This window comes from Devosia sp. CAU 1758, assembly GCF_054482695.1.
Map to the genome: position 1 here is coordinate 457337 of NZ_JBTLRJ010000002.1, position 55697 is coordinate 513033.

Genomic DNA, 55697 nt, shown 5'->3' on the forward strand with positions numbered 1-55697 from the left:
CGTGGTGCATATGGCGCGGGGCCGCGCCATGGGCAATCTGCTCGATGTGTCCGACATTGTGCTGAGCCAGGCCGGCACCGCGAGCATCCAGGCGCTGGGGCTTGGCAAGCCGGTCATCACCTTTGTCAATCAGCGCGACCGGCGCTCGCGCTTCGAGGATGAGCAGAAGCTGTTCGGACCGGCGCGGGTGGTGGTGGATGCCGAAATCGGCAATGTGGCCATGGCGCTCAATGACCTGCTCGGCAATTCCGAAGAGCGGGCGCGGCTGGGCTCCATTGGCCGGGAGCGCATTGGCGGCCCGGGCGCCCTGGCCGCCATTCTTGCGGCATTGGAGCTTTCCGCGCCGAAAGTCTGAGATTTATTCGCCGGCGCTATCGGGGTCGAGCAGGCGATGCAGATGCACGATGAAATAGCGCGTCTGGGCGCTGTCGACGGTCATCTGCGCCTTGGCCCGCCAGACTTTTTCGGCTGCTGCGTAATTGGGAAATACGCCGACAATGTCGACCTTCTCCAGATCGGCAAAGGTCACGCCATCCAGGCTTGAGAGTTCGCCACCGATCACGAGGTGCAGCAGTTGCTTTTCGGTCTTGTCAGCCATCGGTCAGTCCCGCGTTTGAGGCAGTTGAGTGTTCGCGACGCCGACCGCGCCATGGTTCGGCGCCTCCTCGAGAGGAGGGCAGCCATAGACCGTTCGCAGCGCCGCATGCACGACCGGTTTTAGGCTCATGTCGCCCAAAGCCGCAAGCGCGCCGTGACGCACATCTCGTTTGTTCAATTGTGGGAACCCGGTGCATACATCAGCGAAATCCAGCCCGCATTCATTGAGGATCACTGCCGCGCCGGCAATGTCCCAGTCCTGCGCGCCGCGCCGGGCCACTGCCGCATCAAGCCGGCCGGTTGCCACCTGCACCAGCCGATAGGCCAGCGAAGGATAGGCCGGGCCACGGGTATAATCGAGCCCGGCCGCCTGCAATTCCTGGTGCACCGCACCGGGTGCCGGGATCAGGGGCGATGCGCCGGCGCGACGGGTGCGGGTCAGGGGCTTGCCATTGATCCGGGCACCGCCGCCCTTGAAGGCTTCATAGAGTTCGTCGCGGGCCGGGGCATAGACGACGCCAGCCACCGGCACGCCATGCTCGACCACCGCCAGCGACACAGTCCAGTAGTCTTCGCCGCGGAGGAAGGCCCGAGTGCCATCGATGGGATCGACTACAAAGACGCGTTCGCAATCGAGCCGGCTGGGATTGTCCGCCGTTTCCTCGCTCAGCCAGCCGTAGCTGGGTCGCGCCTGCAACAGATTGGCGGCCAGGAACCGGTCGACAATGATGTCGGCCTCGCTGACCGGGGAGGCATTTTCCTTGGTCCAGCTCTTTATGTCGCGCCGGAAATAGCTCGAGGCGATAATGCCCGCTGCCACCGCCGTGGAGCGGAGCAGTTCCAGATCGTCTGAATAGGGTGGGGCGAAAGCCGGCATTATCCGGGCCTTTTAGGCCCCGCAACGGGTTTGGACAAGTGCGCCGGAGCGGGCTGGCAAAATGACAGGGTAAACGGGTCGCCAAGCGACGGGGTTAACCGCTCCTGACTATGTGCAACACCCTGCTAACCCTCCGGGAAAACAACATAAACTTAACCGAACCGATTAAGGGGGCGGGTAAGAGGGTGCGCTAGATTGGCCTCACAAACGGAGCGCAAAAAACAGCTCTCGAAGTTACAGGAAGGCATCAAAAATGGTTCATGGCGTTGCGATGGAAGGTTCGTCAGTGGTTCTGGCCTTCGGCCGCCCGACTATTGCCGAGCGCCGCTTCATGGCGGCCAACGACAATGGTCCCAGGGATCCGGTCAAGACCGTGACGGTTCGCAAGCAGCTCGAACAGAGCGGCGTGGCGATCAAGATCAAGGTCCCGGTTACCGAATTCATCGGCGTCGCCGTGGCAACCAGCATTTCCGAAGAGGGTATGCTGACCAGTTCGATCGAATTGGTCCATTCTGACGGGGAGCTGAACTACAAGGTCTTCGAGGAAGAGGGCAACCACAACGTCGTGGCCGAATGGCAAAACTGGGGCAAGAAGCTCCGGCTGCCGCTGTTCATCAAGGCCGGCGACGGCGCTTATATGCCCTATAGCCAGCAGGTCGATGGCGTCATGCTCGGCAGCCCGACCCCGCGCCGGAAGCTCGCCGTCGAGGCCTCGCGCCGCCCCCGGTTCCTCAACCGCCGCAAACCCGGCCGGGCCGACGCCCACTAGGCGCTGGCCACAGTTTACCTTGCCTCCAAAGCAAGCTCGAAAGGGTCGACCGGTGGTGCGGTTGGCCCTTTCGGCTTGTCCAGGCTCGCCTACCAGACCCACTCGGCCAGCAGCGCCAGGGTCAGGGCCATGCCGACGTAGTGATTATTGTAGAAGCGGTGGAACGGGTTTAGCGGCACCGCCCTGTCCAGCGTCCAGAGCTGCCAGGCCATGAGGCCTGCCGCCACCAGTGAAAGCGCCGAGAAGACCATGCCGCCACCGGCCATGAGCGAGGCGATGTTCCAGAGGACTAAGGCGCAAGCATAAAGCGCCGCCACGGCCGGGCGGACACTGGCGCCGAAAAGGCGCGCCGTCGACTTCACCCCCACCAGGGCATCGTCCTCGATATCCTGGAGGGCATAGATGGTGTCGTAGCCGATGACCCAGAGGATGGTGCCGGCATAGAGCACCAGCGGCGCCCAGCCCAGGCCGCCGGTCTGGCTGGACCAGCCCACAAGCGCGCCATAGGAGAAGGCGAGGCCCAGAAACAGTTGCGGCCACCAGGTGATGCGCTTCATGAAGGGATAGATAGCCACCAGCACCAGCGAGGCGATGGCCGCATAGACGGTGAAACGGTTGAACTGGAACAGCACGGCAGAGGCCAGCAGGGCCTGGGCGATGAGGAAGTAAAAGGCTTCCTGCGTCGTTACCTGTCCCGAGGGAATGGGCCGCGAGCGGGTGCGCGCCACAGCCGCGTCGATGTCCCGGTCGACAATGTCGTTGAAAGTGCAGCCGGCACCGCGCATCAGGATGGCGCCGATGAACATGAGAATTGCCGCCCACCAGCCAAATCCCAGCTCGGGCTGGGTCAGCGTGGCCAGGCCAATGCCCCAGGCGCAAGGCCAGAATAGCAGGTAAAAGCCGATGGGCCGGTCCCAGCGCGCCAGCCGGCCATAGGGCTTGATCGCGTCGGGCGCATAGCGATCCAGCCAGTTGTCCTTGGGGGCGTCGGCGACGGTGCCGGTGGGGTCGGTCATGGTGTGCGTATCCAGATCGCGTTTCGCGCCCTCGTGGTTCAAGGCTTTGCCCTGCAAAGCACCTCACCATGAGGGCTCCTGAGAATGCGGTGCCCGTGGAGCCCTCGTGGTGAGGCGGGAGCGCAGCGACCCTCGAACCACGTGGGCGCGGCTCCGATGCTCCTTGCATCGACGTGTTGATCAGTCCTAACTGCGCCGCAACAGCCACGCAACTGATCAGCCTTCATGCCTCGCAGCCATGCCCATCTTCCGCGCCTTTTCGTCGAACCGGACCTGGGCGTCGGCATCAGTCTGACCCTAGGCAAGGACCAATCGCTTTACCTTGCCGCAGTGCTGCGCAAGGCCGTAGGCGATGAGGTGGTGTTGTTCAACGGCAGGGATGGCGCCTGGCTCTGCCGGCTGACCGGCGATTCGAAAAAGTCCGTTGCACTCGAATCGGTCGAACAGATTGCCCCGCAAACTCCGCCATCCGATCTCTGGTATGGCTTTGCCCCGCTCAAGAGCGAGCGGCTGGACTATGTGATCCAGAAGGCGGTCGAAATGGGCGTGGGCATTATCCAGCCGGTGATGACCCAGTTCACCCAGGTGCATCGGTTGAAACCCGAGCGGCTGGCGGCCAATGCCATTGAGGCGGCCGAGCAATGCGAAGTCCTTTCCGTGCCGGTCCTGGCGCCGGATATTTCTCTCGGCCAATTGCTCGAAGGCTGGGTACAGGCCCATGGCGATCGCAAACTGGTCTTTGCCGATGAAAGCGCAGCCTCGTCCTCGCCCGTGACAGCGCTGGAACAACTCAAGGGACAAAGCATTGGCCTGTTGATCGGACCTGAAGGCGGATTTTCCGATGCGGAGCGAGAAAAATTGATGGCCCAACCCTATGTTGTCCCGATCAGCCTCGGGCCTAGAATCCTTCGCGCCGACACCGCGGCGGTGGCCGCATTGGCGGTCATTCAGGCGATCATCGGTGATTGGCGATAAAAGGCGATTGCTTTCCGCCTTGCTCTCGCTATTTTGCCGCCCCAACGGAGCCTTCGCGTCTGGATAGCGGAATGCTCCATTTTGTTCGCCGCGTTTCCGAACCGAATAAGTGGTAGCCACTTTTTCTGGAAACGCTCTTCACCCCTCAACCAAGAGGACTTCATGGCCGGCGCCGACACTTCTTCGCCCTTGATCGAATCGCGGGCCGACCTGATCGAGGCAATGGAGCGCGGCGCCAAGCCAGCGGACCAGTGGCGCATCGGCACCGAACACGAAAAGCATGTGTTCCACACCAATCCGCTGCGCCCCGTTGCCTATGAGGGCGAACAGGGCATTCGCGCGCTGATCGACGGCATCGAGAAAGAGACCGGTTGGCATCCCTTTTATGATGGGGACAATCCCATTGGGCTGCGGAACGACGAGATCGCCGGTGGTATCTCGCTCGAACCGGGCGGGCAGTTCGAGCTTTCCGGTTCGCCCATGGTTGACCTTCATGGCACGGCAGATGAACTGGCCGAGCATATGCGGGTAGCCAAGAAGGTCGCCGCGCCGCTCGATATTCATTTTCTCGGATTGGGTGTTACCCCGCTCTGGGCGGTGGACGAGATCAAGTCCATGCCCAAGTCGCGCTATGCGATCATGACCAAATATATGGGCGAAACCGGCACGCTGGGCACATCCATGATGTATCGCTCGGCCACGGTGCAGACCAATCTCGACTTTTCCAGCGAAGCCGACATGGTCAAGAAGCTGCGGGTGTCGCTGGCCTTGCAGCCCATCGCCACCGCGCTCTTTGCCAATTCGCCCTTCGCCAATGGGCGCGATACCGGCTATCTCAGCTTCCGCAGCGAAATCTGGCGCAATACCGACGACAATCGCACCGGCATGCTGCCCTTCGTTTTCGACGAGGGGTTCGGCTTCGAGCATTATGCCGATCACGCCCTCGACGTGCCGATGTATTTCGTCATCCGCGACCACAAATACATCAATGTGGCTGGCGAGAGTTTTCGCGACTTCCTTGATGGACGGCTGCCGCAACTGCCGGGCGAAAAACCGACAATCAAGGATTGGGAAGATCATCTTTCGACCCTGTTTCCGGAAGTGCGGCTCAAGCAGTTCCTCGAAATGCGCGGCGCCGATATGGGCGACGAGGCCCATGTGGTGGCGCTTTCGGCCTTCTGGACGGGCCTCCTCTACGATGACATCTCGCTCGAAGCGGCCTGGGAACTGGTCCGGAACTGGACCAACGACGAGCGCGAATATCTCCGCCGCGAAATCCCGCGCCTCGGCCTTGCCACACCATTCGATCGCTCCAGCATTTTCGATGCCGCCGCCCAGGCCGTGGGCATTGCCGAAGCGGGACTCGTCCGCCGCAACCGGCTCAATGCCCAAGGCCAGGACGAAACCATCTATCTCGCCCCGCTCGAGGAAACCATTCGCTCAGGCAAATCCCCAGCCGAACGCTGGCTGGAGAAGTTCCGCGGCGAGTGGAACGGCGATGTGACGCCGATCTTCACAGAAGCGGAGATGTAGGGGCCACAAAGGTCACCCTACCCGGCCTGGTGACGAGCGCCGCAACGGGGAGGCAAGAAGACTTGCCTCATCCGCCGCTCTCGTGCATCACGCCCGAACACAGGCACGGAGGCAGCTTATGCGCGTTATGGTCGTGGGTTCGGGTGGACGCGAGCATGCGCTGGCCTGGAAGATCGCGCAGTCGCCGCTGGTCGAGGCGCTGTTCGTGGCGCCGGGCAATGGCGGCAGCGAAAAGGTCGCCACCAATGTCGTGGTCGATATTACCGACCATGATGCCGTCATCGCCGCCGCGCAGGAACACAATATCGACTTCGTGGTCGTGGGGCCGGATGCGCAGGTGGTAGCGGGACTGGGTGATGATATTCGCGCCGCCGGCATCACCTGCTTCTGCCCGAGCAAAGCGGCGGGCCAGCTCGAAGGATCGAAAAGCTTCACCAAGGCGCTGTGCGACGAATTCAATATCCCCACCGCCGCCTATGGGCGGTTCGAGGACGAGGCTTCGGCGCTGGCCTATCTCTATACGCAAGGCGCGCCCATAGTGATCAAGGCCGATGGCCTGGCCGCGGGCAAGGGCGTCACCGTCGCCATGAGCGTCGAGGAGGCCGAGGAGGCGATCATCGATTGTTTCTCGGGCCTGTTCGGAGCTTCCGGCGCGGCCGTGGTGATCGAGGAATTCATGGAGGGCGAGGAGGTCAGCCTGTTCGTCCTGACCGACGGCAAGGACCTGCTGCCCCTCACCACCGCCCAGGACCACAAGCGCGCCTTTGATGGCGACAATGGCCCCAATACGGGCGGCATGGGCGCCTATTCGCCGGCACCGGTGATGACCCGCGACATCTACGACGAGACCATGGCCCGCGTGATCGAGCCAACGGTGCGCGGCATGGCGCAGCGGGGGACGCCCTATGCCGGCGTGCTCTATGCCGGGCTGATGCTGACCGAGGATGGTCCGAAGCTGGTCGAATACAATGCCCGCTTCGGCGACCCGGAATGCCAGGTGATGATGCTGCGCATGGAAAGCGACGTGGTCCCCCTGCTCCACGCCGTCGCCACCGGCACGCTGGCCGGGCACGACGTCAGCTGGAAGGATGAATATGCCCTCACGGTCATCATGGCGACCAAGGGCTATCCCGGCGACTATGGCAAGGGCAGTGAGATCCGCGGCGCCGACGGCCTCGACAGCGGCACGCTGACCGTGTTCCACGCCGGAACGAAGCGCCAGGGCTCGCGTTTACTGGCCAATGGTGGGCGCGTGCTCAATGTCACGGCGCTCGGGGCATCGGTCAAAGAGGCACAGGAACGTGCTTACACGGGCGTGGACGCGATTGACTGGCCAGAAGGCTTTAGCCGGCGGGACATTGGCTGGCGGGAAATCGCCCGCGAACGCTGAACCATTCTTCAATCTTACTGCATTAAGCTCTCTTCGAACCGTCTTCGATACGGCCACGTTGCAACGTGATCCGACGCCTCTCCAGAAGCGCGGCATGGCGTTGGCGGACAGGCTGCGCAAGGGTGGGGAGCGTGCCAGGATGAACACGACCAGCGGGCCGAGGATCGGCGTTGCACTTGGGGGTGGCTCGGCGAGGGGTCTGACCCATATTCCCTATATCGAGGCCATGGACGAGCTTGGCCTCAAACCCTCGGTGATTTCGGGAACCTCGATCGGGGCGCTGATCGGTTCGGGTTGGGCATCGGGCATGTCAGGCAAGGAGCTGCGCGAACATTCTTTCGAAGTGCTGGGCACTTTACGCACCATTGCGGCAAAGCTCTGGGCAACCCAGATCCGCGGCATTGGCGGACTGCTGAAGAACGGCATTTCCATGCAGCTCGACGCCAATAACATTGTCGATGCCTTCCTGCCTGACAATTTTCCGCTCGAGTTCCACGAGCTCAAGGTGCCGCTGTACGTGGTGGCCACCGATTTCCAGTCCTGGCATCAGGTGGTGTTCAATTCGGGCCTCTTGCGCCCGGCCATTGCAGGTTCGCTGGCAATTCCCAGCTTTTGCAAGCCAGTGGTTTATGACAATCACCTGCTGGTCGATGGCGGGGTGGTCAACCCGCTGCCGCTCGACCAGGCCGATATCGACACCGACTTTCTGATCGGCATTGACGTGGCGGGCGACCCCTCGGCGAACCTCACCAAGACCGACCACAAAGCCCTCGACATCTGGTTCGGCTCGGCCCAGATCATGATGCACTCGCTGACCGCCCATATGATGGCGGCCTATCCGCCCGACATCTATATCCGGCCCCATGTGGGCAGTTTCGGCGCCATGGAGTTCTGGCGGGTGCGCGAGATTATCGCCCATGCGGATACCGAAAAGGACCGCTTCAAGTGGATGCTAGAAAAGAAGATAGAGGCCTATATCCAGAACCAGGTCCCGGTCATCGATAGCAATCCGAAGTGAGAGTCATTCCGCCACGGCGATGATGACGCTGCCGCGCTTGCGGCCCGTGTCGACATAGGCGTGGGCCGCCGGCATGTCGGCGAAGGCAAAGACCTTGTCGATATGAGGCTGATAATGCCCCGTGGCCGCCAGCCGACCAAGCTCGATCACGTCTTCATGGCTTTCCGCTGCCGGACCGGCGATCATGCGCCGCCCATCCGGTCCCTTGCGCAGGCTGCCCAGCATTTCCTTCACGGCCCCGGCAATGGCGAGATAACGACCATCGGGCTTGAGCAGTATCTGCGCCCGCGTAAAATCCAGCGCGCCCACAGCATCGGCGACGATGTCGAAGCGCCCGGGCAGAGCGCCGATGTCAGTTGTTGTGTAGTCGATGACGCGATCCGCCCCCAGCGACTTGACCAGATCCATGTTGCGGCTGCTGGTCGTGGCGGTCACTACGGCCCCCTGATGCCTGCCAATCTGCACCAGTGCCATGCCGACAGCACCCGAGGCGCCCAACACCAGCATGGTCTCGCCCGCCTTGAGGCCGGCCTTGCGCAGAAAGTGCAGCGCCGTGGTACCGCCAAAACAGAGCGCGGCGGCCTGATGGAAATTCAGACCTTCGGGGAGGCGCGCAATCGGACTGGTCTCTGGCAGGGCAATATATTCTGCATGGGCGCCCATCCTGCCGCCGGGAAAGGCATAGATTGCCTCGCCGCGCCGGAAGCGGGTAACCCCCTCACCAACCGCGTCGACCACGCCGGACAGTTCGGTGCCCAGGATCGGTTGGCGCGGACGGTTCCAGCCCAAAGCCAGCCGACCCAAAGTTTTCATCCCTGTAGGAAAATCGCATCCGCGCACCCGGACATCGCCGGAATTGACGCTCGTGGCATGGACGCGCACCAGCACCTGGCCGGGCTTCGGCGTGGGTCGTGGCGTCTTTTCGCGGCGCAGCACATTGGGACCGCCATAATTGCGGGCAAACCAGGCTTTCATGATCACTACCCGGCCACCAGCTGCGCGCGCGAGCTGCCGCGGTCGTCCTGCCAGCGCCAGGCAATCATGACGATTGCTGCCAGGGTGGCGATCTCGACGACGCTGAAAAAGGCGTAGTGCAGGGTCAGGCCGGGGCTCAGCACTGTGGCGATCTGTACCAGCGTCAGAGCGGGGGCCACAATCAGATTGCTCAAGCGGGCAAACCCATGCGGGGCAAACCGGCTAACCAGCACCATCACCATGCCGATCTCCATCAGGACGGAAAAGCCGAGCAGGAACTCCTGAGACATGGGCACGCCATCCACCTCGCCGGCCAGCAGCTGGTTCAGCGTCGGACCATGGAACAGGGTGAAGACATCGCAGAAGATGAAATTGAGAAACAGGAAGACCCAGATAATGGGGAGCGCACCACGGGCGTCAGTCATTGTCATTTCCAGTCGGTTTTGAGTGTGCGTCAGCCTTCCACTGGAAGACCGCACCGATATCGACGCCGAAGACCTCAGCGATGCGGAAGGCGGCCTCCAGCGAGGGCGAGTATTTGTTCTGCTCGATGGCCGCCACGGTCTGGCGGGTCATGCCGATGGCGTCCGCCAATTGCTGCTGGGTCATTTCGCCATGGTCGAAACGCAGGCGGCGGATATTGTTGGAGATGGGGGGCGGCGGGGGCATCAGGCCAGCATCCGGTACTGGATGATGATGATGATCTCGCGCACCAGCGCCGCAACGGCGGTGACGAAGAGGATGAGGTTGGCCAGCATGATTGCCGTGGCGCCCACCGGATCAAGGGTGAAATCGGCCCGGGCAATATCGGTGATCACTTTGCTCAGAAGAACCACGCCGACCAGGGCAATTTCCAGCAGGGCCAACCCGTAGCGATTGGAAATCGCCTCGATGCGCACTTCCAGCTCGTCGGCGGGCGGATCGAAATCCTGTCCGCCCAGCTGCGCGGCGATCAGCGCCCCCGGCAGCATGATGGCCACGGCGATGCCGAGGCACCAGAGGAAGCGCCAGAACAAGACGTCGCCGTTGAGATCCCGCGCCGCGAAGTCAGACCAGACGCTCCAGAAATACCAGCCGAAGATCACCAGGGAGGTGATCACCGATATCCAAGCGACTTTTTCCCGCATCGTCATTCGATGTCTCCATGGAAAAGATTACCGCCTCTATAGCGATCATTCCAAACATCGTGTCAATGATTTTTTACATGATGTTGGGTAGAGAGAACATCGAATCGCCATTCGCCGCGTCAGGGAACGGAAATTCCTGCCTTCGCGTGAATGACCCCGCGGTAGGGGCGCAGGTTCGGTGGCTGGGTGTTTCCGCCCCCTCCGGGCCGTCCTCGCGCCTGACGCGAGGACCAGTCGCGACAAGTGCGGGCCCGTGACAGAGGCCAGTGACCCTCGGATCAGGTCCGAGGGCGGTGCGGTGTGTGGGGAGGGTTTGAGCCCTGCGTCAAACAACAGGTATTCCCGCCTTCGCGGGAATGACCCGGTGGGTGGCAGCGTAGATGGTGAGACGGAACCGCGTTCAGTCCCTGAGCTTCCTGAAAAAATCCACCAGCATGGCCTCGGCCCTCCCGGCGGAAAGGCCGCCGATCACTTCGGGCCGGTGGTGGCAGGTGGGCTGCTCGAAAAGGCGTATGCCGTTCTCCACCGCGCCGGCTTTCACATCCTCCGCGGCGAAATAGACGCGCCGCAGCCGGACATGGGCGATGGCGCCGGCACACATGGCACAGGGTTCGAGGGTCACATAGAGATCGCAGCCATCGAGCCGCCCGGTGCCGCGGATGGCCAAGGCGGCGCGGATGGCCAGCATTTCGGCATGGGCCGTGGGGTCGCCCAGCGCCTGCATGCGATTGCGTTCGGCGGCGAGCACCTTCGTCCCCTCCATGACCACCGCGCCCACCGGCGCCTCGCCCAAGGCTGCCGCAGCGGCGGCAAGGTCCAGCGCCAGCTCCATCGGCCTGTCGGTCGTGGTCTCGATCATTTGCGGATCACGGCATAATCATCGGGATCGATGGCCTCTTTGAGCGCTGTCAGCCGGGCCGATGTCCAGCCCGGCGGCTGGGTCACCGCCGTCCAGGCGTCAATATAGTCGGCCGGGGCATAGACATGTCCGTAACCGACAGGCGCGGTTTGCGCCAGCGCCGCGTCGAGCATCAATTGCAGGAAAGTCACCAGAGGATACCAGTTGAAGGCCGGGGAGACATCGGGCCCGCGCGGTTCATCGAACCAATCCGGGCGGCGCCAGTCGGCCTCGAAGGAGAAGAAGACGACGGGGTCGCTGGCATATTGCAGGAAGACGATGCGCATGGGCCCCCATGCCATGTCCTGCCAGCCGGCCGCGCCGGACTGGTTCATGAAACGGATGGCCGACGAATTGCCGAAACGTGGCAGCCAGGCGGGCGTGCCGGGCCGCCGGTTCTCGGTCACCCGGCTCCAGATCGGGCTGGAAAAGGGCGGCCCGGCCCAGAGCGCGCCATCGAAGGGATCGGCCAGCACATCATAGACCGTGGTGGAATTCTGCGAGGCCAGCGCCCCAAGGCTCAGGCCATGCAGATAGAGCTGCGGCCGCTCTCCTTCTGGCAATTTGGTCCAGTAATTATAGACCGTGTTGAACAGGGCCTGCGCCGTTTCGGTGCCGAGTTCCGGTTCGATCCAGAGCGAGAGCACGCTGGTAAGATAGGAATATTGTACGGCAACGCTGGCAACATCGCCGCCATGGAGATATTCGAGCGTATCGATAGCCGCCCTGTCGACCCAGCCGGTGCCGACGGGCATGATCAGCACCAGCACAGACCGATCAAAGGCGCCAATGCGCTGCAATTCGGCCAGCGCCAGTTCAGCCCTGTCCACAGGGGTGGGCGCCGAGCGCAGCCCGACATAGGTGCGAAGCGGTTCGATGGCCGGTTTTCCGGTAACCGCGGCTATGGCCGCCGCATCCGGCCCCGATTGCACATAGATGCGCGAGTCCCGGCCGATACTGTCCCAGTCGATCAGCGACGCCGCGCTGCCAGTCTGATGCCAAAGGGCGGGCGGCTCGGCCTCGGTCGAGACCAATGCATCGAGCCGTTCGTAGAAATTGTCGGCACCGCGCAGGGCCATGCGCAGGAAGAAATTGTTGACCAGCACGCTGACCAGCGCGATCACCAGCGCCGTTGCTACCACGAAGGCCGCGCGGCGCGGGAGGTGCGGCATCAACCCATGCCAGACCAGCCGGATCAGGGTCACCAGGAGCTTGCCCAGGATCAGCAGGCCTGCCGCCACGGGCAGAGCCATGGAGGCGATCAGCAGGGGCTGATATCCATCGACCGGCGCCATGCCCATGACGGCGCGCACTGAATTCTGCCAGGTGTTGGAATAGGCGAGCGCCACAAGCACCAGAGCCAGGCAGACCAGCCCGGCTGTGGCCCCCAGCAGGCGCGTTACCCGCCCCGGCGGCACCTTGAGGCCCAGAAAACCCCAAAGCCAGTGGCCCAGATTGCCCAAGCCGTAGCCCACGGCAAAGCAGGCCCCGGAGAGAATGCCCTGCACCATCTCGGTGCGCGGCAACAGCGAGGGCGTCAGCGACAGGGCAAAAAAGATCGAACCGACCAGAAGGCCAGGCGGGGACAGGTAAAAGGCCACCGCATCCCAGATGGCGTTGGCTCTGTGGCTCCAACTTTTGGTGGGGCGATGCGGCATGGTGGTCATGGGGCTAGGTGAACCCGGTTGGGCGGCGGGGTCAATGTTGCTGACATAAGTGATCTTGCGAAGAACCCCCACCCGGCCTCCCCCTGAAGAAGGGGGAGGAGTAAGGTTTGCCTTCATCGATCCAGCGGCAAACTCGATGCGACACCTCCCCCTTGACGGGCTTCGAACCGTGCCGCAGGCCAAATCGTGCCGGTGGCGCGATTTGAGGTGAGAAGGCCATGAGCGCTAGGCGTGAATGGCTAGCGTCCCGAGACGGCTTTCGTTCCGTTTTTCATTTTACCTTGGGACGGATTTCGTCTCGGAACTCCGCTCTTCAATCAAACCGGAGGCATATGAGGCCGACCGGCGCTTTGTCATGGGCACAATTGTGCATTCGGGTCGGAATGGGCTCGCCACTCTCCTATACTAATTGGCAGGAGAATCGCCCTTGCCCATCCGCCAGCTTCCCGAAGACCTGATCAACCGCATTGCCGCTGGCGAGGTGGTCGAGCGGCCGGCCAGCGTGGTCAAGGAACTGGTGGAAAATTCCATCGATGCGGGGGCGCGACGCATCACTGTGACCACTGCCAATGGCGGCATGGATCTCATCCGCATCGCCGATGACGGCCACGGGATGAATCGTGACGACCTGATGCTCTCGGTGGAGCGGCATGCGACCTCGAAACTCTCCGCCGATGATCTCGATGACATTCGCACCCTGGGCTTTCGTGGCGAGGCCCTGGCCTCCATCGGGTCGGTGGCGCGGCTCTCGGTAGCGTCGCGCCCGGCGGATGCCGACAATGGGCTGGTGCTGGTGGTCGACAATGGCCGCCGTTCCGGGCCGATGCCACAGGCGATGAACAGGGGCACGGTGATCGAGGTGCGGGACCTCTTCGCCCAGGTGCCGGCGCGGCGGAAATTCCTCAAAAGCGCCCGCGCCGAAACCGCCGCCATCACCGATGTGATGAAGCGTCTCGCCATGGCCAATCCGGAAATCCATTTCGTGCTGGAGGGCAGCGATCGCACCGCCTCGAACTGGCCGGCCGTTTCCGGCGAAGGCGCGCTGGACGCACGGCTCGGCCAGGTGATGGGGGCCGACTTCGTCGAAAACGCGGTGACGCTCGCCACCCATCGGCATGGCATTGTGGTGGCCGGCATGGCGGGCCTGCCCACCTATACGCGGGCCAATTCGCTCAGCCAGTTCTATTTCGTCAATGGCCGCTCGGTGCGCGACAAGGTGCTTGTGGGTGCCGTGCGCGCAGCCTTTGCCGATTATACGTTCCGCGACCGGTTTCCGGTGGTGGCGCTTTATCTCGCCATCGACCCGGCCGAGGTCGACGTCAATGTGCACCCCGCCAAGGCGGAACTGCGGTTTCGCGACCAGGGTGCCGTGCGCGGCGCGGTGATCAGGGCCATCGGCACGGCGCTCGCTGCCGCCGGCTTCAAGGCCTCGACCAGTGTGGCCGAAGATATTCTGGGCGCCTTCTCAGCGCCGGAAATGGCCGAGCCGACAGCCCCCGCGCCAGTCGCTCCCGCCTCGGCCAGTTATCAGCCGCAACGCTTCAACGGACAGGCCGAACGGGCGCCGCTCCATCTCGACCGGCATCCGGGGCAGTTCTCCGGCTTCACCGAGCCCAGCGCAAGGGTGGAGCCGGTGGATGTCTCGCCTGACCTCACCGATTTTCCGCTCGGCACGGCGCGGGCGCAGATGTTCGACAATTACATCATCGCCCAGAACGGGACGGGCCTGTTGCTGGTGGACCAGCATGCGGCCCATGAGCGGCTGGTCTATGAGCGGTTCAAGGCGCAGCTGGCCTCCGGCCCGGTGCCCAGCCAGGCGCAGTTGATCCCGATGATCGTGGAACTGCCCGAGGAGGATTGCGGGCGGCTCGAAGAGGCGGCGCCGGAACTGGAAAAGTTCGGGCTCTATCTCGACCGCTTCGGCCCCCGCGCCATTGCCGTACGCGAGACCCCGGCGCTGTTGGGCAATCCCGATATTGCCGGGCTGATCCGCGATCTTGCCGATGGCCTCGCCGAATGGGACAGCACCGCAGCGCTGACGGCGCGGATGGAGGCCATCATCGGCCGCATGGCCTGCCATGGCTCGGTGCGTTCGGGACGGCGGCTGCGGGTGGACGAAATGAACGCCCTCCTCCGCGACATGGAGGCCACGCCCCATTCGGGCCAATGCATCCACGGGCGGCCCACCTATGTCGAACTCAAGAAGGGCGATATCGAGCGCCTGTTCGGGCGGAGCCGTTAACGAATCCCTATTGACGAAAGAGAACAAAAGCGCAACCTTTGCTTGGGAACAAAGGGGGTACACATGCGCTCAACAGTATATGGACTTGCCTGTCTTCTGGTCACTTTCACTTCAGGACGGGCCGACGCATCGGAAATCACGGAGGCCGTTTACCGGTCCGGGCGGCTTGAACTAGCCTTCACATTCACGGCTCCGGCCGTTGGCTGCAAGGATATCGACCAGGTTGCTGCCCGGGCCACGGCGCGCCTCTCAAACGCGGAAGCAAGCCAGCTTGGGCATAGTCCTGACCTGTGGTTGCCGAAACTGGAGCCAACGCTCCGCGAGCAGAGCCGGATCGCGGCTCCGTGCCTCTCCTGAGCCCCGGCCCACAGCGCGGCTTGATGCAAAGCTAGGCTGCCCTGGGGCCGACATAGACCGATTGCGGACGGATCAGGCGACCGGTCTCTATCTGCTCATGGGCATGGGCGACCCAGCCACCGACCCGGCCGGCGGCGAAGACGCCGGTAAAGGCGTCGCGCGGGAAGCCCAGGGCTTCGAGCAGCAAGGCGGTGAAGAACTCGACATTGGTTTCGAGCACGCGGCCAGGCTTGGCGGCCTTCAACAGGGCCAGCGCCTCGCGCTCGACCGCCTCGGCCAGGGCCAGTCTTTCGGCATCCATGCCGCCGGCAGCGCCCAGGCGCTGCAAGGCGCCCTTGAGCGCATCGGCCCGCGGATCCCGGACGCGATAGATGCGGTGCCCAAAGCCCATCAGCCGCTCGCCGCGGGAGACCTCCCCGGCCAGCCAGGCAGCGGCATTGTCCGGGGTGCCGATGGCATCGAGCATGTCGAGCACCGGTCCCGGCGCGCCACCATGCAGCGGCCCCTTGAGGGCGCCAAGGGCCGCCAGCACCGCCGAGGTGAACCCGGCCCGTGTGGAGGCGACAACCCGGGCGGCGAATGTGGATGCGTTCAACCCATGATCGGACACGGTGACGAGATAGGTATCGAGCGCCGCAATCGCTGCTGGCGAGGGCGTCGTGTCGCTGAGCATAGCGAGCATATCGGCGGCATGGCTCCGGGTGACATTGGGGGCAATGGCGGCAAGCCCGGCCCTGCGGCGGATCAATGCCGGAACAAAGACGGCGGGCGCCGCAATGAGCAGGAGCGCGGTCGACTTATCCTCGCCGTCGGTCAGCCGTGCCATAAGGGCACGCAGGCCCTCGGTGACTGACAGGGAAAGGAGATCGGCGTCGAGCCGGGACACTTCGTGGAAGACCCGCACCCTGGCATAGGCCAGTTCTTCGCGCAGCGCCGCCTCGGCGCCACCGCGAAGTCCGGAAAGCAGCATGGCCAGTACTGCCTCGTAGCTGGTCTTGCCGGCCAGCTCGTCGAGCGAGCGACCACAGATCACCAGACGGCCATTGAGGCCATCGACTTCGCTGAGGCTTGTTTCGGCGGCAATGACATCATCCAGGCCAGACATGTTGCTTCTCCTTGCAGTTTTGCCCAAAATCAAGCTAATCAAGATTGACGTCAATCTTGATGCTATTGATCAATGCGAGGGGATATGGGCTGGCTCACTGCCGAGGAAGCGCTTGCGAGGCTGGGCACCAAGCCGCAGACGCTCTATGCCAATGTCAGCCGTGGTCGCATCGGCGCCCGGCCGGACCCCGATGATCCGCGCCGCAGCCTCTATCGGCAGGACGATGTGGAGCGGCTAGCCAGCCGGCAGCAGGGGCGGCGACCGGCGCGGGCCGTGGCAGCCGAGAGCATTGCCTGGGGCGAGCCGGTGCTGGAAACGGCGATTGCCACGGCAGCCGAAGGACGGCTGCTCTATCGCGGGCAGGATGCCGTGACGCTCGCGGAGACGGCGACGCTGGAAACCGTGGCGGGACTTTTATGGGACGCCGCCGGGGTGCCGGACTTTTCGGGGCGAGCGCAGGCACGGCAACCGGGCCTGCCCGCTGCCTATCGCGCCATGGCCGAGCTGGCCGCTACCGAGATGCCCTCTGCCGGGCGAAGCCGAATGGTGTTGAGTGCAGACGCAGCGCTCGTGGTTTCCCACCTCGCCGGGGCGCTGGCGGCGCCAGGCGATCAGCCATTGCACGAGCGACTGGCCCAGCAATGGCAGCGACCGCAGGCGGCGGATGCCATTCGCCAGGCCCTGGTGCTGCTGGCCGAGCATGAACTCAATGCCTCGACCTTTGCAGCACGGGTCACGGCCTCGACCGGTGCGCCGCTGGCCGCTGCGGTTCTGGCGGGCCTGGCGGCGCTGTCCGGCCCGCTCCATGGCAATGCCAGCCAGAGCATGGCGGGACTGGTGGAGCAGGCGCAAAAGCAAGGTGCCGCCATCGCCATTGGCGCCCATCTCCGGCAGGGAAATGCCTTGCCCTGTTTCGGGCATCGCCTCTACCCCGATGGCGATGTACGCGGCGCAGCGCTAATGGCGGCGTTCACCGTGCCGACGCTCTTCGCGGAACTGGCCGCGACCGGCGAACGGCTCATCGGCGAAAGACCCAATGTGGATTTTGCACTGGCTGCCCTGACGGCAGCGTTCGACCTGCCGGCCGATGCGCCGATCCAGATATTTGCCCTGGCGCGCAGCGTGGGCTGGATTGCCCATGCGCTGGAACAGGTCGAATCAGGCGCGCTGATCCGGCCAAGGGCGCGATATGTTGGACTTTGAGCCGGCCGCAGGCAAATTCGCTCCAGTGGAGCGAATATAGGCGAGAAGGCCATGAGGGCTGCGCCCGAAGGAGGGGCCTGATCAGAGGCAGGCGCCGCCCTGGCTAATAGTCGCAGACGTCAATTGATCGCTCTCGTCATAACCAATGCGCACGAATAGCTCGCTGCCGCAGGCCATGTCCCGGACACCCGCGCTTAGGCGATATCGCTGGGTGGAGACGGCACCCGGTGGCATCGCTCCATAGGAGGTACTCCACGTCTGCAGGCCGGCGCTTAAAAGCTGCAATTCTACCTGCTGCTTAGGCTCGCCACCCTGAAACAGTCCCGGGATGAGGCTTACCTCGTTATTCCGCTGCCGCATGTCCCGATACTGATAGAGGTGCCGGGTCGTTTCGTTGAGAAGCAATTGCGGCTTGTAGCTACACTCGACGAGGTAGCCCACTGGCAGGAAGACAAAGATTGCAATTGCCAACCAGGTCTTGACTGCCGCCACCACACCGCTCCTACCCGAACACGCTCGCGCCCTTGTCCGCTACGCCCACCAGGCTGCGGAAGCCGGCGAAGAGTTCGCGGCCCATGCCGAAATGGGACGGACGGAGGTCTTCGGTGGCGGGAGTGCGGGAGAGGAATTCCTTCTCGTCGCCCAGGAAGGTCAGCGTGCCTTCGTTGGCGTCGAGCCGGATCATGTCGCCATCGCGGATCTTGCTGATCGGGCCGCCATCCATGGCTTCGGGGGTCATGTGGATGGCTGCCGGCACCTTGCCCGAGGCGCCGGACATGCGGCCGTCAGTGAGCAGCGCCACCTTGAAGCCGCGATCCTGCAGATTGGCCAGCGATGGGGTGAGCTTATGCAGTTCGGGCATGCCCAGGGCCTTGGGGCCGGAGAAGCGGACGACGGCAATGACGTCGCCGGCGATCTCACCGGACTTGAAGGCGGCCTGAAGGCCATCCTGGCTATGGAAGACCCGCGCCGGCGCCTCGATGACGCGGTGTTCGGGCTTGACCGCCGAGACCTTGATGACCGAGCGACCGAGATTGCCCTTGAGGAGTTTCAGGCCGCCGGTGGGCTGGAACGGGGTCCTGGTGCTGGTCAGAACCTTGGGCAGCGCGCTTTCGGCAGGCGACTGTTCGAAGCTGAGGGTGTCCTCGATGAGCTTGGCTTCCACCGTGTAATTGGAGAGGCCATCTCCCCAGACGGTCTTGACGTCTTCGTGCAGGTGCCCGCTTTCGAGCAGTTCCTTGATGAGAAAGCCCATGCCCCCAGCGGCGTGGAAATGGTTCACGTCGGCGACGCCATTGGGATAGACCCGCGCCAGGAGGGGCGTGGCATCGGAGAGGTCGCTCATGTCATCCCAGGTGATCTGGATGCCGGCGGCGGCGGCCATGGCGATCAGGTGCATGGTGTGGTTGGTCGAGCCGCCCGTGGCGTGGAGACCGACAAGGCCGTTGACGAAGGCCTTCTCGTCCATGATGTGGCCGATGGGGGTGTAGTTATTTCCGAGGGCCGAAAGCGACAGGGCGCGCTTGGTGGCCTCGCGGGTCAGGGCGTCGCGCAGCGGCGTGCCGGGATTGACGAAGCTGGCGCCGGGCAGGTGCAGGCCCATGATTTCCATGAGCATCTGGTTGGAATTGGCGGTGCCATAGAAGGTACAGGTGCCGGCCGAATGGTAGGACTTGCTCTCGGCTTCGAGCAGTTCGGCGCGGCCGACCTTGCCCTCCATATAGAGCTGGCGGACCTTGCTCTTCTCGTCATTGGGCAGGCCCGAGGGCATTGGCCCGGCGGGGATGAACACGGCCGGCAGGTGGCCGAATGCCAGCGCGCCGATGACCAGGCCCGGCACGATCTTGTCGCAGATGCCAAGGTAGACGGCGGCGTCGAACATGTTGTGGCTGAGCGAAATCGCCGTGGCCATGGCGATGACATCGCGCGAGAACAGCGAGAGGTCCATGCCCGGCTGGCCCTGGGTGACACCGTCGCACATGGCCGGCACGCCGCCTGCCACCTGCGCCGTGGCGCCGATTTCGCGGGCCGCCTGCTTGATGATTTCGGGATAGAATTGATAGGGCTGATGGGCGCTCAGCATATCGTTGTAGGAATTGATGATGCCCAGGTTCAGCGTCTTGTTGCCGGCCAGCGCCGCCTTTTCGGAAGGGCTGCAGGCGGCAAAGCCATGGGCGAGATTGCCGCAAGACAGCGCGGCGCGGTAGACGCCCTGCTCCTTGGCGGCATCAAGGCGGTTGAGATAGTCGCGGCGGCTGTCGCGGCTGCGCGCGGCAATGCGGTCGGTCACGTCCTGGATAGCCTGGCGGACAGTCATGCAATCTCTCCAAAGCTGGGCAAGGGCGCGCCAGAAGGGGGCCGCTGGCGCGGAAATCCTTGCATCAAAATACCGATATCCGTCAGCGGCCAGGGCGGTCGATTGGGGACCGCCCCAGGAGCCTCATGGACACCAGTAAACTGTTACCGCCGCGTCCGCGCGCAGCACGGCGCGGATCGGCATGTCTTCGACCGGGCCATCGCCCAGGGCCTTCTCCAACACCTCGGCCTTTTCGTCGCCCTCGATGTGCAGGTAGAGGCCATCCGTCTCGAGCAGGCGCGGCAGGGTGAAGGTAATGCGCGGCTCGCCGGCGCCGGGGGCGCGAATGGCGAGCGTCGGGCCGGGAGCGGTCAGCGCCTCGGAGAGCGTGTCGCCACCGGGAAAGAAGCTGGCGGTGTGGCCGTCGCTGCCCATTCCCAGGATCACGGCGGCAAAGGGTTGCGGCAGGTCCGCCATCAAGGAGTTGGTCTTGGCAATCGCCGCGTCCGTGGGCTCGTCGCCACCGGAATAGAGCGGGAAGAAGCGGGCCGTGGCTGCGGGCCCCTGTAGCAGCTTCTCGTTGACCAGCAGTGCATTGGAGCGGTCGCTGGTTTCATCAACCCAGCGCTCGTCTACCAGGGTGACGATCACCTTGTCCCACTCGATGTCCTTGGTCTTGCCCAAGGCGTTGAAGAATTTACCAGGCGTCGAGCCGCCCGATACGGCAATGGCAGCCGTACCGCGCTCGGCAATGGCGGCTCGAATACGGTCGGCGACGGCCTCGGCCAGTTCCTTGGCAAGGGTGGGCTTGTCGGCAAAACTGCGGCGATCGATGGTCATGAGGTGGGTCCCTCATACCAGGTGCGGCCATCGCGCTCGATCAGCGCCACGGCGCCGCTCGGGCCCCAGGTGCCGGCGGTATAGGTCTGTGGCGGCTCGGAGGAGCGATCCCAGGCCTCGCGAATCGGATCGACCCAGCGCCAGGCGGCTTCCAGTTCGTCGCGACGCATGAACAGGGTCTGGTTGCCGCGCACGACGTCGAGCAGCAGGCGTTCATAGGCCTCGGGTGTGCGCTCGGTGAACGTCTCGGCAAAGCTCAGGTTCAGCGGCACCTGACGAAGGCGCATGCCGCCCGGACCGGGGTCCTTGATCATCATCATCATCTTGACGCCCTCGTCGGGCTGCAGGCGGATGATCAGCTTGTTGGCCTTAGGCGCACCCTCAGCATGATCAAAGATCGAATGCGGGATGGGCTTGAACTGGATGCAAATTTCGGAGACGCGCTCCGCCATGCGTTTGCCGGTGCGCAGGTAAAAGGGCACGCCGGCCCAGCGCCAATTGTCGATCTCGGCCTTCATGGCCACGAAGGTCTCGGTATGGCTGCCCTTCTTGTCCTCGGGCAGTTCGTCCTGATAGCTGGCGACCGATGCTGTCTCGGATTTCACGCCACGATACTGGCCACGCACCGTCAGTTTCGACACATCACCATTGGCGATGGGCCGCAAGGCGCGCAGCACCTTGAGTTTTTCGTCACGCAGGGCATTGGCGTCGTCGCTGGCGGGCGGCTCCATGGCCACAAGGCAGAGCAGTTGCAGCATGTGGTTCTGGATCATGTCGCGCAGGGCGCCAGACTCGTCGTAATAGCCGCGCGTGCCGGCGCCGACGCTTTCCGCCACGGTCAGTTGCACGTGATCGATATGGGCAGAGTTCCAGATCGGCTCGAACAGGGTATTGGCAAAGCGCAGGGCGAGCAGGTTCTGCACAGTCTCTTTGCCGAGATAGTGGTCGATGCGATAGACCTGATCTTCCTTGAAAATCTTGGCGACGCCATCGTTGATCTCGATGGATGACGCCAGGTCGTGCCCCAGTGGCTTCTCGATGACGACGCGGGCGTCGCGACGATAGACCTTGGTCTTACTCAATTGCTCGGCGATAGGCTCGAACAGATCCGGAGCTACGGCCAGGTAGAAGGCGCGGACCACCTTGGGATCGTCACGCAGGGCCTTCTTGAGGTCGCCCCAGCCGGCCTCATCTGACACGTCGTTGACCACGTAGGAGAAGATGGTCAGGAACCGCTTGATGACCGCAGCGTCCTGATAGTCCTCCTCGACGAACTGGGCGACGGCGTCACCGGCCAGCTTCTGGAATTCAGCGTCGCTGAACTTGGATCGGGACACACCAATGATGCGGCTCTGTTCGTCGAACTGCCCATCCTTGAAGCGGTGGTAGAGCGCCGGAATCAGCTTGCGCTTGGTCAGATCGCCGGTGGCGCCAAACACCACATAGTCGAAGGGTTGAACGGGAATGATACGGCTGGACAAAGTGGAGGTCCTTAGTTTGACGCGAAATTCTGCCGGGCGAGGATCACCGCGCCATGCAGGGGTTCGTATTTGGGCAGGGCGACAAAGTCACCATATTGCTGCTGGAGGACCGGGAAGAGGCGATGTCCCAGCCCCCCGACAATGGCCATGACCGAAGCGCCATGGGATCTGAACCAGCGCACATAGGTATCGACATAGCCTAACTGGATGGCGAGGAGCTTGCGCGCCACCGGGTCATCCTGTTCGAGATAATCGAAAAACAGCGGCATGAGCTTGCCGAATTCACCCGGGGCCCGGCCGACCAGCGCGTCATCGCACCCTTCGGAGCCGTCGCGGCTCGTAAGGGTGAGGTCCATGGCGGTGGCGAAGGACCAGGTCATGATGGCCTGGTTGTTGCCGCCGAGCGCGGCCGCCACCGCCCGGGTCAGGGGCGAGGCCTCTACCATGCCGTCCTCGGCCTCGACCGTATAGCGGACCAGTTCGCGCCCGAGAATTGCGCCGCTCATCTGGTCGCCGATATGAAAACCCCAGCCGCCGGCCTGATGACGGGTGCCGTTTACGATGGACATCGCGGCAGAGCCGGTGCCGATGATGACCACGCCCCCCTCTTCGCCCCCCAGGGCGCCGGCATGGGCGATATCGATATCGTCATAGACCTTGACGCCGGCAAATGGCCAGGGCCGAGCCGCGAAGGCATCGCGCGCCGAATCCATGCGCCCGCCGGCCATGCCAAAACAGGCATAGGTATTGGCGGCCTGGGCGAAGTCAATGCCGGCGGCCCTGAACACGTCGCGCGCACCATCGCTGATGGCCTTGTAGGCGGGTTCGCCACCATCGATCTGCAGGTTCGAGCGGCCGTTCTTGACCTCAGCCAGCGTTTCGAGATGTTCGTTGGCCAGCCGCACGCGGCAATTGGTGCCACCACCGTCAACGCCAAGGTAATATCGCGGCACGAAAGGCATCTCCGTGGGTGGGATGGGAAGCGAGGGCCCCGGACCGACTGGTCCAACCTCTCCGTCCCAAACTAGGGGGTCGTTTCGGCGCGGACCATAATGCGAAAGACGCTAAGACGAAAGTAGTAGGGCTAATAAAATGCGCCTGCCAAGCCCTGCTTGTGCATGGCATTCGTGCGCGCGCGGCGACACTGCGGAACGGCTTGCCCAGCAAGCCCGTTTGGGGCGAAGGTAACAAGCACTAATCCGGGTCGCGGCGGCGCCCGAAGAGGAAACGCAAGATGACTCGACATTGCCTGGTACTGGGCGGCGCGCGCTCGGGCAAGACGGCGTTTGCCGAGCGGCTGGCCCTGCATGCCGGTTCGCGACCAGCCTACTTGGCAACGGCCGATATTCTGGATGAGGAAATGCGCGACCGGGTGAGCAGCCACCAGGCCAGCCGTGGAGAGCGCTTCACCACGATCGAGGAACCGACCGAACTCTCGCACGCAATCCTCAAGGCCGGGATCAGTCATGACGTCATCCTGGTCGACTGCCTGACCCTGTGGATCACCAACTTACTTATCGCTAATGAAGATGTCGCCACCGCCGTCGGCGAACTTTGCGCGACATTGATGGAGTTCCAGCAGGCAAAGGTGATTTTGGTGAGCAATGAGGTCGGGCTCGGGATCGTCCCGGACAATGCCATGGCCCGCACCTTCCGCGACCTTGCCGGATCTGCGCATCAGCGGCTAGCCGAAATCTGCGACGACGTTTATTTCGTCGCTGCGGGCCTGCCCCTGGTGATGAAGGGTGACCAGCCAGCCAGGTTCAACTGACCAAGACCATCAGCGCCAGCAGAGCGCTGACACCGAGCAGCACATCGAGCGTACGCCGATAGAGAAGCAGGGCCAGCATGATGTCGCTCGGGCCAAGGCCGGGCTTGCCGCCCCCGAACGCTGGCAAGTCGACCAGTTCGCCACCATAGCTGCGGGGGCCACCAAGCTGGAAGTTCAACGCGCCTGCAAAGGCTGCTTCCGGCCAACCGGCATTGGGCGAATCATGCTTTTGCGCATCGCGCTGCGCCGTCGCCCAGGCCTTGCCGGGGCTGGCGCCCGGCACGAAGAAGCAGGCGGCGGTGATTAGAACGGCGCTGAGGCGGGCGGGTATCCAGTTGAGCACATCATCAAGCTTTGCCGCTGCCCAGCCGTAGTCTCGATAGCGGGTGTCACGATGACCGATCATCGAATCGGCAGTGTTGACGGCCTTGTAGAGAGCGATGCCCGGAAGCCCGAACAGCACGAGGAAGACCCAGGGCGCGACGACACCATCGGAGGTGCTTTCGGCAAGGGTTTCGATGGCGGCGCGGGCAACGCCCGGCTCGTCCAGGGTCTGTGGATCGCGTCCGACGACGTGGCTGACCGCTTCGCGGCCGGCGTCGAGCGACGTCCGTAGGGCTTCGGACACGGCAGCGACGGCGCGGCCAAGCTCTTTTTGTGCCAGGAAGGCCGTGGCGAGCAGCATCTCCAGCAGCCAACCCAGCGGCAGCCAGGACAGAATGGTGCGAATGCCGACCGTGACGATCAGAACGGACAGCACCAAGAGCCCGAGGGCCACAATGCCGGCGAGCCGTCGCGGGGCGGGCGTGCGGCTGGGGGTGTTGAGGCGGTTTTCGCAGAAGGTGATCAGCTTGCCGAACCAGATCACTGGATGGCCGATCCGCGCTACCAGCGATTGCGGATAGCCGAGCTGTCGTTCGATGGCGAGGGCCAGCGGGGAAATGAGCGGGTCCATGTGTCAGGTCTTTGTCGGGGCGGCAAGCGCCAGCAATTGGTCGATATCGATATGGGTTTCGAGGTGCGCCGCAAGACCATCAAGCGCGCTCTCCACCCCTGCCTCAAAGGCAAGGTCCGGGCTGGCGGCATGGGCCAGAAAGGAACGGCGGAAGGCGTCGGCGGCAAAGAGGCCATGGAGATAGGTGCCTATGATCCGGCCATCGGCACTGATGGCGCCCTCGGGTTCAATGCCGACATGAGCGAAGGGACGGTCCCGATCCGATCCAGTCGTGACGCCCATATGCATGTGATAGCCGGACAACGGCTCGCCTGAGGCCGCGTGGATCGCGGTTTCCAGACGCAATTGCTTGGTGGGGGCCAGCACGGTTTCGACATCGAGGAGGCCAAGGCCGGTGGTGGTGCCGGGGGCGCCCTCAATGCCGTCTGGATCGGCAATGATGCGGCCGAGCATCTGGTAGCCGCCGCAAATGCCCATGACCGTGCCACCGGCCCGGTGGTGGGCCTTGATGTCCACGTTCCAGCCATTGGCAACAAGGGCAGAAACGTCAGCGCGGGTGGCCTTGGACCCGGGCAGGAGGATGAGGTCGGCGTCGCGGGGAAGGGCATCGCCCGGCGGCACCAGCGTCAGGGTGACGCCGGGTTCGGCGCGCAGCGGATCGAGGTCGTCGAAATTGGCAATGCGCGGCAGGCGCGGCACGGCGATGTGGAATGCGCCGGACCCGCCGGAATAGCTTTCGAGCGCCAGGGCATCCTCGGCGGGGAGTTTCGCCGCATCGGAAAAATGGGGCACGGGGCCAAAGCATGGCAGGCCGGTGCGCTCGGACAGGAACGCCTTGCCGCTTTCGAACAGCGCCGGATCGCCAAAGAACTTGTTGATGAGGCTGGCGCGCACCAGCGCTGCATCCTCAGGGTCGATGACCGCCATGGTGCCGACAATGGAGGCGATGACACCGCCCCGGTGAATGTCACCAATGAGCACGATCGGTACATTGGCGGCGCGGGCGAAGCCGAAATTGGCGATGTCGCCGGAGCGCAAATTGACCTCGGAAGCGCTACCGGCGCCTTCGACGAGAACGTAGTCTGCGGTGGCGGAGAGATCGCGAAAGGCCTCGAGCACTTCGGGCAAGAGCCGGGCACGGTCGGCCCAATATTGGCGCGCACTCATGCTTTGACGGCGCTGGCCACGCACGACGACCTGCGAGCCGGTTTCACCTTCGGGCTTGAGAAGCACCGGGTTCATGGCGGTGATGGGGGCGCGGCGGGCGGCTCGGGCCTGCAAAGCCTGGGCACGGCCGATCTCGCCGCCATCCTCGGCGACGGCAGCATTATTGCTCATGTTCTGCGGCTTGAAAGGGGCAACGGAGAGACCGCGATTGGCGAGGGCGCGGCAGAGCCCCGCCACGATCAGCGATTTTCCGACATCGGAGCCGGTGCCCATGAACATCAGGGATCTGGTCATGGCCGGAACGAAGTGCCCATGACGTTGTCTAATTTTCGCAAACGCCGGCACCTAACTCGCTGGAATGGACGGCTTCTAGTGCAAGAATTTGAAGTTCTCCTGACCAGAATTTCCAGCGCAATCCGCCTTCTGAACCTGCAAGCTCTACTACATAATACCCTTTTCCTCGTGGCAAACCCGACCCAGAAACGTGATGAATGGTGATCCGATCTCCTGGCTTGAAACCGTCAAATGTCTTGGGGATGGCATCAAGGACGCCGGGATGTAATTGCGGCCTATCCATTGCCTTGCCTATCGCAGCGAATAGCGGGTGCAAAAATTCTGGATAGTCGGAAAGCTTCTTCATGAGCGAACCTAGAACTTAATCTGACGCACCGTCTATTCTTGCGCAGCGATGACATGAGCGTAAGACCCCATGACGCGGCCGAGGACGCCGCCCATGGGCAATTGGCGGATGCCCTCGGCGTCGAGCGCTTCGAAGAGCGGCGGCAGGCCGGTCTGTTTGGCCGAGGAATAGTGGAATTCGTGGCCATTGAGGCCGGCGGGCCAGGGCAAGGCGCTTTCGTGCAGCAGGCGACGATAGCCGAGCACGCGCTTGGGCCGGTCAATGCGGGTGACGACAGGCAGAAGGCCGGCCATGGCGTGGCTGATGCCCGCCTTGTCGACCAGCGCCTCGCCAAGGGCCATAAAGCCCCCGCATTCGCCATAGATCAGCGCGCCGCGATCACGGGCAGCGACCAGGCCAGCGTGAAAGCCGGTGGCGGCGGAGAGTGTCCCGCCGTGCAGTTCGGGATAGCCACCGGGCAGGAACACCGCGTCGGCATAGGGCGCCGGTGCCTCGTTGGCGAGCGGGGAGAAGAAACTGAGTTCAGCCCCCTGCCCGCGCCAGCCATCGAGCAGATGCGGGTAGAGAAACGCGAAAGCCGCATCGCGCGCTATGGCCATGCGTTGGCCCAGAGGCGGCAGCGATTTGGGCAGGCTGTCCGCCGCAGGGACCGGTGTGACAAGGTTCACCAGGGCATCGAGATCGACGAAATCACCAATGGCCTCCGCAGCGGTATCGAGGAATGGCGCAAAGCCGCGCATCTCGCCGGGTAGGACCAGACCCAGATGCCGCTCTGGCACCACGAGCTCGCTGCGGCGCGGGATGGCGCCGAGCAGTGGCAGGCCGGTTGCCGTAAGGGCCGCAACCAGCATGCGCTCGTGTCTGGCGCTGGCGACGCGATTGAGAATGAGCCCGGCGATGTGAACGCCCGGCCGCCAGTTGGCAAAGCCGGCCACCAGCGGCGCGACGGACTGGCTATGGCGGTCGGCATCGACGACGAAGAGTACCGGCAGGCCGAGTGTTTCGGCCAGATCGCCAGTGGAGCCGTGACCATCGGCAGCGGCATCGAAAAGGCCCATGACGCCTTCAACCAGCAGCAGGTCTGCGCCGGTGGCGTGCTGGGCGGCAAGGGCGCGAATCTGGGTGGCGGGCATGGCCCAGGGATCGAGATTGATGGCTTCGCGTCCCGCCGCATGGCCGAGAAAAACCGGATCGATATAGTCCGGTCCGGTCTTGGCCGGCGCCACGACCATGCCCCGGCGGCGCAGGGCGGCAAGTAGGCCGAGCGTCACCAGCGTCTTGCCGGAACCAGAGCGCGGCGCGGCGATAACGAGGCCCCTAGCCGAAGACATGCCTCCGCACCTCCGCCACATACCAGTCGAGCTGGCCGCGATAGCGGGCAACAGGGCCGAGCACCACAATGGCCGGGGTGGGCACCTCGGTGAGGTCGGCAGCGGCGCCGAGCGTGGTCTCGAGCACAGCCTGATGTGGATTGGCGACATGGGAGACGATGGTCAGCGCCTCTTCGGACTGGCGCCCGGCGGCGAGAAGCTGGGCGGTTATGGCCGGGAGGTGCTTGACCGCCATGAACATGACAATGACCGGGGCGGCCCGCGCCACCGAAGCCCAGTCGACGGCGCCCGGAACAGCGCCGGTTTCATCGTGGCCGGTGAGGAAGATGACGGCGTGGTTGGTATCGCGATGGGTGATTGGCAGGCCGGCATAGGCGAGGCCACCCAGGCCCGAAGAAATGCCTGGAACGATGCGGAAGGGAATGCCGGCGTATGCCAGTTCGCCGGCCTCTTCGCCGCCCCGCCCGAACATGAAGGGATCACCGCCCTTGAGACGCAGCACGCGCTTGCCCGACCGCGCCAGTTCGATAAGGCGAATGGTGATGTCGGCCTGTTTCGGAGACGGTTTGCCGCCGCGCTTGCCGGCATGGATGCGCTCGACATGGGCAGGCGCCAGCCTGAGAATGTCGGGGGACACCAGCGCATCGTGGACGATGATTTCGGCCTGACCCAGGGCGTGGAAGGCCAGCAGGGTCAGCAGGCCCGGTCCGCCGGGACCGGCGCCGACGAGCCAGACTGAGCCCGGCTCAAAGGGCGGGAAATCGGCATGGGCCAATTGCTGCAGATGGATTTCAGACATGGGCGCCAGCCGCCTCTTGAGTGCGCAGGGCGACGCGGGCACATTGACCCGAACAGATGGATTCCGACGAATGAAAATCCTGATCCTGGGGGGGACGGCCGAGGCGCGGCAATTGGCCAATCGCCTGGTGGTGCTGGGCCATGAGGTCATCACCTCGCTGGCGGGGCGTACGCAGGATCCGATCCTGCCCGAGGGCGGGCTGCGCATGGGCCCGTTCGGTGGCATACCGGGACTCTGCGCCTATCTGCGTGCCGCCGGCATCGAGCGGCTGGTAGATGCGACGCACCCGTATGCGGGACTGATTTCGATCAATGCGGTAGCAGCGTCCAGGGCCACGGGCACGAGGCTGGTGCGCTACATGCGACCGCCATGGGAGCCGCTGCCGGACCAGCAATGGATCATGGTGGAGACCCCGCAGGAGGCAGCCGACGCCCTGCCCGCAAATGTCAATGTGCTGCTGACCACCGGGCATGCGGGTCTGGAAACCTATCTGGAGCGCGACGATTGCCGCGTACATGTGCGGGTGATCGAGGCGCCGGGTTTCGAGCTTCCCCGGCATGCCGAGCTGATCATCAGTCGCCCACCCTATGGGCTGGACGACGAGCTGTCGCTGCTGCGGCGTCACGGCATCACCCATCTGGTCAGCAAGAATTCGGGTGGCGGACAAACGGCAGCCAAGCTCGAAGCGGCGCGACAATTGGGCGTGCAGGTGATCATGATCGCGCGGCCGCTCTATGGACCGGCGCTGGAAGTGGCCAGCGTCGAGGCGGCTCTCGATGCGCTGGACCTGCCGACCACCGGGGCATAGCGCGACAGGGCGCAGGTGACATTGGCGCCGCGCTGCTTTTCGAGCAACAGCGGCCCGAAGGCGAGGGCTGCCGCCTCGGCGACGGATGACAAGCCGATGGCTACAGCCACCCGGCGGGACGGATTGGGCGCCGCTTGGGACAGGGCGGAAGTCGGAAGCGACAGCAATGGCAGGCCCAAAGTTGCCGCAGCTTGCAGCAATGCCGGATGACCGGCCTTTCGATCCATCGAAGCCAAGGCGACAATGTGCCGGCGGTCCAGGCCTTTGAGGGCAAGGCAGGTGTCGAGCAGCGTCAGCACATCCTGTATGCTGGCCTGTTCACGCAGGCCCAGGCCGGCGACTATCCCGGATCCGACAGATACTGCCTGTGCCGGGCCGTGCCCGACAGAATCGTCAATCATTTCTCGCCTCGGTGACACGAGGCAGGTCCGCTCAAAAACCTTAGCAGCCCCGGATTAGGTCCCGCATTTGGTCGACCGCACCGAGCTCTGTTTCAGTTCCGTCTTGGGAACGCTGCGCTGACCCGGTTCTAGGCGCGGCAAAGCATGTGGTCAATCAATGGCTTGCATAGATATTCGGGCAGATCGGAATGCTTCTGAAAATCGTTTGCAAATACAATGACTTGCCGCACCCCCACTTGGTCCGCTATGGCCTGAACCTCATGCAGAGGAGGCGCGTCATGGCCGCCAAACGCACCCTTGCCATCGCCACGACCAGCATTTTGATCGGGGTGATCGTGCTGGGGCTCAAATTCCTGGCCTGGTGGCTGACTGGCTCGATTGCGCTCTACTCGGACGCGCTGGAATCGATCGTCAACGTGGTAACGGCGATTGCGGCGCTGATCGCTGTGCGGCTGACCCAGCGACCCGCAGACGCCACCCTACCCTATGGCTACCACAAGGCCGAATATTTCTCGGCCGTTCTGGTGGGCGTGATGATCATCGTTGCCGCCATCCTCATCCTGCGCGAGGCCATATTCGGCTTTCTTGCCCCCGAACTGCCCGAGGCGCCGGTGCAGGGCCTGGCCGTGAGCGGTGTGGCAACACTCATCAACGTGATCTGGGCCTTCGTGCTGATCCGCGAGGGCCGCAAGGCGCGCTCGCCGGCTATTGCCGCCGATGGCCGGCACCTAATGACAGACGTTGTTTCCACCGCAGGGGTGCTGGTGGGGCTTGGACTGGTCTATGCGACCGGCTGGGCACAGCTCGACGCGGTTCTGGCGGCGCTGGTGGCAATGAATATTCTGTGGTCTGGCTGGGGCGTGATCCGCGAAAGCGTCGGGGGGCTAATGGATGTCGCAGTCCCGGCCGATACGCAGAAGACCATTCGCGATGTCATCGCCACCAATGCGGAAGGGGCGCTGGAGGCGCATGACATCCGCACCCGCCAGGCCGGGCGCATGACTTTTATTGACTTTCACCTCGTTGTGCCGGGGGCCATGAGCGTGGACGCCGCGCATACAATCTGCGACGCCATCGAGGCAAAGCTGCGCGAGGCGGTGAAGGATGTGCAGATTACCATCCATGTGGAGCCGGAAGAAAAAGCCAAGCATGCCGGTATTGTTGTTCTCTAGGCCGCTTGCGCGGCACGCGATCCGCGGGCATTTTTGCACCATGCTTAGGCTCATTGCCATTGTGCTGTTGCTTGTCGCCTCCCCTGCCCTGGCGCAGTACTGGACGCATTATGACAATGTGCGCTTTGGCTATGGCATCGACGTGCCGCCGGGCTTCGGTGGCCAGGGCGAGAGCAGCAATGGCGATGGCCAGGTGTTCTACCTGCCCAATGGAAGGCAGGAACTGACCGTCTGGGGCGGATGGCTCGGGTTTTCCGCCGACACGCTCGAGGGCGAAGCCGCAACCCGTTCAGGTTCAGATATCGAGGCGGGTTGGGCAATCAGCTATTCGGCGGCTACCCCGCGATGGGCCACGTGGTCCGGCACGCAGGGTGACAGCATTTTGTACCAGCGCATGATCCTGCTGTGCGATGGCGAGAGCTATGCGGCGTTCCGGCTGACCTATCCGGCCCGAGACCTGGCCCCGATGCACTCTGTTCTCGAGGGCCTGGTGCGCTCGTTCGTCCCCATGGGCTGCTAAAACTCGATCCCTTTCTGCGCCTTCACGCCCGCGCGGAAGTGATGCTTGATCTCGGTCATCTCGGTGACCAGGTCGGCGATCTCGATCAACTCGTCCTTGGCATTGCGGCCGGTGACAATAACATGCTTGCTGGCTGGCTTGTCGCGGAGGAATTCGACGATTTCGGCGATCGGCAGATAGTCGTAGCGCAGGCAGATGTTGAGTTCATCCAGCAGCACCATGTCGTAATCGGGGTCGAGAATGAGCGCCTTGGCCTGCTCCCAGGCCTTGGCGGCGGCGGCCAGATCGCGCTGGCGGTCGGCAACGTCCCAGGTGAAGCCCTCGCCCATGGCATTGATGGTCACGGAGTCGGGAAACTTGTCGAGCACGGTGCGCTCGCCGGTGTTCCAGACGCCCTTGACGAATTGAACAACGCCGACGCGCATGCCATTGCCCAGCGCCCGGAACACCATGCCGAAGGCCGCCGTGGACTTGCCCTTGCCCTTACCGGTATGGACGACAAGCAGACCCTTCTCCTCGGTCTTGGTGGAGAGGATCTTGTCACGCGCGGCTTTCTTCTTCTTCATCTTTTCAGCGTGATAAGCATCGCGCTCGGCCTCGGTCATGAGGTCGGTCTTCTTGGCCGGCTTGTCGGTCATTTTAGGTCCTCCAGATAGGCAAAAACGGAATTGGAGCGGGGTGACCAGAGGCCACGCTGGCGGGCTTCACTGAACTTGGCGAGCAGTTCATCATAGCCGAAGCGATTGGATTGCTTGAGGAAATCGCGCACCGCATCGTCTTCGACGAAGGCCTCGAAGGCGAGGTCGAAATGGTGCGTCTTCACGGCGCCGGTGGTGGCGGCGAAGGCGAACATGAAATCGACCGTGGCGATGATCTCGAAGGCGCCGCGATATCCGTGGCGCTGCATGCCGGCGATCCACTTCGGATTGACGACCCGGGAGCGCATGACATGGCTGATTTCCTCGTCTAGCGAGCGGATTTTGGGTGTTTCCGGGCGGGAGTGATCGTTGTGGTAAGCGGCAGGTTTCATCCCGGAGAGGGTTTCGGCAGCGACAGAAAGACCGCCTTCAAACTGGTAGTAATTGTCACTGTCGAGCAGGTCGTGCTCGCGATTGTCCTGATTGTGGATCACTGCGTCGATCTGGCCGAGGCGGGTCGCGAATCGGTCCTGCATGGGCAGGCCAGCGGATTTGGCGCCATAGGCATACTGGCCCCAGGCGAGAACCTGATTGGCCAGATCGACCTTTTCGGTCCAGTTGCCAGTATCGATGAGCTGGCCCAGGCCGGCGCCGTAAGTGCCTGGCTTTGAACCGAAAATCCGGGCGCCGGCTTCGAGGGACGCATCGGCCTCGGACATACCCTCGGCCATCAGGCCGAGCGCTTCGGCGCGCATGCGGGCGGCGATGGGGTTGTCGTCCTCGGGCTCATCCAGCGCTCCGATGGCGCGGGCGGCGCGGTCGAACAGGGCAATCTGGGCCGGGAAGGCGTCGCGGAAAAAGCCTGAAATCCGCAGGGTTACGTCGACGCGGGGGCGGCCGAGTTTTGCGAGCGGGATGATCTCATAGCCGGAGACGCGGAGCGAGCCGGGGTCCCAGGTGGGGCGGGCGCCGATGAGGGCCAGGGCCTGCGCGATGTCGTCGCCGCCGGTGCGCATATTCGCGGTGCCCCAGACCGAGAGGGCGGCCGATTTCAGGTGCTGTCCAAGGTCCTGAAGGTGGCGGAGAACCAGGCTTTCGGCGGATTTTTTGCCGAGTTCCCAAGCACTTGGGGTAGGCACGGCGCGGGTGTCGACGGAGTAGAAATTGCGCCCGGTAGGCAGGACGTCGAGGCGGCCGCGCGAGGGGGCCCCGGAGGGGCCGGGGGCGATGAATTTTCCGTCCAGGGCATCAAGAAAAGCCTGCATTTCTGCGGGTCCCGAGGCGGCAAGGCGGGGCTTGATGAAGGTTTCCACAGTGTCGAGGACAGCGCGGGTGGCGGTCCAGTCGACCTGGCAGGCACGGGTGCCGGAGACAAGATCGGCAGCGATTATTTCGAGATGCTCGACCACGTCGCCGATGCGCCTCTGACCAGTTCCAGGAGTGTCTTCATGAACGAAGTGTGAATATTCTATCGCCGGGCCGGTCCAGGCCTCCCCCAATTTCGCCGTCAGCGGATCGAAACCGAGCTTCAGATCGTCGGCCAGAGCACGGATCAGCGAGTTATCCCCCTGGGAATCGCCGCGCGGTATTCGGGCGAGCGCGACGGTCAGATCCCGCAGCATGTCGCCCCTGGGCGACGACCCGAAGACGTGCAGGCCGTCACGGATCTGAGCTTCCTTCAAATCGCAGAGGAAGTTGTCGATCTTGATCAGCGCCGCGGCCTCGTCTTCGGGCAGGCCGATGTCCTGATCGAGGCGGTTGTCCCGGGTGAAATCAAGGATGCGCCGCTTGAGGTCCTTGAGGCGGCGGCGATCCATGCCGGAGGCGGCATAGTATTCGTCCAGCAGGGCTTCGAGGTCTTTCAGCGGCCCATAGGTTTCGGCGCGGGTGAGCGGGGGCACCAGATGGTCGATGATGACCGCGCCGGTGCGGCGCTTGGCCTGGGTACCCTCACCCGGATCGTTGACGATGAAGGGATAGAGATGCGGCAGTTGGCCCCAAAGCGCATCGGGATAGCAATCGGCATCGAGCGCCGCAGATTTGCCGGGAAGCCATTCAAGGGTGCCGTGCTTGCCATTGTGGACCATGGCGTGGGCGGCAAAGTCGTGGCGCAGCCAGAGATAGGCGGCGATATAGGCGTGCGGGGGCACCAGAGCGGGGTCGTGATAGCTGGCGGTTTCGTCGAGGTTATAGCCTCGCGCCGGCTGGAGGAGCAGGACGACATTGCCGAAGCGGTGCGCGGGGAGATGGAAGGCGTCGTCGCGGACAAAGGGATCTGTGGCCGGATCGCCCCAGCGGGCGCCGACGGCGGAGCGGATGGGTTCGGGGAGTTCTGCAAAGAGCTCGCCATAGCGGGCAAGCGAGAGCACGGCGGCGGATTGGCCGCGCTGGGAATTGGCATTGGTGGGTCCGGATTGGAGCAAGTCTATCAGCTCCGCGGAGGTTTTGGGAAAGAGGGATGTGCCCGAACCCCCGCCCTCGGCCCCTCCGATCAAGGGCGAGGGAGGCTCAGGAGTCGTCACAGCCAGATCGTACCCCGCCGTCTCCATTTCCATCAGCATGCGCACAGTCGATTCCGGAGCGTCGTAGCCGACGCCGTTGGCGAGGCGCCCGTCGCGGATGGGGTAATTGGCGAGGATGATGGCGACGCGGCGGTCGGCGCGGGGGGTGGCGCGGAGGCGGGCCCAGTTGAAGGCGAGGTCGACGGCGCGGGCGATGCCGCCATGGTCAGGGGCATAGGCGGAGAGCGGGCATTGGGTGCGGTCGTGCCAGACGGCGTCGGCCTTGTGCCCGACGAGCAGGCCCCCGATGCGGCCATCGACCTCGGGCATGACGAGGTACATCGCCATGTCCTTGGAGGAGAGGCCTTGGGGGTCAGCGGCCCATTGGCCCTGAGAGCGGCCAGATTGGATGAGCTGGATTACCGGGGCGTCCGTACCGGCAAAGGGGTTTTGTGCGGGCGCGAGGTCGCCGACGCCGAGGGCGAAGGCGGTGAGATTGAAAATGGCCGAGGGCGGAAAGGCGGACAGGGTCTGCTGCACGAAGGCGATGCAGGCGGCCTCCTTGAGGGAGGAGACAACCACGGGCACAGGGGCGAGGCCGCGGGCTTCGAGTTCGGCGATGAGCGCTTCGAGCGTGGCCGTGCCGGCGCCTTCGAGGGCGGCGCGGTAGAAGAGGATGGGGATGTGTGCGGGGCGCCCTGGTCCACCGGAAGAGTCGTTGAACGAGCCCCCCTCCCCATCCGTCCCCGCAAGGGGGAGGGTGCCGCATCGCGACTTGTGGAGGTTTCGCAAGCCCGCTTGGTCGGTAATGCCGGTGCTGGGGTGCCAGAGGCCGTAGCGGGGGAAGGGTTGGGGCTGCAAAGAAGAAAGGCACCCCTCATCCGCCCTTCGGGCACCTTCTCCCTCAAGGGGAGAAGGCGAAGTCGCCGCGAGTTTCGCGAAGGCGCTCAGGATCGCATCGGCATTGTCGGGGCCGCCGGCGATGAAGAGCTGGTGGAGAGCCGACCAGTCGTCGGGGTCGAGGGTGGAACGATCGCGCAGGATGGGATCGGGGTTGGCGTCGCCGGGGAGGAGCGCCAGCGGGATATTGCGGTTGGCGCAGAGGGCGGTCAGTTCATCGACGCCGTATTGGAAATAGGCGGCGCCGCCGATGAGACGGAGAACGACGAGACGCGCATGGGCCACGGTCTTTTCCAGCCACATATCGACGGAGAGATTGTTGGAGAGCCGGAGCGTGTTGGCGAGCCTCAGGCTGTTCTCCCCTGCCCGGTCGGCGGCGCCGGCGAGCATGGCCAGTTCGCTATCGGCCGAGGAGGCGAAGACATAGTCGCCTGGCGACTGGGCGAGGTCGATGGCCTCGCCTTCGAGCTGGATTGTACCGGCCTGGGCGGAGAGGAGATGCATCAGGAGAAAATCTCGAGGGTGAAGGGGCTGAGCGACCCCCTTCCCAGCTTCGCCAGGGCCTGCCGGCCAAGCGACCCCCTCCCCTCGAGGGGGAGGGTGGGCAGGAGCCAAGATCGCAGCGCCCAAGACATGGCCAGTTATGCCGCCGCCTGCTCGAGGCTGGCGGTAATGGCCGCCCGGTCCAGCGGCTGTTCGCCGATGACGACCAAGGCAGTTTCGCGCTGTTCGCCTTCCTTCCAAGGGCGATCGAAATAGGCGGTGACGCGGGGCCCGACGGCCTGGATGGCGAGGCGGGCGGCGGCGCCGGGAATACTGGCAAAGCCTTTCAGGCGCAGGACGTCATGCGACTTGATGGTGCTTTCGATGATCGAGAGCAGGTGATCCTTGTCCTGGATGGCAGGGAGCACCAGCGAGAAGCTGTCGAAATCGTCATGCTCATGGGTTTCTCCGCCATGTTCCAGTTCGTGATGGCTGGGACGGTTGGCGATGTCGTCTTCGCTGCCCATGCCCATGCCGAGCAGGGCAGCGATATCGACATGGCCGTTGCGGGCGCGGATGACGCCGACGCCGGGCCTGAGTTCGGCGCGAATATTGGCCTCGACCTTGTCGAGCAGGGCCGCATCGACCAGATCGGTCTTGTTGATGATCACCAGATCGGCCACCGATAGCTGGTCCTCGAAGAGTTCGCCTAGCGGCGTCTCGTGATCGAGCATTTCATCCTGTCGGCGCAGGGCATCGACGGCGGCTTCGTCGGAGGCAAAGCGGCCTTCGGAGAGTGCCGCGGCATCGGCAACGGTGACGATGCCGTCGATGGTGACCTGAGCCTTGATCTCTGGCCAGTTGAAGGCGCGGATCAGCGGCTGCGGCAAGGCCAGGCCCGAGGTTTCGATGACGATGTGATCGAATTTTTCGGGGCGGGCGAGCAGCGCCTGCATGGTGGGGATGAATTCGTCGGCCACGGTGCAGCAGATGCAACCATTGGACAGCTCAACCATGTCCTCCTCGCGGCAGGTTTCATCGCCGCAGCCGGCGAGAATGTCCTTGTCGACGCCCAGATCACCAAATTCGTTGATGATCAGCGCGATGCGCTTGCCCTTGGGGGCATGGGCCAGCATGTGGCGGACAAGCGTGGTCTTGCCGGCGCCGAGGAAGCCGGTGATGACGGTGGTGGGGATCTTGGCGGTCATTAAATCTGTGTCCTCAAGTCAAAAGGCGCGCCACCGTTTCCGGTGGCGCGCGCTCATGTGAGCGGAAGTCGGATCAGGCGTAGAGACGCGAGGTCACAAGACCGGTCTTGCCCAGGCCACGCACCAATTTAGCACCGGCCAGAACAGCGAGATCGACCAGCGGCTCGAGCAGCACGACCAGCATATAGGCGCCGCCGAACGTCACCACCGATGTGAGATTTTCGGCACCGAAACCCTGGCCATAAAGAGCCCAGAAGGCCACCCAGAGCACCACGCCGCCCTGATAGGTCGCCGAGAGCGCCAGAGCCTGGCCATAGCCCAGATCGACATAGGGTGTGTTGGCCGGAATGATCCTGTCCGCCAAGAACTTGATAGCGACGAGCGGGGCGACCAGCGAGGTCACGTTGGCGAAATATTGCGGCAGGTCAAAGGGCGCAAAGAACAGGCCCTGGAGCAAAAGGCCCAGCGCCAGACCGATGGCCGCCGGCGCAGCGCCCAGGATCAGCAGCAGGGTCGAGCCGAGGATGAGATGCACCTCGCTGACGCCGACGGGATAATGCGGGAAGACTTCAAAGAAGACGAAGACAGCCGCGGTGGCGATGGCAGCACGGGCCAGCAGGGACACGGCGCCGCGCTCGTGCACGGTGTCGATGGCGAATTTTGCGGTCATGGCACCGGCGGCCGCGGCCGTGCCATAGGCCAGGAGCATTTTTTCGGGGGAGACGAGTTCGGGTTCGATATGCATTTGGATTGTCCGGATTTCGAGGGTTGGAATCGTTGAAGCGCGACGCGGCTTGCGCAGCGGGACGCGCGGGACCACAGGTCCCCAAATCGGACTTAGCCTGATGGCTTGATCATAGTGCCTCCATCTGTCCCACCGACAGTCGAGTGTTCAGTCAGAGGTTGGCAGGTCTCCTGGCTCACGGGTCACTGTGCTGCTCTGCCTTCCCAACCCCGTCGGGGTCAGTGGCACGATCGAGCGCACTCGCCGCTTACAGTTGCGGGGGCAGCCATGGATTCGGTCCCTAATGGGTACGCCTCACCATGTTCCCTTTTGATCCCCTTGCCGGTGTGGGCGTGGGGAACCAACCTATCAGCCAGTGTTAGGCCGCCCTGTGCTCGCGGTCAATGGAGATGGCTATTCGCGGTAATCGGGATGGGGATAGCCGATGGAGACCCAGTCGATGCGGGCGCCGACATCTTCGAGCAGCGGATTGGACGATGACACCTCGACATCGCCCATGATGGGATCGGTGTCGATGCCACTGGGGTAGAGGCGGGGCGAAAAGCTCACCGAGATATGGCAGCCGCCTGGAATGTCCGCCAGATTGCCAGACTGGAAGCCTGCGGCGCCGCCATAGTCCCAGCCGAAGCCATTGAGGGTAAAGGGCTCGCCATTGAGCTCTTCAACCTGCGGCACGGTGAAACCGGCGCGCAGGCCCCCGGGGGCAGTCATCTTGGCCGAGAGCTCGATATAGCTGGGGTCCTTGCGGCCTTCTTCGTCCCACCAAACGAACATGATTTCGCGCTTGAGATCATCGGGATAGACCAGGGTGGCCAGCATTTCGGTGCCCTCAGGGCCCGGCACGATACCCGTCCTGACATTTTCGGCGCCGTAAATCTCGATCAGCCTTGCCTCGGAACTGTCAATGCCGAAGGCGCCTTCGCAGGCCACTTCCTCCGCGAGGACGGGGGCTGCAAGAAGGACGGAGGGGAGCAGGAACAGGGCAGCGCGCATGGGTTATCTCCTCGGGCCGCGCCAATCTGGCGCATGCTTGATTGCCCGGCAAGCTGCGACTCGAGGTATGAACCCAGACTGAAGGAGAAGCATCATGAAACCCATCAGTTTCAGCCGCGAAGAAACCAAGGCCATTGTCGGGGACATCCAGGACTATTTCCGGGAGGAGCTGGACCAGTCGATCGGGGTCATCCCGGCGGAAATGCTGATGCAGTTCTTCGCCGAGAAGATGGGCGCCTATTTCTACAATCGCGGGCTCTATGACGCGCAGGCATTGGTGCGAAAGAAGATCGATGATGTCAGCGACGAGATCTTTTCGCTCGAGCAGGTGACCAGGAGCTCGCGCTGATTCGCTGGCAGCGGGCAAGCGGGGGGAGGCGTCGGCTTTGGCCGAAAAGCTCACCCGCTCATCAGGGCGGGTGAGTTAGAGTTTGCTGACCTAGTGCCGGTCGACTGAGCGGACGGCGGCGATGCTGTAGGGGATGCACCCACCCGGTCCCTCCCCGTTAAGGGAAGGAGCCGCATCGGGCTTGTGGTCAGTCGCGTTTGAATTGCGACGCCTAGAACGGTCCCAAAGTTCCGACGACATGTGGTCAGACGAGACTATCCGAGACAGTCCACGAGGCCTTTAGCGAGGCTGCGCAGCAGCTCGGGATAGAGGTTCGGGCCTTCGGTGAGGCTGGCGCCTTCAGGGTCGAGCTTGCCGGCCCTCGCATCGGTACCTTCGACGATGGTGCGGACGATGGCGGGCTCGAAATTGGGCTCGGCAAAGACGCAGGTGGCGCCCAGCTCACTGACCTTGGCGCGCAATTCATCGATGCGGGCAGCGCCGGGCATGGCTTCGGGCGAGACGGTGACAGTGCCGGCAACGGTGAGGCCGAAGCGGGCCTCGAAATATTGGTATGCATCGTGGAAGACGATGAAGGGATTGCTGGCTATGGGTTCCAGCGTGGCGGCGAGTTCGGCCTGGAGCGCGTCCAGACGAAGCAGCTCTGCCTCGGCATTGGCGGCATAGGTAGCGGCATTGTCCGGATCGGCTTCCGACAGGGCGGTGGCGATCCGGCCGACCATCAGCCCGGCATTGACCGGGTCAAGCCAGAAATGCATGTCGCCTTCACCATGGGCGTGGTCATGGTCTTCGTGACCTTCATGGTCTTCATGGTCATCGTGACCCTCATGTGCATGATCGTGCTCGGTGTGGTCGTGGTCATGGTCTTCGTCGCCATGCGCATGGGCCTCGAAGGCGCCGCCTTCGCGGACTGGCAGGAGTTCAATACCGGGTGTCTCGGACAGTTCGACCACAGCGGCATTTGTGGAGAGTGTTTCCAGCGCGTCGGCCAGGAACAGTTCCATGCCATGGCCGGTCCAGAAGACCACGTCGGCGCTTTCCAGGGCCGCCGCGTCGGAGGGACGCAGCGAATAGGTGTGGGGCGAGGCGGCGCCCTTGACGATAAGACCGGGGACGCCGACATCGCCCATGACGGCGGAGACCAGCGAATGGATTGGCTTGGTTGAGGCGACGACTGCAGGCGCGGCCAGGGTGGTGCCGGTCAGCAGCAATGTGCCGAAAGCGGCGAGCGGGATTGCGGTTCGGATCATCGTCTGGCCTTGTGGTGTGTTATGTTATTACGCTTGCCGCGGTGTTATGCTATAACGTATTGAAGGACGTCAAGGGGTGATTGCGAATGTCGGCATGGCGCCGATCAGTTCGTGATCCCTATGGGCAAGAGTGCCTGGGCACCCCCACCCAGCCTACCCCTCAAAGGGAGGAGCCGGGCCGGTGACCGTTGATACCCCGAGTTCGGGCCGGAACAAGATGAACGCAATTATGCCGAGAGAAACCCTGATCACCCTCGCCCGCGCCGGCGTGCGCAGTGGCGGACGCGTGCTGGTGGAGGATGTGGACCTGACCATTTCGCGCGGCGAGATCGTGACGCTGATCGGGCCGAACGGATCGGGCAAGTCGACCACTGCCAAGATGGTGACGGGCGTATTGAGGCCAAGCATGGGCAGCGTGGTCCGCAAGCCGGGGCTGACCGTGGGCTATGTGCCGCAGAAGCTGGCCGTGGACTGGACATTGCCGCTGACGGTGGAACGGCTGATGACCCTGACGGGCCGGCACGGGCCGGCGGAAATCACAGCGGCGCTCGAGGCCGTTGGCGCCACGCGCCTGCGAAAGGCGGCGGTGCAGGAATTGTCGGGGGGCGAGTTCCAGCGCGTGCTATTTGCCCGTGCGATGATCCGCAAGCCGGACCTGCTGGTGCTGGACGAGCCCGTGCAGGGCGTGGATTTTTCAGGGGAAGTAGCGCTTTACCAATTGATCCGGCAAATCCGCGACACGACGCAGGCGGGTATCCTGATGATTTCACATGATCTGCATGTGGTGATGGCGGAGACCGATACGGTGATCTGCCTCAATGGCCATGTGTGCTGCCGGGGCACGCCAAACGCAGTCAAGACCAGCCCGGAATATCTTCGCCTGTTCGGCGACCGAGCCGGATCGGCGCTGGCGCTCTACGAGCACCGCCACGACCATGAACATCATGAGGATGGCTGCGTGGTGGGGGAGGCGCATGATCAGGACCATGCGGGGCATCGCCATGGGCATGGGGAGCACCATCATGAGCGCTGATTTTCCGGGAGACGCCCGAACCCCCGCCCCATTCCCACCCCTCAAAGGGGAGAGGCTCAGGCATCGTGCCTGGGGCGCAATCTTGCCACGAGTGCAGAGCACTCCCCTCCTGCTCAAGGTGGGGGTTCTTCGCAACCGGGGGGGCCACCATGTTCGCTGACTTCTTCTCCCGCGCCCTCATTGCCGGTATTGGCCTTGCCGCCGTGACCGGGCCGCTGGGCTGTTTCGTAGTCTGGCAGCGCATGGCCTATTTCGGGGATACGATGGCGCATTCGGCGCTGCTGGGCGTGGCGCTATCGATCCTGCTTTCGGTCAACATGACACTGGGCGTGTTTGCCGTGGCGGCGCTGGTGGCGGGAGCGCTGTTGCTGCTGCAAAAGCAGAATACGCTGTCGACCGATGCGCTATTGGGTATTCTCAGTCATTCGAGCCTCGCCGTGGGGCTGGTCATTGTGGGGTTTCTCACCCAGGTGCGCATCGACCTGATGGGGTTCCTGTTCGGTGACATCTTGGCCGTTTCAGTCGAGGACATCGCGGTGATCTATGGCGGCGGGACCGCCATTCTCGCCATATTGGTACTCAATTGGAGGCCGCTACTGGCGGCAACGGTCAGCGTGGAACTGGCCGAGGCCGAGGGGCTCCGGCCGGAAGTCAGCCGCATCATATTGATGCTGCTGATGGCATCGGTCATTGCCATCGCCATGAAGCTGGTGGGGGTGCTGCTGATCACCTCGCTCCTGATCATTCCCGCCGCGACAGCGCGACGGCTGAGTGCGACCCCGGAAATGATGGCCGTGGTGGCCGCCATGCTGGGCGGGGTGGCGGTGGTGGGCGGCTTGTTCGGCTCGCGCACCTGGGATACCGCTTCGGGTCCGTCCATCGTGGTGATGGCGCTGGCGATCTTCCTCTTGTCGCTGGTCGTGCCCACGGCAAAACTGTTTGGCAGGAGAGAACACAATGGCGCATGAGCACGCGATGCCGGCGGACCTGACCCGAAACCAGGAACTGGTGCTGGGCACGCTCAACCACGCGCCTGCACCGCTCTCGGCCTATGACATTCTCGACCTGTTGCGCAGCGAAGGCATAAGGGCGCCGTTGCAAATCTATCGGGCACTGGACAAGCTAGTGGAGCGCGGCCTCGCCCACCGCCTGGAATCCCTCAATGCCTTTGTGGCCTGCGCCGACGAGCATTGCCACCGCAAGGGGCTGATCGCCTTTGCCATCTGCGAAGGCTGCGGCAAGGTGGATGAATTCGCCGACGCGGTGATCGAGGAACGGCTTGGCAATTGGGCCCGCGACACCGGCTTCAAGGTCGAGCGCACCACGATGGAAATTCGTGGCAAATGCGCGGAATGCCTCAAGGCGGCTTGAGGGGGATCGTTGTCCGCCCCGTCCTACGAGGCCGCTTCGCGGCAGCTCAGGATGAGAGCCGCTGAACTCCTACGGATCGGCGGGATACATGGGCAGGCCCGACATCACTGGCAGCCAGGGTTCGCGGCGTTTGCACCAGCCTTCCACCTGCGGGGTAATGCCATTGGGGGCATCGTCGAGAGAGCCGAGATAAATCTCGGCACCGGTCTCATCGAGATTGAACAGCCTTGACCCGCAAGTGGCGCAAAAGGCGCGGCCGTCATGGGTGGCGATCTCTCCCTGGTAGCTGAACTGGTTCGGCTTCCAATCGGCATAGGCTAGAAAGGACGTGCCGGTGACCTTGCGGCAATCGGAGCAGTGGCAGAGGCCGGATTTGAACGGTTCGCCCCGTACCTGGTAGCGCACGGCGCCGCAGAGGCAGCCGCCGTTTCTGATCTCGTCCGTCATGTCTCTCTCCCGCTGCTTGCTTGCGGTCAACACATGGACGCAACCAAGGTTCGGCAGGGAAAGCAGAAGTGAACAGCGGGCTGAAGGCTCAGACGGTTGCGGTCAGGAAATGCACGGCGGCAGCGCCGTATTCGCGGGTGTCATCGAGGATGAACCCATCGGGGACGGTGACTTCCGCATCTGCGGACTCTTCCCAGACAATGGTGGCGCCGGGCGCCAGCCAGCCATTGGCGGCCAGCTCGGCAAGGGCCTTTTCGCCCAAGCGCTGATTATAGGGCGGATCGAGAAAGACCAGATCGAACTGCCCGAACGTGCCCGGCTTGCCCAATGCGGTGGCGTCGCGGCGCAACAGCTTGGAGATACCGGCGGCGCCGAAGGCCTCGATATGGTCCCGGATGATGCCGCGCGCCTCGGCGCCGATGTCGACAAAGGTGACATGTTCGGCACCGCGCGAAAGGGCTTCCAGCCCCAGCGCGCCGGTGCCGGCAAAGAGGTCGAGCACCCGTTTGCCGATCAGCACCGGCCCGAGCCGGGCGCAGAGGATGTTGAACATCGATTCCCGGGCCCGGTCCGATGTAGGGCGAATGCTGTCGTCCGACGGGGAGATCAGGGTCTTGCCGCGAAATTTTCCGGCGACGATGCGCATCGATCAGCCCTTGGGCTTGCGTGGACCGGAAGGTGGACGGCCGCCCGAAGGACGACCTCCTGTGGGACGTGCGCCGGTGGGGCGAGCGCCGCCAGGCTTCCCGGCATAGGGCTTTCCAGCGGGACGCGGGCCACCCGAGGGAGGTCGGCCGCCGGCGGGCCTTCCGGCATAGGGTTTGGCGGAACCACCAGGCTTGCCGGCGGGACGCGGACCCGAAGCAGGGCGGGAACCACCGGGCTTGCCAGCGAAGGGCTTGCGATCACCATAGGGTTTTCCAGCCGGGCGGGCATCGAGGCGCTGCGGACGGTCTCCAAAGGGGCGATCCGAGCGGGACGGGCGTTCAGCGCCGGAGCGTTCCGGGCGGGGGCCACGCGATGGCGTGTCGCCAGAGGGCCGCTGCGGCCGATCACCAAAATCGCGCTTGGGACGCTCCTCGAAGCCACGATCCGGACGCTGGCCGCGGGCTGGACGTTCCCCGAAAGACCGCGCCGGCTTGTCCCCGAAGGCGCGCTTTGGACGATCCTCGAAGCCGCGTTCAGGGCGGGCACCACGCGCAGGACGGTCACCCGAACGAGTTGGCCTGTCGCCAAAGGAACGGGCCGGCCTTTCGTTGAAATCGCGCTTGGGCCGCTCGGAAAAACCGCCGCGGACCGGCTTGTCCCCGAAGGAGCGCGCGGGCCTGTCGCCAAAGGATTTGCGGCCTTCCGGGCGGTCGCCCTCGCGTTCCGGACGACTGGCCGGCTTGCCAAAGGCGCGCGGCGCCTGATCGTCGGCCCCCTTGCGACCGCGCGGTGGCGGTTTGGCCACGAAGGTTTCGGGCGCACGGCCATCTTCGTCGAAATGAACGCGGCGCGGACGGCCGGTTCGTTCTTCGGCCTGGTCCATGGGGCGGGCGGCGCGCGGCCGACCGGTATCACGGTCACGAGGGGAGCGCACCGGCCGCTCATCGCGCACGGGCACGGTGTCGGGCATGTCGCTCTCGAAATCGGCGCCGGCGGATTCGGCCAGCTTCTTGCCGAGCTGGTCACGCAGCATGCGGGACTTGACCATTTCCACGCCGCCCTCGGGCAGATCGCCGAGCTGGAAGGGGCCATAGGACACGCGGATCAGGCGGTTCACCTCAAGGCCGAGAGAGCCAAGGACGTTCTTGACCTCGCGATTCTTGCCTTCGCGCAGGCCGAGTACGATCCACACATTGCTGCCCTGCTCGCGCTCAAGCGTGGCCGTGATGGGGCCATACTGGACGCCCTCGACAGTGATGCCATGCTTGAGGCTATCGAGCTGGACCTGGGTCACCTGGCCAAAAGCACGGACGCGGTAGCGGCGCAGCCAGCCGGTGGAGGGCAGCTCCAGGATGCGCTTCAAACCACCATCATTGGTAAGCAGGAGCAGGCCTTCAGTGTTGATGTCGAGACGCCCGACGGTGAGCACCCGCGGCAGACCCTTGCGGTCAAGATCTTCAAAGATGGTGGGGCGGCCCTCTGGATCCTTTTCAGTGACCACGAGCCCGGCGGGCTTGTTGTAGAGCCAGACACGGGTGCCCTGGCGAGCGGCCAGCGGCAGACCATCGACAGCGATCTTGTCGCGGCTGGTGACGTTGAAGGCCGGGGTGATCACGGTCTTGCCGTTGACGGCGACGCGGCCATCGGCAATCCAGCCCTCGGCGTCGCGGCGCGAGCAGAGGCCGGCGCGGGCGATGACCTTGGCCAGACGGTCGGCGGATTCAGGCTGTTTGGGTGTGTCGCTCATTGGAGCACTTTCTGACATGCGGGACCCATGAGGCCACCGAGGGGATCGCGGTGGCGGGCGGCGCGGAAAACAGGACAACGGCCGGAGCAGTCTGGCCGCTGATGGTCAAGGTGGGACGTGTCCCTGGGTCTAGAGCTTGGATTCGTCGCCCAGGAGTTTGGCTTCCTTGGTTCCTAGTACCGCTGAAGATGGACCCTGGCGCTGAAGCGCCTTGCGCACATCTTCGGGGCACCGCTCGTCGCGCAGGGAGACAAGTTCGCCCGAGGCGGCACGGCAAACCAGCTGCGAATCGCCAACGCGCGTGAAGTACTCGGCCGGCGGCAGATAAAGCGGACGATCGTTATTGGCGGTGACGGCCATGTTGGCAGCCCGCATGCGCGCGGTGAGCTGGCGGGCCTCGGCCTCTGTCAGCGGACGGCCACCAAGGGTGCGCATATCGACCACGCGGGCATTGCGCAGCAGCACCATGTCCGCTTCGCTCAGATTGGTGGTGTCGATCTGCACCGTGTCACTATTGGCCGGAAGCTGGGCCGAAGCGACCTGGGTGGTCGGGGTCGGCAGGCTGGCTTCGGACTTGGGCAGAACCAGGGGCGCGCGCGCCATGGTCAGGTCTTCCTTGGGAGCATCTCCCGGGATCAGGCCAACGCCGCGCGCCGTGGTGTTCATGACCTCGCGCTCGAAGGTGCCGAAGTCGGTCAGGGCGTTGGTACCTTCGACCGTGGTGCAAGCGGCAAGCGCCAGCGTGGCCATCAGCCCCAGCGCGGCAAGACCTGCCCTGGCGGCAGCCCGGATGGCAGCGGAGTGCCCGGTCAATGCAGTGTGCATGCAAAATCCCTTACGATAACGGCGCGCTTATAGCGCATTCCCACCGCTAAGACCAGATTCTGGCAGCACGGTGATCAGACGTGTTCAGGCGGGCTTGTTTTTAGACCGGCGCGAGAAGCCAAGCAGGTCGATAAACAGGAGGATGACGCCGAACGTGATCGCCACATCGGCCAGGTTGAAGATGTAGAACGACCAGCTGCCCCAATGGAAGTGGAAGAAATCGGCGACGGCGCCGTAGACCAGCCGATCCAGCGCATTGGACAGGGCTCCGCCCACGCAGAGCGCCAGCCCGAGGCGCACCAGAATGTCGCGTGCCCGCCACCACCAGACAGAGAGCGCCACGATGGCGACCAGCATGACCAGACCCAGCGCCCAGACTGGCAGGCCATCGAACAGGCCATAGGAAATCCCGGTATTCCAGACCAGGACATAGTCAAAGAAGGGCGTCACGGTCAGCATTTCGCCGCCGCGCCAGCCAGTCGACGAGATGGGCTCGAAGAAAAAGGGGACGCTGACGCAGGCAGCCTGGCCAATGGCATAGCACTCGGCGGCAATATGGTAGGCCTTCTGGGCCCGGTCGACGCCAAAGGCGATGATTGCCGCCATGAGGGAGGCGAGAATGGTGGGGTCGCGGAGGGATTGAGCGTTCAAGGCCGGCTCCGTATCCCCTTCTCCCACTGTGGGAGAAGGTGGCGCAAAGCGCCGGATGAGGGGTTGGGATGGTGGGGGCAAACCCCTCACCCGCCCTTCGGGCACCCTCTCCCACAAAGGGAGAGGGGAAAGGTCAGAGGCCAAGAGCCGCGCGTTCGCGCAGGGCCTGGGCATCGCGGGGCGAGACATCGGGATAGTCCGGGTCGGAGCCCACTTCGGGCAGCACTTTCCAGGAGCGGGCGCAGCGCGTGCCTTCGGCCAGGGCCGGAGCCACGGAAATGCCGGGCACGTCGTCGAGGCGGAACGCCTCGGACGGGCCTTCATCCTGCTTGATCTCGACTGCCGAGGTAATGGCGATTTCGGCGAGGTCCTGGCCTTCGAGCGCCACGATATAGCGGGCATCGGCGACAAAGACCTTGGGCGCGGCTTCGAGCGAGGAGCCGATGCGTTTTTCGCGGCGTTCGATTTCCAGCGCCCCAGTGACGGCGCGGCGGACGGCGCGGATCAGCTGCCACTTGTTGGCGAGGTCCGTGTCAATCCAGCTCTCCGGGATGTCGGGGAACAGCCGTAGATGGACCGAGGAGCCCTCTTCGGGGTGACGCTCCAACCAGCATTCTTCCATGGTGAAGACTAGGATAGGCGCGAGCCAGGCCGTCAGCGCATTGAACAGGTGATCGAGCACGGTCAGGGCCGAGCGGCGCTTGATCGAGGAGATGGGATCGCAATAGAGCGCGTCCTTGCGGATATCGAAATAGAAGGCCGACAGCTCGATATTCATGAAGTTGGAGAGGAGCGTGACGACCTTGCGGTAGTCATAGTCCTTGTAGGCGGCTCGAACGCCCTGATCGAGCTGGGCCAGGCGATGCAGCATCAGCCGCTCGAGTTCGGGCATGTCCTTGGGATCGACGACATCCTCTGGCTTGAAATGAGCGAGATTGCCCAGGAGCCAGCGCATGGTGTTGCGCAGCTTGCGATAGCTGTCGACAGTGGTCTGGATGATCTCCTTGCCCAGGCGCAGGTCCTCGGAATAGTCCGAAGACGCGACCCAGAGGCGCAGGATATCGGCACCGAACTGCTTGATGATCTCCTGCGGGGCGACGACATTGCCCAGCGATTTCGACATCTTCCGGCCCTCGCCATCCATGGTGAAGCCATGGGTGAGGACGCTTTCATAGGGCGCGTAGCCGTTGGTGGCACAACTTTCTAGCAGGGAAGAGTGGAACCAACCGCGATGCTGGTCCGAGCCTTCGAGATACATCGAGGCCGGGAATTTGAGATGCGGCCATTTCTGCTTGTTGCGCAGAACGAAGCTGTGGGTCGAGCCTGAGTCAAACCAGACGTCGAGCACGTCGGTGACCATCTCATAGTCGGCGGCCTGGTAGTCGGAGCCGAGATAGCGCTCGGCGGCGCCGGGCTTGTACCAGGCATCGGCGCCCTCTTCCTCAAAACTCTGGGCGATGCGGTGATTGACCGTCTCGTCCTTGAGGATTTCGCCCGTCGCCTTGTGAACGAAAACGGTGATCGGCACGCCCCAGGCGCGCTGGCGCGACAGCACCCAGTCGGGGCGGTCGGCAATCATGGCGCGCAGACGGTTCTGCCCGGCGGCGGGGTAGAACTTGGTCTTATCGATAGAGGCCAGGGCGCGGGTGCGCAGGGTATCGTTCGCGGCGCCGTCGATGTCTTTGTCCATATAGACAAACCATTGCGGCGTGTTGCGGAAGATGACCGGCTTCTTGGAGCGCCAGGAGTGCGGGTACTGATGCTTCACACGGCCACGGGCGATGATGTTGCCCTTTTCGGCCAGCGCGGCGATGACACGATTATTGGCGTCGCCCTTCTTGCCATTGTCGTCGATAACGCGGGCGCCATCGAAGCCGGGGGCGTCCTTGGTGTAGAAGCCGCCATCGTCGACGGCATAGGGGATGGTCGGGTCGATGCCGCGCTCGTTGAGGAGGCGGGTGGATTCCATCCAGATGCCGAAGTCGTCAAGACCGTGGCCCGGCGCGGTATGAACGAAGCCCGTACCGGCGTCATCGGTGACGTGTTCGCCATCGAGCAGGGGCACGTCGAAATTGTAGCCGTCGGCGAGGCCGCGCAGCGGGTGGTGCGCTGAGATGCCCGAGAGAACCGAAGCTGGCACGTGCTGCAGGCGCACAAAGGTCTGCACTTTGGCCTTGGCGAAGACTTCGCCCGCCAAATTGTCGGCCAAGATCAGCTTGTCGCCCACCTTGGCCCAGTTTTCTGCTGGCGCCTCGGTGACTTCATAGAGGCCATATTCGATGCGGTTCGAGAAGCTGATGGCTCGGTTGGCCGGGATGGTCCAGGGGGTCGTGGTCCAGATGACAACAGATGCGCCGGTCAAGTGCTCGCGATGGGTGATAACCTCATCGGTGTCGTTCCTGTCGACCGACTGGATACGCGAAACCGGGAACTTCACCCAGATCGTGTCGCTCTCGTAATCGGCATATTCGATTTCGGCTTCGGCCAGCGCGGTACGTTCGACCACCGACCACATCACCGGCTTGGAGCCGCGATAGAGCTGACCGGTCATGGAGACCTTCATCAGCTCGCGGGCGATCTGGGCTTCGGCGTCGAAGCTCATGGTGAGATAGGGATTGTCCCATTCACCCAGGATGCCGAGGCGCTTGAATTCCTCGCGCTGCACATCCACCCATTGCTCGGCAAAGGTGCGGCATTCCTGGCGGAATTCGACCACCGGAACCTCGTTCTTGTCCTTGCCCTTGGCGCGGTACTGCTCTTCGATCTTCCATTCGATGGGCAGGCCATGACAGTCCCAACCGGGGATATAGGCCGAGTTGTAGCCCAGCATCTGCATGGAGCGGGCGACGAGGTCCTTGAGCGTCTTGTTGAGCGCGTGACCGATATGGATATTGCCATTGGCATAGGGCGGGCCATCATGGAGCGTGAACAGCGGGCGATCCTTGGCCTGCTCGCGCTGCAAGGCGTAAATATCCATGTCTTCCCAACGCTTGAGCCAGTCGGGCTCGCGCTGCGGCAGGCCCGCGCGCATGGGAAATTCGGTTTCCGGCAGGAAGAGCGTGGCCGAATAATCTTTTTCGGTCGCGCTGGAAGCGGTGTCGGTCATGGATCGGCAATCGGTTGGAAGATTTGCGGCGGGTTGTAGCAAGGAGAGGCGGATGGGGCAAAGGGTGATTTGGACGCGGTGCGCTCTCGATGGCCTCAGTTCCCTCCTTGAGGGAGGGGTTGGGGGCATCATTGAACCGCGCAACCCCCATCCACTTTCCCGCCCCAAGGGGAGGGAGGCGACGAACAAATGACGTCGCTGTCAGCCGAAAAACCCCAGCCTCTTATCCAACTCGCTGATCGGGCTTGCCTCGGCGAGCATGGTGCGGGCCTTGTTGCGGTCCCGGTCCATGGCGGCGATGAGTTCGTCGAGGCCAGAAAAGACTTCCTGTCCGCGAATGTGACCAACCAGCGCCACGCCCAGCGTCTGGCCGTAAATGTCCTCGTCGAAATCGAACAGATGCGTTTCGAAGGGCGGCAGCTGGTTGTCGAACATGGGCTTGCCATAGGCAGCAACGCCATCAAAAAGGCGATCGCCGAGGCGGGCACGCACGGCATAGACGCCCTGGGCCAGCTGGAAGCCGGTGGGAGTATGGGTATTGGCGGTGGGGAAGCCGAGTTCCCTGCCCCGCTGGTCGCCCTTGACCACGCAGCCGTCGAAGAACCAGTGATAGCCCAAGAGCCGATTTGCGGCGCTGACGGCGCCTTCGGAGAGGGCCGCGCGGATGCGCGAAGACGAAATGACCTCGTCCCCTTCATCCATGAGATCGAGAATATCCACCGCAAAGCCAAGGCGTTCACCAGCGGCCTTCAGGAAGGCCGGGGTGCCACGCCGCTGGCGGCCGAAATGGAAGTCAGAACCGACGATGACGCCGCGCACGCCCAATTGGGTCACCAGCATGGTTTCGACGAAGATTTCGGCCTCGTTCTGCGAGAAATCGCGGTCGAAGGGCAGGATGATGATGCCATCCAGGCCCATGGCCTCGGCCAGCCGGGCCTTGGCGTCGCCCTGAGTGAGGCGGAACATGAAGGGCGCGGGCGCAAAGACATCGCGCGGATGCGGCTCGAATGTCAGCATCAACGCCGGCACGGCCGCCGCCTCGGCGCGGGCGCGCAACGCCTCCACGATCGACTGGTGGCCGCGATGCAGGCCATCGAAATTGCCGATGGCGACATAGGCGCCGCGCAGGTGATCTGGAAGATCGGCAAGGCTGGAAAGTCGGAAAAAGGTCAATTGAGACTACCAGGACAGGCGCGGCAGATAGCCGGCCACGCGGGCGCGGCTGGGCGCAATCAGATCGGCAATGGCCTGCGGGTCCGGCTTGCCGAACGCATCGAGCTCGGCCGCATGGATGGAGCCGGTGATGAACAGCAGATCGATGCCGAACTGGGCGGCACCGGCCGCGTCGGTGCGCACGCTGTCGCCGATAGCCAGCACGCGGGACTTGTCGAGGCTGCCGCCGGCCGCCTGTTCGGCCAGGGCAAAGGCCTGTTCATAGATGGGCGGATAGGGCTTGCCTGCCATGTGAACCATGCCGCCCATGGCCGAGTAGAGATCGCCGAGGGCCCCGCCGCAATAGATGATCTTGTCGCCATGCTCGACCACGCGGTCGGGATTGGCGCAGATCATGGGCAGTTTTCGCGATAGCCAGAGCCGGGCGCGCTCACGGTACATTTCGGGCGTATCGTCGTCGGTATCGAGATCGGTCACGACCACGACTTCGGCCTCTTCGGCGCCGGTGCGTCGGAGATCGAGGCCATCATAGAGCGCGTCGTCCTCGGTGGCCGGGCCGACATGGTGGATAGCCCTGCCCCGGTATTTCTCGATCATGGCGCGGGTGGCGTCGCCCGAGGAGACGATGGCGTCATAGGCATCGCGCGGCACGCCCAGGCGGTCGAGCATGGCCACGATGGGCGCCGAGGGACGCGGGGCGTTGGTGATCAGCACCGCCCTGCCCCCAGCCTTGCGGAAATCGCGCAGGGCCTCGACCGCTTCGGGAAAGGCCGCGACGCCATTGTGAACGACACCCCAAACGTCGCTCAGCACCGCATCATAGCGGCTAGACAGATCGGAGAGGCCGGAAATGGTTGGCAGGGGCGAGGTCATGGCTTGCCTTGGTCTGAAAAGGGGCATTGGGAGCTATGTGGCAATTTGCGCGGAAGGATCAAGCAAAAAGCTCCGTGACACTGCCGTAACGGAGACAGACTCGCTTCCTTAACGACTTGATTCCTATGGTTCGGCACTGCCACGGCGCGGAAGGAGGAACCGCGACCCGGGCAATTGTATAACGACGCGATGCCAGAAGCAGGTGCAGCCTCCATGTTCAGCCAAATGAAACTCTCGCTCCGATTGCCGATCATGGTGGTCGGGATTGCCATGGCCACAGGCGCGAGCCTCGGGCTGGCCGCCTATCTGAGCAGTGATTCCATCGTCACCGAGCAGGCCGAAGATCGTCTTGACGCCGCGGCAGAAAACGCCACTGCCGCGCTCGACGCCTATCTCAGCGAGGTGCGACAGGACCTGACGCTGTTTGCCAATCGCAGCGATGTAGCCGCGGCGCTCTATTCGTTCTCGGGCGCGGTCCACTCGCTCAAGGGCCAGGGCGACCCCTCGACGCTGCTGCAGGACGCCTATGTGGCCAAGAACCCGCATCCCGCCGGTGAGCGCCTGCTGCTGGACACGTCGGAAAAGCTCTCGGTCTATGATCAGATCCATCGTCAGCAACATGACGAATTCCGCAGCCTGCTACAGACACGTGGCTATTACGACGTGTTCCTGTTCGACCTTCAGGGTAACAACGTCTATTCGGTGCAGAAAGAAGCTGATTTCGGTACCGGGTTTGATGAGGGAGCGGGGCCGTGGGCCGATAGCGATCTGGGCAGTGTGGTTCGCGCCGCCATGGTGGGCAATCCGGGCGATGTCTTTCTCACCGACTTCGCGCCTTATGGGCCAAGCGGTGATGCTCCGGCCAGTTTCATCGCCGCGCCGGTCTATGACCAGGGCCTGCAGGCCGGCGTATTGACCTACAAGATGCCACTGGGGCGCATCAGTGAGGTGCTCAGCCGTACCAAGGGACTGGGTGCCAGTGGCGACGTGTTCCTGGTGGGCCAGGACGGACTGATCCGCAATGATTCGCCCAAGACCGAAGGCGACGACGCGCTGTCGGCTTCACTGACAGGCCCGGCCATTACCGACGCGCTTGCCGGGACCGCCGGCATGGGCATGGTCGATCACGCCGGCGACCAGATGATCGCAAAGGCCATGCCGATTTCCTTTGGCGGATCGGACTGGGCCGTGGTTGCGCTGGAAAGCGCCGATGAAATCCTGGCGCCATCCACCGGCCTGCGTAACACCATGCTCCTGATCGGCGCGGTACTATTGGCACTGTCGGCGGTGGGCAGTGTTCTGATTGCGCGCACCATTACCCGCCCAATCGGGCGCCTGACCGCAACCATGACCAGCATTGCCGGGGACCAGCTTGATGCCGACGTGCCGGGACAGGGCCGTGCCGATGAGCTGGGCGCCATGGCCGATGCGGTGGAAGTATTCCGCCAGAACGGGTTGCGCATCGCCGAGTTGCGTGCCGCAGAAGACAGCATGAACACCGAGCGCGCTGAACAGGTGCGCATGGTCGAGGCGCTGCAGCAGGATATTGATCGCGTGGTCGGCGCGGCCATCGATGGCGACTTTTCATTGCGTGCGGAAACCGCCCTGCCCGACCCTGAGCTCAAGCGGCTGGCCGAAAACGTCAACGAGTTGCTGGCCACGGTCGAGCGCGGCATTGGCGAAACCGGCGAAGTGCTATCGGCTCTCGCCAAATCCGATCTGTCCCGACGCGTCAGCGGCCAGTACAAGGGCGCATTCGACCGGCTCAAGACCGACACCAATGGCGTCGCCGAGCAGCTCGGCCAGGTTATCGTGCGGCTGCGGCACACTTCCGGCTCGCTCAGGACCGCGACTGGCGAAATCCTGGCCGGTGCCAATGATCTCTCCGAGCGAACCACGCGCCAGGCAGCCACTATCGAGGAGACCTCTGCAGCAATGGAACAGCTGCGCAATATGGTCAGCGAAAACGCTGCCCATGCGGAAGATGCAAGCGGCAAGGCGCGGACCGTTTCGGCCGACGCCGAGGCAAGCGGCGCGGTGATGAACAAAGCCAATGAGGCGATGGAGCGCATCACCCAGTCTTCGGCAAAGATTTCCAACATTATCGGGTTGATCGATGACATCGCGTTCCAGACCAATCTGCTGGCCCTGAACGCCTCGGTCGAGGCGGCGCGTGCCGGCGAGGCCGGCAAGGGCTTTGCAGTGGTGGCGGTGGAGGTACGGCGCCTGGCGCAGTCGGCGGCGCAGGCGTCCAGCGACGTCAAGGCGCTGGTGGAGCAGAGTGCGGGGGAGGTCAATGGCGGATCCAAACTTGTAGCGGAAGCGGCCGAGCGCCTGCTTGCCGTCCAATCAGGGATCAGCGCCAACGCCGCCCTGCTGGCCGACATGGCCAAGGCAAGCCGGGAACAGGCGGCCTCCATCGAAGAGGTGAATGTGGCGGTGCGTACGCTGGACCAGATGACCCAGCACAATGCGGCTCTCGTGGAAGAGACCAATGCCGCGATCGAACAGACCGAGGCGCAAGCGGCCGAACTCGATCGAGTGATCGGCACGTTCACGCTGGAGGCGTCGAGCGCGGCAGACAGGAGTTTGGCGGAAATCGAGGTGGAAACCGGCGCCCGCGGATTGCTGGGTAATCTCAAGCGAGCAGTTGGCGGGCTGGGACGGCGCTAGGCCGCCCGGCCGCGCTGGGTCCCGTCATTCGAAGTGCCTAGAGTTCGGCGCGACGCAACTGGGGCGTGACGGTGCGGCTGGAATCGAGCGACAGGTCGGAGCGAACCGGGCCAGGACCCGCAATATGCTCGCCCTGAACCAGCACGATGTCGC

General features: G+C 63.7%; 53 protein-coding genes and 1 riboswitch (2 of these 54 running past the window's edge). Of the genes, 17 read left to right on the plus strand and 36 right to left on the minus strand.

Annotated features, from left to right (window positions below):
• Positions 1–355: the final stretch of a hypothetical protein gene (locus ACXYMS_RS08255; protein ID WP_458905334.1), read on the plus strand. It extends 797 nt beyond the left edge of the window; the window shows 355 of its 1152 coding nt (coding positions 798–1152); the start codon falls outside the window, past its left edge; the stop codon is at positions 353–355.
• A gap of 3 nt (positions 356–358) precedes the next feature.
• Here the strand turns inward: ACXYMS_RS08255 and ACXYMS_RS08260 are convergent, their stop codons facing one another.
• Both ACXYMS_RS08260 and ACXYMS_RS08265 read right to left on the minus strand, forming a co-directional pair.
• Positions 359–598 carry a DUF4170 domain-containing protein gene (locus tag ACXYMS_RS08260; protein WP_458905335.1) on the minus strand — a complete coding sequence of 80 codons (240 nt, stop codon included), beginning with the start codon at positions 596–598 and terminating at the stop codon, positions 359–361.
• Positions 599–601: 3 nt separating this feature from the next.
• On the minus strand, positions 602–1474 hold the full coding sequence (locus ACXYMS_RS08265) for a 3'(2'),5'-bisphosphate nucleotidase CysQ (protein WP_458905337.1): 873 nt from the start codon (positions 1472–1474) through the stop codon (positions 602–604).
• A 253-nt stretch (positions 1475–1727) separates the two neighbouring features.
• On the opposite strand from ACXYMS_RS08265, the gene ACXYMS_RS08270 reads away from it, so the two are divergent.
• Complete coding sequence (locus ACXYMS_RS08270; protein ID WP_458905338.1) at positions 1728–2243, plus strand: DUF6101 family protein; 516 nt, start codon at positions 1728–1730, stop codon at positions 2241–2243.
• Positions 2244–2332: 89 nt separating this feature from the next.
• Here the strand turns inward: ACXYMS_RS08270 and ubiA are convergent, their stop codons facing one another.
• Positions 2333–3259: a 4-hydroxybenzoate octaprenyltransferase gene (gene ubiA, locus ACXYMS_RS08275; RefSeq protein WP_458905339.1), complete on the minus strand. Its 927-nt coding sequence runs from the start codon at positions 3257–3259 to the stop codon at positions 2333–2335.
• A gap of 225 nt (positions 3260–3484) precedes the next feature.
• On the opposite strand from ubiA, the gene ACXYMS_RS08280 reads away from it, so the two are divergent.
• From ACXYMS_RS08280 to ACXYMS_RS08295, 4 genes are all read left to right on the plus strand, one after another.
• Positions 3485–4234, plus strand: a complete 750-nt coding sequence (locus ACXYMS_RS08280; protein WP_458905340.1) for a 16S rRNA (uracil(1498)-N(3))-methyltransferase — start codon at positions 3485–3487, stop codon at positions 4232–4234.
• A gap of 162 nt (positions 4235–4396) precedes the next feature.
• Positions 4397–5767: a glutamate--cysteine ligase gene (locus ACXYMS_RS08285; protein WP_458905341.1), complete on the plus strand. Its 1371-nt coding sequence runs from the start codon at positions 4397–4399 to the stop codon at positions 5765–5767.
• A gap of 118 nt (positions 5768–5885) precedes the next feature.
• Complete coding sequence (gene purD, locus ACXYMS_RS08290) at positions 5886–7157, plus strand: phosphoribosylamine--glycine ligase (protein ID WP_458905342.1); 1272 nt, start codon at positions 5886–5888, stop codon at positions 7155–7157.
• A 139-nt stretch (positions 7158–7296) separates the two neighbouring features.
• Positions 7297–8175 carry a patatin-like phospholipase family protein gene (locus ACXYMS_RS08295; RefSeq protein ID WP_458905343.1) on the plus strand — a complete coding sequence of 293 codons (879 nt, stop codon included), beginning with the start codon at positions 7297–7299 and terminating at the stop codon, positions 8173–8175.
• A gap of 3 nt (positions 8176–8178) precedes the next feature.
• Here the strand turns inward: ACXYMS_RS08295 and ACXYMS_RS08300 are convergent, their stop codons facing one another.
• From ACXYMS_RS08300 to ACXYMS_RS08325, 6 genes are all read right to left on the minus strand, one after another.
• Positions 8179–9150 carry an NAD(P)-dependent alcohol dehydrogenase gene (locus ACXYMS_RS08300; protein ID WP_458905344.1) on the minus strand — a complete coding sequence of 324 codons (972 nt, stop codon included), beginning with the start codon at positions 9148–9150 and terminating at the stop codon, positions 8179–8181.
• Between the two features lie 5 nt (positions 9151–9155).
• Positions 9156–9575 (minus strand): DUF6326 family protein, encoded by a 420-nt coding sequence (locus tag ACXYMS_RS08305; RefSeq protein WP_458905345.1) that lies wholly within the window; start codon positions 9573–9575, stop codon positions 9156–9158.
• A complete protein-coding gene (locus tag ACXYMS_RS08310) occupies positions 9568–9819 on the minus strand; it encodes a helix-turn-helix transcriptional regulator (RefSeq protein WP_458905346.1) in 252 nt (83 codons plus the stop codon). The genes ACXYMS_RS08305 and ACXYMS_RS08310 overlap by 8 nt, the downstream gene beginning before the upstream one ends.
• Complete coding sequence (locus ACXYMS_RS08315) at positions 9819–10283, minus strand: hypothetical protein (RefSeq protein ID WP_458905347.1); 465 nt, start codon at positions 10281–10283, stop codon at positions 9819–9821. Before ACXYMS_RS08315 ends, ACXYMS_RS08310 begins: the two co-directional genes overlap by 1 nt.
• 394 nt (positions 10284–10677) lie before the next feature.
• Positions 10678–11136, minus strand: a complete 459-nt coding sequence (locus ACXYMS_RS08320; RefSeq protein WP_458905348.1) for a nucleoside deaminase — start codon at positions 11134–11136, stop codon at positions 10678–10680.
• Positions 11133–12842 (minus strand): alpha/beta hydrolase, encoded by a 1710-nt coding sequence (locus ACXYMS_RS08325; RefSeq protein WP_458905349.1) that lies wholly within the window; start codon positions 12840–12842, stop codon positions 11133–11135. Before ACXYMS_RS08325 ends, ACXYMS_RS08320 begins: the two co-directional genes overlap by 4 nt.
• Before the next feature lie 427 nt (positions 12843–13269).
• Here ACXYMS_RS08325 and mutL point away from each other — a divergent pair, with 427 nt between their 5' ends.
• Positions 13270–15084: a DNA mismatch repair endonuclease MutL gene (mutL, locus tag ACXYMS_RS08330; protein WP_458905350.1), complete on the plus strand. Its 1815-nt coding sequence runs from the start codon at positions 13270–13272 to the stop codon at positions 15082–15084.
• Positions 15085–15472: 388 nt separating this feature from the next.
• Here the strand turns inward: mutL and ACXYMS_RS08335 are convergent, their stop codons facing one another.
• Complete coding sequence (locus tag ACXYMS_RS08335; RefSeq protein ID WP_458905351.1) at positions 15473–16546, minus strand: citrate synthase/methylcitrate synthase; 1074 nt, start codon at positions 16544–16546, stop codon at positions 15473–15475.
• Between the two features lie 84 nt (positions 16547–16630).
• Between ACXYMS_RS08335 and ACXYMS_RS08340 the strand changes: the two genes are divergently transcribed.
• Positions 16631–17749, plus strand: coding sequence for a citrate/2-methylcitrate synthase (locus tag ACXYMS_RS08340; protein WP_458905352.1), 1119 nt, complete (start codon positions 16631–16633; stop codon positions 17747–17749).
• A gap of 81 nt (positions 17750–17830) precedes the next feature.
• On the opposite strand, the gene ACXYMS_RS08345 is transcribed toward ACXYMS_RS08340, so the two are convergent.
• The 5 genes from ACXYMS_RS08345 to ACXYMS_RS08365 all read right to left on the minus strand — a co-directional run bounded on the left by ACXYMS_RS08345 (position 17831) and on the right by ACXYMS_RS08365 (position 23319).
• A complete protein-coding gene (locus ACXYMS_RS08345) occupies positions 17831–18241 on the minus strand; it encodes a hypothetical protein (protein ID WP_458905354.1) in 411 nt (136 codons plus the stop codon).
• 10 nt (positions 18242–18251) lie between these two features.
• Entirely contained in the window at positions 18252–20066 is a 1815-nt protein-coding gene (edd, locus tag ACXYMS_RS08350) for a phosphogluconate dehydratase (protein WP_458905355.1), read from the minus strand.
• 123 nt (positions 20067–20189) lie between these two features.
• Positions 20190–20885, minus strand: coding sequence for a 6-phosphogluconolactonase (pgl, locus tag ACXYMS_RS08355; protein ID WP_458905357.1), 696 nt, complete (start codon positions 20883–20885; stop codon positions 20190–20192).
• Complete coding sequence (gene zwf / locus ACXYMS_RS08360; protein ID WP_458905359.1) at positions 20882–22366, minus strand: glucose-6-phosphate dehydrogenase; 1485 nt, start codon at positions 22364–22366, stop codon at positions 20882–20884. Before zwf ends, pgl begins: the two co-directional genes overlap by 4 nt.
• Positions 22367–22377: 11 nt before the next feature.
• Entirely contained in the window at positions 22378–23319 is a 942-nt protein-coding gene (locus ACXYMS_RS08365; protein ID WP_458905361.1) for a glucosamine kinase nucleotide-binding domain-containing protein, read from the minus strand.
• A gap of 281 nt (positions 23320–23600) precedes the next feature.
• Between ACXYMS_RS08365 and cobU the strand changes: the two genes are divergently transcribed.
• Positions 23601–24137, plus strand: a complete 537-nt coding sequence (gene cobU / locus ACXYMS_RS08370) for a bifunctional adenosylcobinamide kinase/adenosylcobinamide-phosphate guanylyltransferase (RefSeq protein ID WP_458905363.1) — start codon at positions 23601–23603, stop codon at positions 24135–24137.
• Here the strand turns inward: cobU and cbiB are convergent.
• Genes cbiB through cobA form a run of 5 tightly spaced genes read right to left on the minus strand, consistent with a single transcriptional unit; the run spans position 24130 to position 29029 of the window.
• Entirely contained in the window at positions 24130–25092 is a 963-nt protein-coding gene (gene cbiB, locus ACXYMS_RS08375; RefSeq protein ID WP_458905364.1) for an adenosylcobinamide-phosphate synthase CbiB, read from the minus strand. The genes cobU and cbiB overlap by 8 nt on opposite strands.
• Before the next feature lie 3 nt (positions 25093–25095).
• Positions 25096–26538: a cobyric acid synthase gene (locus ACXYMS_RS08380; RefSeq protein ID WP_458905941.1), complete on the minus strand. Its 1443-nt coding sequence runs from the start codon at positions 26536–26538 to the stop codon at positions 25096–25098.
• A gap of 43 nt (positions 26539–26581) precedes the next feature.
• Positions 26582–26899 (minus strand): hypothetical protein, encoded by a 318-nt coding sequence (locus tag ACXYMS_RS08385; RefSeq protein WP_458905366.1) that lies wholly within the window; start codon positions 26897–26899, stop codon positions 26582–26584.
• A gap of 32 nt (positions 26900–26931) precedes the next feature.
• Complete coding sequence (locus tag ACXYMS_RS08390) at positions 26932–28230, minus strand: cobyrinate a,c-diamide synthase (RefSeq protein WP_458905368.1); 1299 nt, start codon at positions 28228–28230, stop codon at positions 26932–26934.
• The gene (gene cobA, locus ACXYMS_RS08395) at positions 28217–29029 is read right to left on the minus strand and encodes a uroporphyrinogen-III C-methyltransferase (RefSeq protein ID WP_458905369.1); all 813 of its coding nucleotides are present in this window, start codon (positions 29027–29029) and stop codon (positions 28217–28219) included. The genes ACXYMS_RS08390 and cobA overlap by 14 nt, the downstream gene beginning before the upstream one ends.
• A 70-nt stretch (positions 29030–29099) precedes the next feature.
• On the opposite strand from cobA, the gene ACXYMS_RS08400 reads away from it, so the two are divergent.
• Positions 29100–29837, plus strand: coding sequence for a cobalt-precorrin-6A reductase (locus ACXYMS_RS08400; RefSeq protein WP_458905371.1), 738 nt, complete (start codon positions 29100–29102; stop codon positions 29835–29837).
• Here the strand turns inward: ACXYMS_RS08400 and ACXYMS_RS08405 are convergent.
• Positions 29762–30238: a cobalamin biosynthesis protein gene (locus ACXYMS_RS08405; RefSeq protein WP_458905372.1), complete on the minus strand. Its 477-nt coding sequence runs from the start codon at positions 30236–30238 to the stop codon at positions 29762–29764. The genes ACXYMS_RS08400 and ACXYMS_RS08405 overlap by 76 nt on opposite strands.
• A 278-nt stretch (positions 30239–30516) precedes the next feature.
• Here ACXYMS_RS08405 and ACXYMS_RS08410 point away from each other — a divergent pair, with 278 nt between their 5' ends.
• Together ACXYMS_RS08410 and ACXYMS_RS08415 are read left to right on the plus strand one after the other, a co-directional pair.
• The gene (locus tag ACXYMS_RS08410; RefSeq protein WP_458905374.1) at positions 30517–31410 is read left to right on the plus strand and encodes a cation diffusion facilitator family transporter; all 894 of its coding nucleotides are present in this window, start codon (positions 30517–30519) and stop codon (positions 31408–31410) included.
• Between the two features lie 40 nt (positions 31411–31450).
• A complete protein-coding gene (locus ACXYMS_RS08415) occupies positions 31451–31930 on the plus strand; it encodes a hypothetical protein (RefSeq protein ID WP_458905376.1) in 480 nt (159 codons plus the stop codon).
• Here the strand turns inward: ACXYMS_RS08415 and cobO are convergent.
• From cobO to ACXYMS_RS08440, 5 genes are all read right to left on the minus strand, one after another.
• Positions 31927–32568: a cob(I)yrinic acid a,c-diamide adenosyltransferase gene (gene cobO, locus ACXYMS_RS08420; protein ID WP_458905378.1), complete on the minus strand. Its 642-nt coding sequence runs from the start codon at positions 32566–32568 to the stop codon at positions 31927–31929. The two genes, ACXYMS_RS08415 and cobO, sit on opposite strands and share 4 nt — an antisense overlap.
• Positions 32565–36473 (minus strand): cobaltochelatase subunit CobN, encoded by a 3909-nt coding sequence (gene cobN / locus ACXYMS_RS08425; protein WP_458905379.1) that lies wholly within the window; start codon positions 36471–36473, stop codon positions 32565–32567. The genes cobO and cobN overlap by 4 nt, the downstream gene beginning before the upstream one ends.
• Positions 36474–36610: 137 nt before the next feature.
• Positions 36611–37660 (minus strand): cobalamin biosynthesis protein CobW, encoded by a 1050-nt coding sequence (cobW, locus tag ACXYMS_RS08430; RefSeq protein WP_458905381.1) that lies wholly within the window; start codon positions 37658–37660, stop codon positions 36611–36613.
• Positions 37661–37733: 73 nt separating this feature from the next.
• Positions 37734–38405 (minus strand): energy-coupling factor ABC transporter permease, encoded by a 672-nt coding sequence (locus ACXYMS_RS08435; protein WP_458905383.1) that lies wholly within the window; start codon positions 38403–38405, stop codon positions 37734–37736.
• Positions 38406–38548: 143 nt separating this feature from the next.
• Positions 38549–38765, minus strand: a riboswitch (cobalamin riboswitch).
• 33 nt (positions 38766–38798) lie between these two features.
• Positions 38799–39398: a hypothetical protein gene (locus tag ACXYMS_RS08440; protein ID WP_458905385.1), complete on the minus strand. Its 600-nt coding sequence runs from the start codon at positions 39396–39398 to the stop codon at positions 38799–38801.
• 94 nt (positions 39399–39492) lie between these two features.
• On the opposite strand from ACXYMS_RS08440, the gene ACXYMS_RS08445 reads away from it, so the two are divergent.
• Positions 39493–39747 (plus strand): DUF2164 domain-containing protein, encoded by a 255-nt coding sequence (locus ACXYMS_RS08445; protein WP_458905386.1) that lies wholly within the window; start codon positions 39493–39495, stop codon positions 39745–39747.
• A gap of 254 nt (positions 39748–40001) precedes the next feature.
• On the opposite strand, the gene ACXYMS_RS08450 is transcribed toward ACXYMS_RS08445, so the two are convergent.
• A complete protein-coding gene (locus tag ACXYMS_RS08450; protein WP_458905388.1) occupies positions 40002–40997 on the minus strand; it encodes a zinc ABC transporter substrate-binding protein in 996 nt (331 codons plus the stop codon).
• Between the two features lie 229 nt (positions 40998–41226).
• On the opposite strand from ACXYMS_RS08450, the gene ACXYMS_RS08455 reads away from it, so the two are divergent.
• The 3 genes from ACXYMS_RS08455 to ACXYMS_RS08465 all read left to right on the plus strand — a co-directional run bounded on the left by ACXYMS_RS08455 (position 41227) and on the right by ACXYMS_RS08465 (position 43401).
• Positions 41227–42030: an ATP-binding cassette domain-containing protein gene (locus tag ACXYMS_RS08455; RefSeq protein ID WP_458905390.1), complete on the plus strand. Its 804-nt coding sequence runs from the start codon at positions 41227–41229 to the stop codon at positions 42028–42030.
• A 149-nt stretch (positions 42031–42179) separates the two neighbouring features.
• Positions 42180–42998 carry a metal ABC transporter permease gene (locus ACXYMS_RS08460; protein ID WP_458905391.1) on the plus strand — a complete coding sequence of 273 codons (819 nt, stop codon included), beginning with the start codon at positions 42180–42182 and terminating at the stop codon, positions 42996–42998.
• On the plus strand, positions 42988–43401 hold the full coding sequence (locus tag ACXYMS_RS08465; RefSeq protein WP_458905393.1) for a Fur family transcriptional regulator: 414 nt from the start codon (positions 42988–42990) through the stop codon (positions 43399–43401). The genes ACXYMS_RS08460 and ACXYMS_RS08465 overlap by 11 nt, the downstream gene beginning before the upstream one ends.
• A gap of 69 nt (positions 43402–43470) precedes the next feature.
• Here ACXYMS_RS08465 and ACXYMS_RS08470 read toward each other — a convergent pair whose 3' ends face one another.
• The 8 genes from ACXYMS_RS08470 to ACXYMS_RS08505 all read right to left on the minus strand — a co-directional run bounded on the left by ACXYMS_RS08470 (position 43471) and on the right by ACXYMS_RS08505 (position 52871).
• Positions 43471–43848 carry a GFA family protein gene (locus ACXYMS_RS08470; protein WP_458905395.1) on the minus strand — a complete coding sequence of 126 codons (378 nt, stop codon included), beginning with the start codon at positions 43846–43848 and terminating at the stop codon, positions 43471–43473.
• Positions 43849–43936: 88 nt separating this feature from the next.
• Entirely contained in the window at positions 43937–44494 is a 558-nt protein-coding gene (rsmD, locus tag ACXYMS_RS08475; RefSeq protein WP_458905396.1) for a 16S rRNA (guanine(966)-N(2))-methyltransferase RsmD, read from the minus strand.
• 3 nt (positions 44495–44497) lie between these two features.
• Positions 44498–46243: a pseudouridine synthase gene (locus tag ACXYMS_RS08480; RefSeq protein WP_458905398.1), complete on the minus strand. Its 1746-nt coding sequence runs from the start codon at positions 46241–46243 to the stop codon at positions 44498–44500.
• Positions 46244–46372: 129 nt separating this feature from the next.
• Positions 46373–47068: a hypothetical protein gene (locus ACXYMS_RS08485; protein ID WP_458905400.1), complete on the minus strand. Its 696-nt coding sequence runs from the start codon at positions 47066–47068 to the stop codon at positions 46373–46375.
• Positions 47069–47152: 84 nt separating this feature from the next.
• Positions 47153–47719, minus strand: a complete 567-nt coding sequence (gene lspA / locus ACXYMS_RS08490; RefSeq protein ID WP_458905402.1) for a signal peptidase II — start codon at positions 47717–47719, stop codon at positions 47153–47155.
• A gap of 133 nt (positions 47720–47852) precedes the next feature.
• Positions 47853–50825, minus strand: coding sequence for an isoleucine--tRNA ligase (gene ileS / locus ACXYMS_RS08495; RefSeq protein WP_458905403.1), 2973 nt, complete (start codon positions 50823–50825; stop codon positions 47853–47855).
• 201 nt (positions 50826–51026) lie between these two features.
• The gene (locus ACXYMS_RS08500; protein WP_458905405.1) at positions 51027–51998 is read right to left on the minus strand and encodes a bifunctional riboflavin kinase/FAD synthetase; all 972 of its coding nucleotides are present in this window, start codon (positions 51996–51998) and stop codon (positions 51027–51029) included.
• 6 nt (positions 51999–52004) lie between these two features.
• The gene (locus tag ACXYMS_RS08505; protein WP_458905407.1) at positions 52005–52871 is read right to left on the minus strand and encodes a TIGR01459 family HAD-type hydrolase; all 867 of its coding nucleotides are present in this window, start codon (positions 52869–52871) and stop codon (positions 52005–52007) included.
• Between the two features lie 225 nt (positions 52872–53096).
• Here ACXYMS_RS08505 and ACXYMS_RS08510 point away from each other — a divergent pair, with 225 nt between their 5' ends.
• Positions 53097–55544: a methyl-accepting chemotaxis protein gene (locus ACXYMS_RS08510; protein WP_458905409.1), complete on the plus strand. Its 2448-nt coding sequence runs from the start codon at positions 53097–53099 to the stop codon at positions 55542–55544.
• A gap of 37 nt (positions 55545–55581) precedes the next feature.
• On the opposite strand, the gene ACXYMS_RS08515 is transcribed toward ACXYMS_RS08510, so the two are convergent.
• Positions 55582–55697 carry the 3' end of an EAL domain-containing protein gene (locus ACXYMS_RS08515; RefSeq protein ID WP_458905411.1) on the minus strand. 1099 nt of this gene lie beyond the right edge of the window, so the window shows 116 of its 1215 coding nt (coding positions 1100–1215); its start codon lies off the right edge, out of view — the gene reads right to left on this strand; it ends in the stop codon at positions 55582–55584.

What these genes read in the sequence shown, in the direction of transcription:
- ACXYMS_RS08315 (WP_458905347.1), bottom strand. Translation starts at nt 10,283, where the DNA reads ATGACGATGCGGGAAAAAGTCGCTTGGATATCGGTGATCACCTCCCTG.
- ACXYMS_RS08405 (WP_458905372.1), bottom strand. Translation starts at nt 30,238, where the DNA reads ATGATTGACGATTCTGTCGGGCACGGCCCGGCACAGGCAGTATCTGTC.
- ACXYMS_RS08280 (WP_458905340.1), top strand. Translation starts at nt 3,485, where the DNA reads ATGCCTCGCAGCCATGCCCATCTTCCGCGCCTTTTCGTCGAACCGGAC.
- ACXYMS_RS08410 (WP_458905374.1), top strand. Translation starts at nt 30,517, where the DNA reads ATGGCCGCCAAACGCACCCTTGCCATCGCCACGACCAGCATTTTGATC.
- ACXYMS_RS08260 (WP_458905335.1), bottom strand. Translation starts at nt 598, where the DNA reads ATGGCTGACAAGACCGAAAAGCAACTGCTGCACCTCGTGATCGGTGGC.
- ACXYMS_RS08335 (WP_458905351.1), bottom strand. Translation starts at nt 16,546, where the DNA reads ATGTCTGGCCTGGATGATGTCATTGCCGCCGAAACAAGCCTCAGCGAA.
- ACXYMS_RS08400 (WP_458905371.1), top strand. Translation starts at nt 29,100, where the DNA reads ATGAAAATCCTGATCCTGGGGGGGACGGCCGAGGCGCGGCAATTGGCC.
- ubiA (WP_458905339.1), bottom strand. Translation starts at nt 3,259, where the DNA reads ATGACCGACCCCACCGGCACCGTCGCCGACGCCCCCAAGGACAACTGG.
- ACXYMS_RS08295 (WP_458905343.1), top strand. Translation starts at nt 7,297, where the DNA reads ATGAACACGACCAGCGGGCCGAGGATCGGCGTTGCACTTGGGGGTGGC.
- ACXYMS_RS08485 (WP_458905400.1), bottom strand. Translation starts at nt 47,068, where the DNA reads ATGCACACTGCATTGACCGGGCACTCCGCTGCCATCCGGGCTGCCGCC.
- rsmD (WP_458905396.1), bottom strand. Translation starts at nt 44,494, where the DNA reads ATGCGCATCGTCGCCGGAAAATTTCGCGGCAAGACCCTGATCTCCCCG.
- ACXYMS_RS08380 (WP_458905941.1), bottom strand. Translation starts at nt 26,538, where the DNA reads ATGTTCATGGGCACCGGCTCCGATGTCGGAAAATCGCTGATCGTGGCG.
- cbiB (WP_458905364.1), bottom strand. Translation starts at nt 25,092, where the DNA reads ATGGACCCGCTCATTTCCCCGCTGGCCCTCGCCATCGAACGACAGCTC.
- ACXYMS_RS08300 (WP_458905344.1), bottom strand. Translation starts at nt 9,150, where the DNA reads ATGAAAGCCTGGTTTGCCCGCAATTATGGCGGTCCCAATGTGCTGCGC.
- ACXYMS_RS08285 (WP_458905341.1), top strand. Translation starts at nt 4,397, where the DNA reads ATGGCCGGCGCCGACACTTCTTCGCCCTTGATCGAATCGCGGGCCGAC.
- purD (WP_458905342.1), top strand. Translation starts at nt 5,886, where the DNA reads ATGCGCGTTATGGTCGTGGGTTCGGGTGGACGCGAGCATGCGCTGGCC.
- cobU (WP_458905363.1), top strand. Translation starts at nt 23,601, where the DNA reads ATGACTCGACATTGCCTGGTACTGGGCGGCGCGCGCTCGGGCAAGACG.
- ACXYMS_RS08305 (WP_458905345.1), bottom strand. Translation starts at nt 9,575, where the DNA reads ATGACTGACGCCCGTGGTGCGCTCCCCATTATCTGGGTCTTCCTGTTT.
- ACXYMS_RS08480 (WP_458905398.1), bottom strand. Translation starts at nt 46,243, where the DNA reads ATGAGCGACACACCCAAACAGCCTGAATCCGCCGACCGTCTGGCCAAG.
- ACXYMS_RS08445 (WP_458905386.1), top strand. Translation starts at nt 39,493, where the DNA reads ATGAAACCCATCAGTTTCAGCCGCGAAGAAACCAAGGCCATTGTCGGG.
- ACXYMS_RS08415 (WP_458905376.1), top strand. Translation starts at nt 31,451, where the DNA reads ATGCTTAGGCTCATTGCCATTGTGCTGTTGCTTGTCGCCTCCCCTGCC.
- cobO (WP_458905378.1), bottom strand. Translation starts at nt 32,568, where the DNA reads ATGACCGACAAGCCGGCCAAGAAGACCGACCTCATGACCGAGGCCGAG.
- cobW (WP_458905381.1), bottom strand. Translation starts at nt 37,660, where the DNA reads ATGACCGCCAAGATCCCCACCACCGTCATCACCGGCTTCCTCGGCGCC.
- ACXYMS_RS08310 (WP_458905346.1), bottom strand. Translation starts at nt 9,819, where the DNA reads ATGCCCCCGCCGCCCCCCATCTCCAACAATATCCGCCGCCTGCGTTTC.
- ACXYMS_RS08470 (WP_458905395.1), bottom strand. Translation starts at nt 43,848, where the DNA reads ATGACGGACGAGATCAGAAACGGCGGCTGCCTCTGCGGCGCCGTGCGC.
- ACXYMS_RS08270 (WP_458905338.1), top strand. Translation starts at nt 1,728, where the DNA reads ATGGTTCATGGCGTTGCGATGGAAGGTTCGTCAGTGGTTCTGGCCTTC.
- edd (WP_458905355.1), bottom strand. Translation starts at nt 20,066, where the DNA reads ATGACTGTCCGCCAGGCTATCCAGGACGTGACCGACCGCATTGCCGCG.
- ACXYMS_RS08460 (WP_458905391.1), top strand. Translation starts at nt 42,180, where the DNA reads ATGTTCGCTGACTTCTTCTCCCGCGCCCTCATTGCCGGTATTGGCCTT.
- ACXYMS_RS08390 (WP_458905368.1), bottom strand. Translation starts at nt 28,230, where the DNA reads ATGTCTTCGGCTAGGGGCCTCGTTATCGCCGCGCCGCGCTCTGGTTCC.
- ACXYMS_RS08465 (WP_458905393.1), top strand. Translation starts at nt 42,988, where the DNA reads ATGGCGCATGAGCACGCGATGCCGGCGGACCTGACCCGAAACCAGGAA.
- ACXYMS_RS08385 (WP_458905366.1), bottom strand. Translation starts at nt 26,899, where the DNA reads ATGAAGAAGCTTTCCGACTATCCAGAATTTTTGCACCCGCTATTCGCT.
- ACXYMS_RS08440 (WP_458905385.1), bottom strand. Translation starts at nt 39,398, where the DNA reads ATGCGCGCTGCCCTGTTCCTGCTCCCCTCCGTCCTTCTTGCAGCCCCC.
- ACXYMS_RS08505 (WP_458905407.1), bottom strand. Translation starts at nt 52,871, where the DNA reads ATGACCTCGCCCCTGCCAACCATTTCCGGCCTCTCCGATCTGTCTAGC.
- ACXYMS_RS08455 (WP_458905390.1), top strand. Translation starts at nt 41,227, where the DNA reads ATGCCGAGAGAAACCCTGATCACCCTCGCCCGCGCCGGCGTGCGCAGT.
- ACXYMS_RS08450 (WP_458905388.1), bottom strand. Translation starts at nt 40,997, where the DNA reads ATGATCCGAACCGCAATCCCGCTCGCCGCTTTCGGCACATTGCTGCTG.
- ACXYMS_RS08510 (WP_458905409.1), top strand. Translation starts at nt 53,097, where the DNA reads ATGAAACTCTCGCTCCGATTGCCGATCATGGTGGTCGGGATTGCCATG.
- ileS (WP_458905403.1), bottom strand. Translation starts at nt 50,825, where the DNA reads ATGACCGACACCGCTTCCAGCGCGACCGAAAAAGATTATTCGGCCACG.
- ACXYMS_RS08325 (WP_458905349.1), bottom strand. Translation starts at nt 12,842, where the DNA reads ATGACCACCATGCCGCATCGCCCCACCAAAAGTTGGAGCCACAGAGCC.
- cobA (WP_458905369.1), bottom strand. Translation starts at nt 29,029, where the DNA reads ATGTCTGAAATCCATCTGCAGCAATTGGCCCATGCCGATTTCCCGCCC.
- ACXYMS_RS08340 (WP_458905352.1), top strand. Translation starts at nt 16,631, where the DNA reads ATGGGCTGGCTCACTGCCGAGGAAGCGCTTGCGAGGCTGGGCACCAAG.
- ACXYMS_RS08435 (WP_458905383.1), bottom strand. Translation starts at nt 38,405, where the DNA reads ATGCATATCGAACCCGAACTCGTCTCCCCCGAAAAAATGCTCCTGGCC.
- cobN (WP_458905379.1), bottom strand. Translation starts at nt 36,473, where the DNA reads ATGCATCTCCTCTCCGCCCAGGCCGGTACAATCCAGCTCGAAGGCGAG.
- ACXYMS_RS08265 (WP_458905337.1), bottom strand. Translation starts at nt 1,474, where the DNA reads ATGCCGGCTTTCGCCCCACCCTATTCAGACGATCTGGAACTGCTCCGC.
- ACXYMS_RS08320 (WP_458905348.1), bottom strand. Translation starts at nt 11,136, where the DNA reads ATGATCGAGACCACGACCGACAGGCCGATGGAGCTGGCGCTGGACCTT.
- pgl (WP_458905357.1), bottom strand. Translation starts at nt 20,885, where the DNA reads ATGACCATCGATCGCCGCAGTTTTGCCGACAAGCCCACCCTTGCCAAG.